Origin of the sequence: Caballeronia calidae (genome assembly GCF_900044055.2) — a bacterium.
Lineage (GTDB): Bacteria > Pseudomonadota > Gammaproteobacteria > Burkholderiales > Burkholderiaceae > Caballeronia > Caballeronia calidae.
In genome coordinates, this window is the sequence record NZ_FCOX02000028.1 from 1 (window position 1) to 57,060 (window position 57,060).

Annotated in this window: 55 protein-coding genes and 1 pseudogene; 23 read left to right on the top strand and 33 right to left on the bottom strand. The window is 64.3% G+C overall.

Annotation, left to right across the window (positions count from 1 at the left end; all coding sequences use genetic code 11):
• Positions 1-148: 148 nt before the first annotated feature.
• From AWB78_RS23335 to AWB78_RS23385, 11 genes and pseudogenes are all read left to right on the top strand, one after another.
• A pseudogene (locus AWB78_RS23335) lies at positions 149-559 on the top strand (FAD-dependent monooxygenase); the annotation flags it as partial.
• Between the two features lie 54 nt (positions 560-613).
• Positions 614-1,147, top strand: coding sequence for a VOC family protein (locus tag AWB78_RS23340; protein WP_062608362.1), 534 nt, complete (start codon positions 614-616; stop codon positions 1,145-1,147).
• On the top strand, positions 1,144-2,496 hold the full coding sequence (gene fahA, locus AWB78_RS23345; protein ID WP_062608363.1) for a fumarylacetoacetase: 1,353 nt from the start codon (positions 1,144-1,146) through the stop codon (positions 2,494-2,496). Before AWB78_RS23340 ends, fahA begins: the two co-directional genes overlap by 4 nt.
• A complete protein-coding gene (locus AWB78_RS23350; RefSeq protein WP_062608447.1) occupies positions 2,493-3,260 on the top strand; it encodes an alpha/beta fold hydrolase in 768 nt (255 codons plus the stop codon). Before fahA ends, AWB78_RS23350 begins: the two co-directional genes overlap by 4 nt.
• 24 nt (positions 3,261-3,284) lie before the next feature.
• Positions 3,285-4,103: an FAD binding domain-containing protein gene (locus AWB78_RS23355; protein ID WP_062608364.1), complete on the top strand. Its 819-nt coding sequence runs from the start codon at positions 3,285-3,287 to the stop codon at positions 4,101-4,103.
• Between the two features lie 22 nt (positions 4,104-4,125).
• Positions 4,126-4,593: an SRPBCC family protein gene (locus AWB78_RS23360; protein ID WP_062608365.1), complete on the top strand. Its 468-nt coding sequence runs from the start codon at positions 4,126-4,128 to the stop codon at positions 4,591-4,593.
• A gap of 18 nt (positions 4,594-4,611) precedes the next feature.
• The gene (locus tag AWB78_RS23365) at positions 4,612-5,121 is read left to right on the top strand and encodes a (2Fe-2S)-binding protein (protein WP_062608366.1); all 510 of its coding nucleotides are present in this window, start codon (positions 4,612-4,614) and stop codon (positions 5,119-5,121) included.
• Positions 5,118-7,451 (top strand): xanthine dehydrogenase family protein molybdopterin-binding subunit, encoded by a 2,334-nt coding sequence (locus AWB78_RS23370; protein WP_062608367.1) that lies wholly within the window; start codon positions 5,118-5,120, stop codon positions 7,449-7,451. The genes AWB78_RS23365 and AWB78_RS23370 overlap by 4 nt, the downstream gene beginning before the upstream one ends.
• A 24-nt stretch (positions 7,452-7,475) precedes the next feature.
• Positions 7,476-8,201 carry an enoyl-CoA hydratase/isomerase family protein gene (locus AWB78_RS23375; protein WP_062608368.1) on the top strand — a complete coding sequence of 242 codons (726 nt, stop codon included), beginning with the start codon at positions 7,476-7,478 and terminating at the stop codon, positions 8,199-8,201.
• A 55-nt stretch (positions 8,202-8,256) separates the two neighbouring features.
• Positions 8,257-9,822 (top strand): UbiD family decarboxylase, encoded by a 1,566-nt coding sequence (locus tag AWB78_RS23380; RefSeq protein ID WP_062608369.1) that lies wholly within the window; start codon positions 8,257-8,259, stop codon positions 9,820-9,822.
• Positions 9,823-9,926: 104 nt separating this feature from the next.
• Positions 9,927-10,850, top strand: coding sequence for a LysR family transcriptional regulator (locus AWB78_RS23385; RefSeq protein WP_062608370.1), 924 nt, complete (start codon positions 9,927-9,929; stop codon positions 10,848-10,850).
• A 3-nt stretch (positions 10,851-10,853) separates the two neighbouring features.
• On the opposite strand, the gene AWB78_RS23390 is transcribed toward AWB78_RS23385, so the two are convergent.
• From AWB78_RS23390 to AWB78_RS23435, 10 genes are all read right to left on the bottom strand, one after another.
• On the bottom strand, positions 10,854-11,876 hold the full coding sequence (locus AWB78_RS23390) for an XdhC family protein (RefSeq protein WP_062608448.1): 1,023 nt from the start codon (positions 11,874-11,876) through the stop codon (positions 10,854-10,856).
• A 193-nt stretch (positions 11,877-12,069) separates the two neighbouring features.
• On the bottom strand, positions 12,070-12,912 hold the full coding sequence (locus AWB78_RS23395) for an IclR family transcriptional regulator (RefSeq protein ID WP_062608371.1): 843 nt from the start codon (positions 12,910-12,912) through the stop codon (positions 12,070-12,072).
• 67 nt (positions 12,913-12,979) lie between these two features.
• Entirely contained in the window at positions 12,980-14,521 is a 1,542-nt protein-coding gene (locus tag AWB78_RS23400) for an AMP-binding protein (protein ID WP_062608372.1), read from the bottom strand.
• A 27-nt stretch (positions 14,522-14,548) separates the two neighbouring features.
• Positions 14,549-16,330 (bottom strand): ABC transporter permease subunit, encoded by a 1,782-nt coding sequence (locus AWB78_RS23405; protein WP_062608373.1) that lies wholly within the window; start codon positions 16,328-16,330, stop codon positions 14,549-14,551.
• Positions 16,331-16,339: 9 nt separating this feature from the next.
• Positions 16,340-17,401 carry an ABC transporter ATP-binding protein gene (locus AWB78_RS23410; RefSeq protein WP_062608374.1) on the bottom strand — a complete coding sequence of 354 codons (1,062 nt, stop codon included), beginning with the start codon at positions 17,399-17,401 and terminating at the stop codon, positions 16,340-16,342.
• Positions 17,402-17,412: 11 nt separating this feature from the next.
• Positions 17,413-18,474 (bottom strand): ABC transporter substrate-binding protein, encoded by a 1,062-nt coding sequence (locus AWB78_RS23415; RefSeq protein WP_062608375.1) that lies wholly within the window; start codon positions 18,472-18,474, stop codon positions 17,413-17,415.
• A gap of 54 nt (positions 18,475-18,528) precedes the next feature.
• Positions 18,529-19,290: an enoyl-CoA hydratase/isomerase family protein gene (locus AWB78_RS23420; protein WP_062608376.1), complete on the bottom strand. Its 762-nt coding sequence runs from the start codon at positions 19,288-19,290 to the stop codon at positions 18,529-18,531.
• Positions 19,291-19,754: 464 nt separating this feature from the next.
• Complete coding sequence (gene solA, locus AWB78_RS23425) at positions 19,755-20,924, bottom strand: N-methyl-L-tryptophan oxidase (RefSeq protein ID WP_062608377.1); 1,170 nt, start codon at positions 20,922-20,924, stop codon at positions 19,755-19,757.
• A gap of 77 nt (positions 20,925-21,001) precedes the next feature.
• The gene (locus AWB78_RS23430) at positions 21,002-21,400 is read right to left on the bottom strand and encodes an H-NS histone family protein (protein ID WP_374729486.1); all 399 of its coding nucleotides are present in this window, start codon (positions 21,398-21,400) and stop codon (positions 21,002-21,004) included.
• A 70-nt stretch (positions 21,401-21,470) separates the two neighbouring features.
• Entirely contained in the window at positions 21,471-21,938 is a 468-nt protein-coding gene (locus tag AWB78_RS23435) for a YaiI/YqxD family protein (RefSeq protein WP_062608379.1), read from the bottom strand.
• A 216-nt stretch (positions 21,939-22,154) separates the two neighbouring features.
• Between AWB78_RS23435 and AWB78_RS23440 the strand changes: the two genes are divergently transcribed.
• Positions 22,155-23,057, top strand: a complete 903-nt coding sequence (locus tag AWB78_RS23440) for a LysR family transcriptional regulator (RefSeq protein WP_062608380.1) — start codon at positions 22,155-22,157, stop codon at positions 23,055-23,057.
• Between the two features lie 17 nt (positions 23,058-23,074).
• Here the strand turns inward: AWB78_RS23440 and AWB78_RS23445 are convergent, their stop codons facing one another.
• The 12 genes from AWB78_RS23445 to AWB78_RS23500 form a co-directional block, all read right to left on the bottom strand.
• Positions 23,075-23,998, bottom strand: coding sequence for an SMP-30/gluconolactonase/LRE family protein (locus tag AWB78_RS23445; RefSeq protein WP_062608381.1), 924 nt, complete (start codon positions 23,996-23,998; stop codon positions 23,075-23,077).
• Positions 23,999-24,016: 18 nt separating this feature from the next.
• Positions 24,017-25,045 carry an ABC transporter substrate-binding protein gene (locus AWB78_RS23450; protein WP_374729487.1) on the bottom strand — a complete coding sequence of 343 codons (1,029 nt, stop codon included), beginning with the start codon at positions 25,043-25,045 and terminating at the stop codon, positions 24,017-24,019.
• Positions 25,046-25,095: 50 nt separating this feature from the next.
• The gene (locus AWB78_RS23455; protein ID WP_062608382.1) at positions 25,096-25,938 is read right to left on the bottom strand and encodes a fumarylacetoacetate hydrolase family protein; all 843 of its coding nucleotides are present in this window, start codon (positions 25,936-25,938) and stop codon (positions 25,096-25,098) included.
• Between the two features lie 13 nt (positions 25,939-25,951).
• Positions 25,952-26,707, bottom strand: a complete 756-nt coding sequence (locus AWB78_RS23460) for an SDR family NAD(P)-dependent oxidoreductase (RefSeq protein ID WP_062608383.1) — start codon at positions 26,705-26,707, stop codon at positions 25,952-25,954.
• A 42-nt stretch (positions 26,708-26,749) separates the two neighbouring features.
• Positions 26,750-27,556, bottom strand: a complete 807-nt coding sequence (locus AWB78_RS23465; protein ID WP_062608384.1) for an ABC transporter permease — start codon at positions 27,554-27,556, stop codon at positions 26,750-26,752.
• Positions 27,537-28,391 (bottom strand): ABC transporter ATP-binding protein, encoded by an 855-nt coding sequence (locus AWB78_RS23470; RefSeq protein ID WP_062608385.1) that lies wholly within the window; start codon positions 28,389-28,391, stop codon positions 27,537-27,539. The genes AWB78_RS23465 and AWB78_RS23470 overlap by 20 nt, the downstream gene beginning before the upstream one ends.
• The gene (locus AWB78_RS23475) at positions 28,388-29,413 is read right to left on the bottom strand and encodes an ABC transporter substrate-binding protein (protein ID WP_062608386.1); all 1,026 of its coding nucleotides are present in this window, start codon (positions 29,411-29,413) and stop codon (positions 28,388-28,390) included. Before AWB78_RS23475 ends, AWB78_RS23470 begins: the two co-directional genes overlap by 4 nt.
• Positions 29,414-29,499: 86 nt before the next feature.
• Entirely contained in the window at positions 29,500-30,570 is a 1,071-nt protein-coding gene (gene leuB, locus AWB78_RS23480; protein ID WP_062608387.1) for a 3-isopropylmalate dehydrogenase, read from the bottom strand.
• Positions 30,571-30,612: 42 nt separating this feature from the next.
• Complete coding sequence (gene leuD, locus AWB78_RS23485) at positions 30,613-31,206, bottom strand: 3-isopropylmalate dehydratase small subunit (protein WP_062608388.1); 594 nt, start codon at positions 31,204-31,206, stop codon at positions 30,613-30,615.
• 2 nt (positions 31,207-31,208) lie between these two features.
• Positions 31,209-32,639: a 3-isopropylmalate dehydratase large subunit gene (gene leuC, locus AWB78_RS23490; RefSeq protein ID WP_062608450.1), complete on the bottom strand. Its 1,431-nt coding sequence runs from the start codon at positions 32,637-32,639 to the stop codon at positions 31,209-31,211.
• A gap of 333 nt (positions 32,640-32,972) precedes the next feature.
• Complete coding sequence (locus AWB78_RS23495) at positions 32,973-33,845, bottom strand: class I SAM-dependent methyltransferase (protein ID WP_062608389.1); 873 nt, start codon at positions 33,843-33,845, stop codon at positions 32,973-32,975.
• 166 nt (positions 33,846-34,011) lie between these two features.
• On the bottom strand, positions 34,012-34,962 hold the full coding sequence (locus AWB78_RS23500) for a zinc-binding dehydrogenase (RefSeq protein ID WP_096031830.1): 951 nt from the start codon (positions 34,960-34,962) through the stop codon (positions 34,012-34,014).
• Between the two features lie 131 nt (positions 34,963-35,093).
• On the opposite strand from AWB78_RS23500, the gene AWB78_RS23505 reads away from it, so the two are divergent.
• The gene (locus AWB78_RS23505; RefSeq protein ID WP_062608390.1) at positions 35,094-35,372 is read left to right on the top strand and encodes a hypothetical protein; all 279 of its coding nucleotides are present in this window, start codon (positions 35,094-35,096) and stop codon (positions 35,370-35,372) included.
• 64 nt (positions 35,373-35,436) lie between these two features.
• Here AWB78_RS23505 and AWB78_RS23510 read toward each other — a convergent pair whose 3' ends face one another.
• From AWB78_RS23510 to AWB78_RS23555, 10 genes are all read right to left on the bottom strand, one after another.
• Positions 35,437-36,186 (bottom strand): glutathione S-transferase family protein, encoded by a 750-nt coding sequence (locus AWB78_RS23510; RefSeq protein WP_062608391.1) that lies wholly within the window; start codon positions 36,184-36,186, stop codon positions 35,437-35,439.
• A 103-nt stretch (positions 36,187-36,289) separates the two neighbouring features.
• Positions 36,290-38,617 carry a bifunctional diguanylate cyclase/phosphodiesterase gene (locus AWB78_RS23515; protein WP_062608392.1) on the bottom strand — a complete coding sequence of 776 codons (2,328 nt, stop codon included), beginning with the start codon at positions 38,615-38,617 and terminating at the stop codon, positions 36,290-36,292.
• A 14-nt stretch (positions 38,618-38,631) separates the two neighbouring features.
• Positions 38,632-39,258: a methylamine utilization protein gene (locus AWB78_RS23520; protein WP_232477825.1), complete on the bottom strand. Its 627-nt coding sequence runs from the start codon at positions 39,256-39,258 to the stop codon at positions 38,632-38,634.
• Positions 39,255-39,677, bottom strand: coding sequence for a group I truncated hemoglobin (locus AWB78_RS23525; RefSeq protein ID WP_232477828.1), 423 nt, complete (start codon positions 39,675-39,677; stop codon positions 39,255-39,257). The genes AWB78_RS23520 and AWB78_RS23525 overlap by 4 nt, the downstream gene beginning before the upstream one ends.
• Positions 39,677-40,579 (bottom strand): DUF3034 family protein, encoded by a 903-nt coding sequence (locus tag AWB78_RS23530; protein WP_062608393.1) that lies wholly within the window; start codon positions 40,577-40,579, stop codon positions 39,677-39,679. Before AWB78_RS23530 ends, AWB78_RS23525 begins: the two co-directional genes overlap by 1 nt.
• 303 nt (positions 40,580-40,882) lie before the next feature.
• Positions 40,883-41,905, bottom strand: coding sequence for an FAD-binding oxidoreductase (locus tag AWB78_RS23535; RefSeq protein WP_062608394.1), 1,023 nt, complete (start codon positions 41,903-41,905; stop codon positions 40,883-40,885).
• A gap of 17 nt (positions 41,906-41,922) precedes the next feature.
• On the bottom strand, positions 41,923-43,590 hold the full coding sequence (gene hcp, locus AWB78_RS23540; protein ID WP_062608395.1) for a hydroxylamine reductase: 1,668 nt from the start codon (positions 43,588-43,590) through the stop codon (positions 41,923-41,925).
• A gap of 391 nt (positions 43,591-43,981) precedes the next feature.
• Entirely contained in the window at positions 43,982-44,452 is a 471-nt protein-coding gene (locus AWB78_RS23545; RefSeq protein ID WP_062608396.1) for a ribonuclease, read from the bottom strand.
• Positions 44,453-44,568: 116 nt separating this feature from the next.
• Entirely contained in the window at positions 44,569-45,063 is a 495-nt protein-coding gene (locus tag AWB78_RS23550) for an NUDIX domain-containing protein (protein ID WP_062608397.1), read from the bottom strand.
• Between the two features lie 224 nt (positions 45,064-45,287).
• A complete protein-coding gene (locus tag AWB78_RS23555) occupies positions 45,288-47,324 on the bottom strand; it encodes an NADH:flavin oxidoreductase (RefSeq protein WP_062608398.1) in 2,037 nt (678 codons plus the stop codon).
• Positions 47,325-47,488: 164 nt separating this feature from the next.
• On the opposite strand from AWB78_RS23555, the gene AWB78_RS23560 reads away from it, so the two are divergent.
• From AWB78_RS23560 to AWB78_RS23575, 4 genes are all read left to right on the top strand, one after another.
• Positions 47,489-48,130, top strand: coding sequence for a TetR/AcrR family transcriptional regulator (locus tag AWB78_RS23560; RefSeq protein WP_062608399.1), 642 nt, complete (start codon positions 47,489-47,491; stop codon positions 48,128-48,130).
• Between the two features lie 99 nt (positions 48,131-48,229).
• A complete protein-coding gene (locus AWB78_RS23565; RefSeq protein ID WP_062608400.1) occupies positions 48,230-48,565 on the top strand; it encodes a hypothetical protein in 336 nt (111 codons plus the stop codon).
• 24 nt (positions 48,566-48,589) lie between these two features.
• A complete protein-coding gene (locus tag AWB78_RS23570; protein WP_062608401.1) occupies positions 48,590-48,958 on the top strand; it encodes a DUF2784 domain-containing protein in 369 nt (122 codons plus the stop codon).
• A 218-nt stretch (positions 48,959-49,176) separates the two neighbouring features.
• A complete protein-coding gene (locus tag AWB78_RS23575; RefSeq protein ID WP_062608402.1) occupies positions 49,177-50,160 on the top strand; it encodes a glycosyltransferase family 2 protein in 984 nt (327 codons plus the stop codon).
• Here AWB78_RS23575 and AWB78_RS23580 read toward each other — a convergent pair.
• Positions 50,105-51,076, bottom strand: coding sequence for a LysR family transcriptional regulator (locus AWB78_RS23580; protein ID WP_082883406.1), 972 nt, complete (start codon positions 51,074-51,076; stop codon positions 50,105-50,107). The genes AWB78_RS23575 and AWB78_RS23580 overlap by 56 nt on opposite strands.
• Before the next feature lie 96 nt (positions 51,077-51,172).
• Here AWB78_RS23580 and AWB78_RS23585 point away from each other — a divergent pair, with 96 nt between their 5' ends.
• The 6 genes from AWB78_RS23585 to AWB78_RS23610 all read left to right on the top strand — a co-directional run bounded on the left by AWB78_RS23585 (position 51,173) and on the right by AWB78_RS23610 (position 57,009).
• Positions 51,173-52,369 carry a YbfB/YjiJ family MFS transporter gene (locus AWB78_RS23585; protein ID WP_062608403.1) on the top strand — a complete coding sequence of 399 codons (1,197 nt, stop codon included), beginning with the start codon at positions 51,173-51,175 and terminating at the stop codon, positions 52,367-52,369.
• 99 nt (positions 52,370-52,468) lie between these two features.
• Positions 52,469-53,002 (top strand): DUF488 domain-containing protein, encoded by a 534-nt coding sequence (locus AWB78_RS23590; RefSeq protein WP_062608404.1) that lies wholly within the window; start codon positions 52,469-52,471, stop codon positions 53,000-53,002.
• 84 nt (positions 53,003-53,086) lie between these two features.
• The gene (locus tag AWB78_RS23595; RefSeq protein ID WP_232477830.1) at positions 53,087-53,959 is read left to right on the top strand and encodes a GNAT family N-acetyltransferase; all 873 of its coding nucleotides are present in this window, start codon (positions 53,087-53,089) and stop codon (positions 53,957-53,959) included.
• 4 nt (positions 53,960-53,963) lie between these two features.
• Positions 53,964-54,890 carry a 2-hydroxyacid dehydrogenase gene (locus AWB78_RS23600; RefSeq protein ID WP_062608406.1) on the top strand — a complete coding sequence of 309 codons (927 nt, stop codon included), beginning with the start codon at positions 53,964-53,966 and terminating at the stop codon, positions 54,888-54,890.
• A 168-nt stretch (positions 54,891-55,058) separates the two neighbouring features.
• On the top strand, positions 55,059-56,468 hold the full coding sequence (locus AWB78_RS23605; RefSeq protein WP_062608407.1) for an aspartate aminotransferase family protein: 1,410 nt from the start codon (positions 55,059-55,061) through the stop codon (positions 56,466-56,468).
• A 43-nt stretch (positions 56,469-56,511) separates the two neighbouring features.
• The gene (locus AWB78_RS23610) at positions 56,512-57,009 is read left to right on the top strand and encodes an Lrp/AsnC family transcriptional regulator (protein WP_062608408.1); all 498 of its coding nucleotides are present in this window, start codon (positions 56,512-56,514) and stop codon (positions 57,007-57,009) included.
• The last annotated feature ends 51 nt before the right edge of the window (positions 57,010-57,060 follow it).

Here is a 57,060-nt window from a genome sequence, read left to right on the forward strand (position 1 = left end):
TACCACACCCATACGTATATCAACAGTGACATTCATCGGTCGTGACGTGCCACCACAAGACTTTATTGGGCACCCCGCCGAAACCCGCGCCGATACAAGGCCTGGCTGTCGAAAATCGCGTTTTTGGCCGTGGAACTGTCGAACTCCGGTGATCTCGGCCATCGACGTGCCGTACAAATGGGCGCTCATGATCCGCGAGCCGATGACGCGCTGGAGCTCGGGCAACGCAACGCTGCTCGGCGACGCCTGTCATCCCACGCTGCCGTTCCTCGCGCAGGGCGCGGGCATGGCGCTCGAAGACGGCTATCTGATCGCGCGCTGCCTCGAGCACTACGAGAACGATCTCCCGCGCGCGCTCGAACGCTTCGAGTCGCTGCGCCTCGAACGCACGTCGCGCATCGTGCGCGGCTCCGCGGCGAACACGAAGCGCTTTCACAATCCCGCCCTCGCGCATGCGGAGGGCGCGGCGGAGTACGTCGATCGCGAGTGGAGCGAAGAGCGCGTGAAGGAGCGCTACAACTGGCTGTTCGAATACGACGTCGATGCCGTCGAAGTCTGAGCGGGCACCCCTCGTCACGTCACGCCTCATCACGCCGCATCAAGGAGACACAGCATGCCCGATTCCCTGCCGCCGGTGCTCGGCCTGCACCACTTCGCGTGGCGCTGCCGCAATGCCGAAGAAACGCGCCATTTCTACGAGGACATCCTCGGCCTACCGCTGGTTCATCTGATCCGCCTCGACCGCGTGCCGAGCACGGGCGAATACTGCCCGTACGTACATCTGTTCTTCGAGATGGCGGACGGCTCGAACATCGCGTTCTTCGATCTCGGCGACGACACCGCCGCCGAGCCTTCGCCGAACACGCCGCCGTGGGTCAACCACATCGCGCTGCGCCTCGCCACGCTCGACCAGCTCGAAACGATGAAGCAGCGTCTCGTCGATCACGGCATCGAGGTGCTCGGCGTGACCGATCATCACTTCGTGCGCTCGATCTACTTCTTCGATCCGAACGGCTTGCGGCTCGAACTGACGGTGCCCGTCGCGGCGCCGGAAACGCTCGCGTCGTACCGGACGCACGCTCATGCCGCGCTCGACGCGTGGGTCGAAGAACGCAAGAACGCCGTACCGGAGACGCCCCTCGCATGACCGTACTCAACGCCACACACGATCCGGCGCGACGTAGCTGGATCGACTCGGCCAACCTGCCCGGGGCGGATTTCCCGATCCAGAACTTGCCGTTCGGCGCTTTCGAACGCGATGGCGTCGCGCGCGCCGGCGTCGCGATCGGCGAGCATGCCGTGGATCTGCAAGCGCTCGCCGGCAGCGGCCTGCTCGATGCGGGCAGCGACGCCGCCCTCGCCTGCGAAGCCACGCGCGACGGCACGCTCAACCGCCTGATGGCGATGCCGCACCGCTATGCGAGCGCCCTGCGCGCCGCGCTTGCCGATCTGCTGAAAAGCGACGCGCCGCAGCGTGCCCGCGTGCAGCAGCAAACCGATGCGCTGTTGCCGCGCATCGACTCGCTCGCACTGCGCCTGCCGTGCGAAGTCGGCGACTACACCGACTTTCTGACGTCGCTGCATCACACCGAGCGGCACGGGCGCTACAAGGGTCTCGCCGATCCGCTGCCGCCCGCGTTCAAGTCGCTGCCGATCGCGTATCACGGACGCGCTTCGTCGTTGCGCGTGAGCGGCGGCGATGTGCGCCGTCCGCACGGCCAATATCGCGATGCGAACGGACAGATCGTGTTCGGCCCCGCGCCCGCGCTCGATTTTGAGCTGGAACTCGCGGCGTGGATCGGCCAGGGCAATGCGTTCACGCAGCCGATCGCCGTCGACGATGCGGCCGCGCACATCTTCGGTTATTCGCTGCTCAACGACTGGTCCGCGAAAAGCATTCAGTGGTTCGAACAGGTGCTCGGCCCGTTTCTCGGCAAAAGCTTCCATTCGAGCGTGTCGCCGTGGATCGTCACGTCGGAGGCGCTCGCGCCGTTCCGCAAGGCGCTGGCCGCGCGCGCATCGGATGATCCGCCGCTCATGGCGCATCTGCACGGCGCGCGCGATCAGCAGGAAGGCGGGCTGCATCTGGAGCTGCACGCGCATCTGTCGACGCGGCACTTGCGCGAAGCCGGCGCCGATGCCGTTCGCATCACGCACACGCATCTCGACAATCTGTACTGGACGTTCGCGCAGATGGTCGCGCATCACACGAGCAACGGCTGCAATCTGCGCCCCGGCGACCTGCTCGGCAGCGGCACGATTTCCGGCGCGGATGACGCGGCGCGCGCGTGCATCACGGAGCTGACCAACGCGGGCCGCGATCCGCTGCGCCTGCCGAACGGCGAAACGCGCACCGCGCTCGAAGACGGCGACGAAATCGTGCTGAGCGCACGCGCGACGAAAGCGGGTGCGGTATCGATCGGCTTCGGGGAATGCCGTGGCCGCATCGCGCCGGCGTTCGCGTTCGCGTCCGGCGAAGCGGAGGCCGCGGCATGACGCAGGCGCTCAACGGCTACGTGCAGGTCGGCCACGGCCCGCGCAAGGTGCTCGCGATGAACGGCTGGTTCGGCAGCGCCGACGACTGGCAGCCGCTCGTCCCCGCACTCGATACGGATGCGTTCAGCTACGTCTTCTTCGACTATCGCGGCTACGGCCGCTCGCGCGAGCGCGACGGGGCGTTCACCTTCGATGAAGCAGCGCGGGACGTGCTCGCGCTCGCCGATCATCTCGGCTGGAACAGCTTCAGCCTGATCGGTCATTCGATGGGCGGCGTCGCGATCCAGCGCGTGCTGCTCGCCGCGGGCGATCGCATCGAGCGCATGGCGGGCGTGTGCGCCGTGCCCGCGTGCGGCTCGCGCATGGACGAAACGCGCCTTGCGGCATTTCGCGCCGCCGTGGACGACATCGAGCGGCGCGCGGCGATCATCGCGTTCTCGACCGGCAATCGCCTCGCGCCGCGTTTCACCGCCCATCTCGCGCGGGAATCGCAGCGGCTATCGCGCGCCGATGCCTTCGCGGGCTATCTGCCGCATTGGGCGGCGAGCGATTTTTCGGCTGACGTAACGGGCAACGAGACGCCGGTGAAGCTCTTCATCGGCGAGCACGATCCCACGCTGACCGCCGACGTGATGAACCGCACCTGGCTCGCGTGGTATCCGCGCGCGAGCGTCGAGACCATCGCGAACGCGGGCCATTACCCGATGTACGAAGCGCCCGTCGCCCTCGCGACCTCACTCGAAAACTGGCTGAAACAGGCCTGACGGCCACGGGCCGCAGGAGACTTCATGTACGAGACTCTATATCTGCGCGCGTCGTCGCTCGACGAAGCAGCCGCATGGCTGCGCGAGCACGAGGACGCCCGGCCGCTGTCGGGCGGCATGACGCTGATTCCCACCCTCAAGCAGCGGCTTGCCGCGCCTTCGCATCTGATCGACCTCACGCGCATCAAGGCGATGCGCGGCGTGAGCGTCGAAGGTGGCGTGCTGCGCGTCGGCGCGCTGACGAAGCATGCCGAAGTGGCCGCCTCGCACGTGGTCGCAGAAGCGATTCCCGCGCTCGCGCAGCTCGCGAACGTGATCGCCGATCCGCAGGTGCGCAATCGCGGCACGATGGGCGGCTCGGTCGCGAACAACGACCCCGCCGCCGACTATCCGAGCGCCGTGCTCGCGCTGAACGCGCAGGTGCTCACGTCGCAACGGCGCATCGCCGCCGACGACTTTTTCGTCGATACCTTCGAGACCGCGCTGGAACCGGCCGAGCTCGTGACGGGCTTCGAGTATCCGCTCCCGTTGCGCGCCGCGTATGCGAAGTTCCGCCAGCCGGCATCGGGCTATGCCGTGGTGGGCGTGTTCATCGCCCAGTTCGCGGATGCGATTCGCGTCGCGGTCACCGGCGCGGGTGCGTCGGTGTTCCGCTGGCTCGACGCCGAAGCCGCGCTCGCCGCCGATCTGTCCGACACCGCGCTAGACGCACTGAAGATGGACGCCGGCATGCTGCCCGACGACGCCAACGGCTCGTCGTCGTATCGCGCCCATCTGATCGAAACCTACGCGCGCCGCGCATTGCAGGCGCTGCTGACGCAGCCGCTGCGGCAGCCTGCCTAAACCGTTTTCAGGAGACACACACATGGAGTTCACCGGATCGCAGACCATCGCCGCCACGCGTGAGCAGGTATGGGAAGGCTTGAACGATCCCGCAGTGCTGCAGGCATGCGTGCCGGGCTGCGAGGAATTCGTCGGCGAAAGCGACAGCGAGTACAGGGCCGTGGTGGTCGCCAAGGTCGGCCCCGTCAAGGCGCGTTTCAAGGGCACGCTCGTGATCTCGGATCGCGACGGCCCGAACGGCTACAAGATCCTGGGCCAGGGCGAAGGGGGCATCGCGGGCTTCGGCAAGATGAACGCGACGGTCACGCTCGCCGACGCCGACGAAGGCGGCACGCTCCTCACCTACGTCGCCGACGCGCAAGTGGGCGGCAAGCTCGCGCAGATCGGCTCGCGCCTCGTCACGTCGGTGGCGAACAAGCTCGCGGCGGAATTCTTCACGCGCTTCAACGCGACGATGAGCGCCCCGGCGAACGCCGACGCGTCGCAGTGAGCACGCGGGGAACGAACCATGGCTGACATTCAACTACGCGTAAACGGCGTCGACGTGACGCGCACCGTGCCCGATCAGACGCTGCTCGTCGAATTCCTGCGCGAGACGCTGCGCCTCACCGGCACGCACGTCGGCTGCGACACGAGCCAGTGCGGCGCGTGCACGGTGCATCTCGACGGCGTATCGGTGAAGTCGTGCACGGTGCTCGCCGCGCAGGCGAGCGGCGGCACGGTCACGACGGTCGAAGGGCTGCGCGAAAACAATGACGCGCCGCTGCACCCGGTGCAGAACGCGTTCGTGCAGTGCCACGGCCTGCAGTGCGGCTTCTGCACGCCGGGCATGATCATGTCGTCGAGCTTCTATCTGCGCGAGCAGCCTTCGCTCGACGAAGAAAGCATCTGCCACGCGCTCGAAGGCAACATCTGCCGTTGCACGGGCTACGTGAACATCATCGAGGCCGTGCGCCATGCGGCGCACGAGATGTATCCCGCGCTCGCCGACGCCACCACGGAGGACGCCAAGCGATGATCGGCCAACCCATCCCGCGCCGCGAAGACCGGCGCTTCGTGACCGGCAACGGCCAATACACCGACGATCTGCGTGTCGATGGGCAGGTGCATGCGGCCTTCCTGCGCTCGCCTCACGCGCACGCGGCGCTGCGTTCCGTCGATGTGTCGGCCGCGCGCGAGGCGCCCGGCGTGATCGCGGTGCTCGTCGGCCAGGATTATCTCGACGATGGCTATCAGGGCGTCGATCATGTGCCCAATCCGATCGATGCCGTCGATGCCACCAAGAAGGCATTCCTCACCTCGCTGACCGGCGAAATCTTCAACCAGTTGCATATTCCGCTGCCGATCGACCGCGTGCGCTACGTCGGCGAGCCGATCGCGATGGTCATCGCCGAAACCGCGCTCGCCGCGCGCAACGCGACGGAAATGATCGATGTCGATTACGACGAGCTCGATGCCGTCGTCAATGCCGCCGACGCGATGCAGGACGGCGCGCCGCAACTGTGGGACGGCGCGGCGCACAACCTGTGCTTCCAGACGCAGATCGGCGATCGCGACGAAGCGCGCCGCACCATCGCCGATGCGCCGTTCGTGCTCACGCGCGAGTTCCATCACAGCCGCGTCGTGAATTGCCAGATGGAGCCGCGCAGCGCGATCGGCGTGTTCGACGGCGAAAGCGGCGTCTACACGCTGATCTCGGGCAGCCAGGGCGCGGTGCGGCAGAAAATCTGCCTCGCGCTCGCGCTGAAAGTGCCGCCCGAGCAGGTGCGCGTGGTGTGCCCCGATACCGGCGGCGGCTTCGGCCCGCGTTCGTTCATCTACGTCGAGCAGCTCGCCGTGGTGTGGGCCGCGCGGCGCTTGGGGCGGCCGGTGAAGTGGACGAGCGATCGCAGCGAAGCGTTCCTCTCCGACTATCAGGGCCGCGACCAGATCATCCGCGCCACCTTCGGCTTCTCGCGCGACGGCCGCATTCTCGCCATCGACAACGAGTGGATCGGCAACGTCGGCGCGCATACGGTGTCCTATGTGCCGATGTCGAACGGCACGCGCATCATGACGACGGTCTACGACGTGCCGCTCGCCGCGGTGCACATCAGCGCCGTGCTGACGAACACGGTGCCGACCGCGCCGTATCGCGGCGCGGGCCGCCCCGAAGCGACGCATGTGATCGAGCGCATGCTCGACCTCGCGGCGGCGGAACTCGGGCTCGACCGCGCGGAGATTCGCCGCCGCAATCTGATCGCACGCGACAAGCTGCCGTACCGCAGCCCGATGGGACTCACCTACGACAGCGGCGAGTTCGCGCGCAACATGGCGCGTGCGCTGGAACTCGCGGAATGGGACGGTTTCGAGGCGCGTCGCGCGGCGTCGCGCGAAAGAGGCATGCTGCGCGGCATCGGGCTCGCGAACTACATCGAGTCGCCGGTGGGCGCGCCGCGCGAACGTATCGAGCTGACGGTATGGCCCGAAGGCCGCATCGATATCGTGTCCGGCACGCAGTCCACCGGTCAGGGCCACGAAACGACGTTCGCGCAAGTCATCGCGCAGCATCTCGGCGTGCCGATCGATTCGATCACGCTGCGCACCGGCGATACCGCGTTCGTCAGTGTGGGCGGCGGCAGCCACTCGGACCGCTCGATGCGCCTCGGCGGCATGCTGCTCGTCGATACCGCCGCGCAGATCGTCGCGCTCGGCAAGCGCGTCGCCGCCGAACTGTTCGATGCCTCGCCCGAGCGCGTGACCTTCGTAAACGGCGCGTTTGCGGACGCGGCTTCATCGCGTGAAATCAGTCTGTTCGACGTGGCGGCGCACATCGCGCGCGACGGCCTGCCGGGCGATCGCGCCATGCGCAAGCTCTATGCGGAAGCCGAAGTGAACACGCGCGTGCCCGCGCATCCGACGGGCGCGGCCGTTTGCGAGCTCGAAGTGGACCCGGACACGGGCGTCGTGAAGCTCGTCAACTACACGTCCGTCGACGATGTCGGCCAGCCGATCAATCCGCTGATCGTCGAAGGGCAGGTGCACGGCGGGCTCGCGCAGGGCATCGGCCAGGCGCTCTCGGAAACCTGCTATCTCGATCGCGACACAGGTCAGGTGCTGACCGGCTCGTACATGGACTACGGCATGCCGCGCGCGGGCGTGATTCCGCGCCTGAACCTCGAACTCACCGAAGATCCGACGCATGGCAATCCGCTGCGGGTGAAGGGCGGCGGCGAAAGCGGCATCACGCCCGCCACCGCGACGATCTTCAACGCGCTCGCCGACGCGCTCAGGGAATTCGGCAGCGACGAACTCGCGATGCCGGCCACGCCGAAAGTCGTGTGGGAATTCATCCATCGCGACGCATGAACACGCTTCAATAAGGAGACCAGCATGACCAGCCCTCACATTGCGATCCGCCGCACCGGACCGCTCGTGGACGTGGTGCTCGACCATCCGGAAAACGGCAATCTGATCGACGCGCCGATGAGCGCGACGATCATCGAAACCGTCACGACCCTCGACGACGACGTGAAGCTCGTGCGCATCCTGTCGAGCGGTCCCGACTTCTGCCGCGGCCGCCTCTCGCCGATGCCGCCGAAGGACGCGAAGCCGTCCGCCGAAACGCTGCGCCGCGTGGTCGCCGCGCCGCCGCTCGCGCTCTACGACGCGCTCAAGGCCGTGCGCGTGCCGGTGGTGTCGGTCGTGCGCGGCGAAGCGCTCGGCGTGGGCTGCGCGCTCGCGGGCGTGTGCGACATCGCGCTCGCGTCCGACGACGCCGTGTTCCAGATTCCCGAAATGGAACGCGACATCCCGCCGACGCTCGTGATGTCGGCGCTGATCGGCCGCGTGCCGGTGAAGACCGTCGCGCACATGGTGCTGAGCCGCGCGCGTCTCTCTGCGGGCGAAGCACTGCAGGCGGGGCTCGTGAGCCGCGTCGTGCCCGCCGCGAATCTCGACGCCGAAGCGGATGCGCTCGTCGACACGCTGCTCGGATGCAGCGCCGTCACGTTGCGCGCGGTGACGCAGTTCCTGCATCTCGCGCCCGAAATGCCCGCGAGCGGCGCGAGCGGCTTCGCCGCGCATCTCGCGGCGACGGCGCTTTCCGCGCGCTTCTGACGATCTCGCGAAGCCGCCGCCCCGCACGACGAATCCACGCATCAAGGAACCCAGATTGAGACCCAAGACCGCCATTCCCTCGACCGTCGACGGCACGCCCGCGCCCGACCTCGAACGCTTCCGCCTGCGCCGCTTCCTCGAATCGCTCGACGAGACCGAGCTCGAACGCCATGACGCGCCCGTCGATCTCGCCGACGTCGCCGGCATCATGGAGGGCAATCCGCGCGCCGTATGGTTCAGCCGGCCGTCCGGCGGCGCGGTATCGCTCGCGGGCAGCGTCGCCGCAAGCCGCTCGCGTCTCGCGAAAGCGTTCGACACGACGCCGCAGCGCCTGCTCGACACCGTGCGCGAACGTCTGCGCGTAAAGGGCAAGCTCATCGAAGTGAGCCGCGAGGAAGCGCCCGTGCAGCAGGTCGTGCTGACCGGCGACGCATGCGACTTCACCGCCCTGCCCGTGCATCTCCAGCATGATCTGGACGGCGCGCCGTACGTCTCGGCGTCGATCGACTTCGCGGTCGATCCCGAAACGGGCTGGACCAACGTCGGCATTCGCCGGCTGATGCTGCGCGGACGCCGCACGGCCGGCATCGATCTGGTGGCGCCGTCGGACCTGCGGGCCATCGCGATCGGCCACGCGAAACGCGGCGAGCGCACGCCGATCGCGTTCGCCGTCGGCACGCATCCGGTCGATCACGTCGGCGCGACCATGCGGATTCCCGCCGACGAGCTCGAACTCGTGGCCGCGCTGCGCGGCGCGCCGATGGGCGTCGTCAAGTGCGTGACCAACGACCTGCTCGTGCCCGCCGACGCCGAGTTCATCCTCGAAGGCTATCTCGACGAGCGCGGCCATGCGGAGCCCGAAGGTCCGTACGGCGAGTTCCTCGGCTACTACGGCGGCGTGAAGACGAACCCGGTTTTTCATCTGACCGCGATCACGCACCGGCGCGACGCCGTCTTTCAGACGTGCACGATCGGCGGCCGCTCGATGGCGCGCACCGATACGGCTCAGCTTGCCGCGCTGCGCACGGAAGTGACCGTATGGCGCGCGCTCGAAACGGCCGTGCGCGAAGTGAAGGCCGTCTATGCGAATCCGGCGACGGGCGGCATGTTCAACGTGCGCATCGCGATGCAGCAGCGCGTGCCGGGCGAGGCGCGCAACGCGATCGCGGCCGTGTTCGCGTCGCTTGCGAACGTGAAGCATGTCTTTGTCGTCGATCCGGACATCGACGTGTTCTCCGATGAAGAGATGGACTGGGCGCTCGCCACGCGCTTCCAGGCCGATCGCGATCTGGTGCTGCAGGACAGCCTGCGCGCGATGCCGCTCGATCCATCCCTGCTCGGCGCGACGAAAACGGCGAAGGCCGGCTTCGATCTCACGTTGCCGCTGCTCGCGCCGGGCGCCGAGCGCGATCTGGAGCATCGCGTGCCGACGCCGCCGGCGTATCGCGGCACGCGCTTCGACTCGCTCGACGCCGCCCTCGACGACGGACCGAAACGCTTCTCCGAACTGATGGCCGCAACCGGCACGCGCGACGGCCGCGAAGTCGTGCGCTGGCTCGAAGACACGGCGCAACGGCGTGCGATCACGCGCGACGAAGAAGGCCGCTACGTCTTCGCGTGACGCCCCGGCGGCGGCTACACCTGCGTCCCGAGGTGCAGCAGCCGCCGCGGCAGACGGGATAGAATCGGGCATCCCCACGCCCGAATTACACACGGCTGTCGTTGATGAATCTGTCCCTCAAACAACTCAAGGTTTTTCTCGGCGTCGCGAACGCGTCGAGCTTCACGAAGACCGCGCAGAGCATGCATCTCAGCCAGGCGGCGCTCTCCGCGATCATCCGGGAACTGGAAACGCAGCTCAATTGCCGGCTGCTCGAACGCACGACCCGCACGGTGTCGCTGACCGAAGCGGGCCGCCTCTTCTATCCCACGGCGATGGCCATCGTCGAGTCGCTCGAGAAGTCCGTCATCGAGCTCAACGAACTGGGACGCCAGAAGCAATCGTCGCTGCTGCTCGGCTGCACGCCGATGATCGCCGCGAGTCTCATGCCGTCGGTGCTCGCGCGCTTCTCGCAGATCCATCCCAACGCTCAGATCGAACTCGTCGACCGCAATCCGACCGAGCTCGTGCAGATGGTCGAGGAAGGCCACCTCGATGCGGCGTTCGGCGTGTTCTTCTCGCAGCTTTCCGGCATCGACCGCACGCCGATCTTTCCGACGCGGCTCGTCGCGGTGTCGCAAGCGCAGGCCGGCACGCCGCTGCGCGGGCCCGGCATTCGCTGGACCGCGCTCGAGGATCGGCCGCTCATCACGCTGCCGAAGGACAATCCCCTGCAGCGGCTGATCGAGGCCACGCTGTCGAAGGAGGAAGTGACGGTCAGCCGCCGCATCGTCGTGGGCCATCTTCAGACGGCCATCGCGATGGCGCAGGAAGGGCTCGGCACGGCCGTCATGCCGTCGTTCAGCGAGCATATCTGCTACCGCTATCAGGTTCGCATCGATCCGCTGCGGCCCGAGGTGCCGCTATCGTTCTACCGCATCACGCGCACCGGGCGCGATACGCTCGCCACGCTCGATCAGTTCACGACGATGTTCGTCGAAGCCGCGAAGGAAGATCCGACCGGCCTGAACGACGCCGACGAAGACTGAGCCTCACGCGAAACACAGCGAACCGGCCGACGCCGCGATTTCGCGTGCGGCCTTCGCGCCTTCCACCTGCAGGATCGTCGGCAGCGACACGCCGTTCTTCGCGGCCGTGAGCTGGGCGAGAATCGAGATCGCGATCTCGGGCGGCGTGCGGCTGCCGATATAGATGCCGGCCGGGCCATGCAGACGCGCCAGCTCGGCATCGGAGAGATCGAACGCTTTCAGACGCTCGCGCCGCGCCGCGTTGTTGCGCCGCGAGCCGAGCGCGCCCACGTAGAACGCAGGCGTCCTGAGCGCTTCCATCAGCGCGAGATCGTCGAGCTTCGGGTCGTGCGTGAGCGCGATCACGGCGCTGCGCTCGTCGAGACGCATGTCGAGCACCGTGTCATCGGGCATCGTGCGCACGAGCGTCGTGCCCGGCACATCCCACACGTCCGTATATTCCGTGCGCGGATCGCAGACGGTCACGTGATAATCGAGGCCCGTCGCAATCTGACAGAGATAGCGCGAAAGCTGGCCTGCGCCGATCACGAGCAGCCGGTAACGCGGCCCGTGAATCGTGACGAAGCGCTGTCCGTCGAAGAAGACACCTTCGGTCGAGCGCGCCGGCGACAGCCTCGCCGTGCCGCTTGCCATGTCGAGCGTGCGCGCGACCAGTTCGCCTGCCTCGACATGGCAGCGCAACGCCGCGAGGCCGCTCGCGTCGTCGAGCGGTTCGAGCACGAGTTCGATGGTGCCGCCGCACGGCAAGCCGAAGCGATGCGCTTCGTCCGCGCTGATGCCGTAACGCACGGCCTGCGGCCGGTGTGCCTCGATGCCGCTGCGGCGCACGCGCTCGATCAGATCATCCTCGATGCAGCCGCCCGATACCGAACCGGCCACGACGCCGTCATCGCGCACCGCGAGCATCGAGCCTTCCGGGCGCGGCGACGAGCCCCACGTCTTCACCACGGTGACGAGAAGCACGCGATGCCCCTCGCCGATCCACCGTTCGCCGGCTCTGAGCACTTCGAGATTGACGCTGTCCAATTTCAACTCCGGTCGTTCGCGCGAGCGCTTTGCCGCCTGCATCGAGAACGCGACGAAGGTCATGCGAGCGGGACGTGTGAGCGCGCGAAACGAATACAGCCCACGCCCGTTTCGCTGAAAGTGTAAGCGGGCGTCTTCGTGGAGTGAATCAGCGATTTTTTATCGATTCATCGGCGGCGTCGATGAATTCGCGCTACTCCAGGCGACGCCGCGTCGAGATGGCCGACGCCGTCGAGATGACCAGATCGGCGAAGCGCCGCTCGTCACGGTCGGCGTGCCATCGCGATCTCGCCACCGCGATATTCACCGCGCCGATTCCTCGCCCGTGCGCATTGGTGATCGCCGCCGCCGTCGAAATATCGCTGACGAAGTACTCGTCTTCCGTATGGGCGTACCCCTGCCTGCGGATTTGCGCGATGCGGTCCTTGATCTTGCGTGGCTGGTACACGGTCGACGACGTATACGGCACGAGATTCGTGCGCAACAGGATGTCGTCGATTTCGCCGTCGGGCAGCGTCGCCAGGATGGCGAGTCCCGGCGCAGTGCAGTATGCGGGCAGACGCGAACCCGTGATCACGTGGGCGTTGAACACGTTGCGGCTCACGATCCGCAGCACGAACACGATGTCCGTATCGTCGAGCACGGTGAGATTGGTGGCTTCCTCCGTCTCCGAGCCGAGTTGCTGGAGATAAGGCGTCGCACGACTCACGAGTTCGTTCGATGTCAGATAGTGGTACGTGAAGTCCAGCAGCCTGGGCGACAGTTCGTACTTGCGACTGTCGGCATCCTTGAACAGATAGCCGAGCGCCGCGAGCGTGAACGTGAAGCGCTGCGTCGCGCTCATGTCGAAACCGGTGAGCGACGAAATCTCCGACAGCGACAACTGGCGCTTGCTGCCGTCGAAGGCGGTGAGCACTTTCATCGCTTTTTCGACGGACTGCACGTACAGCGAAGAGGCGCTCGGGTCCGCCGCCTCGGCCTGCGGCTTCGTCGCTGGGCTCTTGCGCTTGCGCGGAACTTTGGGCGCTTCGATCATCACGTGTTCATCTATTCGATTGTTGGTGAATTATCGCATAGCCCTAATTCGCTATCGACATGCGATATTACGCCCGTGTCTTGCCCATGCGATCCCACGCGTCGTCCACGCTGCGCGGCAACAGATGCTTCTTGATACGCTCGCTCGCCGTCAATTCGAAGCTTTCCACCACACGGTAATAGCGCGGCAACTGAAAACTGGCGAGCCGCTCGCGCGCCCACGCGTGCATGGTTTCCCAGTCGACGGGTTCTTCCTTGAACTGCACGTTGAGCAGAATATCCTGCTCGCCGATCGCCGATGCCACGCCGATCGCGGCGCTGGCGCGAATGGCGGGATGCGTCGCGAAAATGCGCTCGATCTCCCACGCCGATACGTTCTCGCCGCGCACCCGCATGCTGTCCGTCTGCCGGCCGATGAAGAAGAAGTCGCCGTCGGCATCGCGCCGCGCGCGGTCGCCCGTGTGCAGCCTGCCGTTGCGCAAGGCGGCTTTGGTCGCGTCGGGATTCTTGAGGTACGTCGGCAGGAATGTGCCATCCACCTTGCTCGACAAGACGATCTCGCCCGCTTCGCCGTCCGTCACGGGCTGGCCATCGTCGCCGAGCAGCTCGATATCGATCCACGGCAGCGCGCGGCCGATCGACCCCGGCTTGCCGGTCGCGTTCGCAGTCGCGAAGCTCGAACATTCGGTCATGCCATAGCACTCCCGCAGGCGCACGTTGAGCCGCTCCTGCACCGGCACCCACGCGGAGGCGCTCACGCCCGCGCCCCATGCGACGCGCAGCGTGTGCGTCTCCGGCTGTGCGTCCGGCGGCAACTGCATGAGGATATCGAGCACGCCGCCGAGATAATGCAGCTGTGTAGCGCCGGCGCGCTGAACCTGCGGCCAGAACTGCGAGGCCGAGAAGCGCGGCACCGCGTGCAAGGTCACGGCTTCGAGGAACGGCAGCAGCAGCATCTGGGCACCGCCGATATGACACAGCGGCTCCCACAGGAACAGGCGGTCGCCTTCGCGCACATCGGCGACGCGCAACGCCGCCTCGCCCGCGATGCGCATCATCCGGTGCGTGAAGACGACGCCCTTCGGCGCGCCCGTCGTGCCCGACGTGTAGATGATGCACAGCGGATCGTGCACGCCGATATCCGGGCTCGCGAATGCGGCATTCGCTTCCTGTGCATCGAACGCGGGAATGCGCACACGCCGCGTGGAACCGCAGTCGATCGTCGCGGTCACGGCATCGAATTCGTCCTCGATGATGAGCAGCTTCGGCTCCGCGTGCTGCAGCAGATACTCGAGGCCCGCGCCGCGCAGCTTCGTGTTCACCGGCACCCAGACGAGTCCGCTCAGCATGAGCGCGTAGATCAGATGGACGTGCTCCGCGCTGTTGCCGAGCATGACCGCGACGCGGTCGCCCGGCACGAGTCCTTCCCGCGCGAACCAGCGCTGCAACTGCGCGACATGCCGCGCGATGTCATGGCAGGTGATCGCCCGATCGTCGAAGTGCGCGACGGTGCGCGCCGGCTCACGGCGCAATCCCGCCGCGAGCAGTGGCACGCAGTCGAGTTCGTCGTCGGCGTGGCGGTGAGCGAAGTATTCCGAATAGCGATGCATATCTATACCGATTGAAAAACCCGCGATTCAGCGCGCGCGGCGCTTGAGCCAGGACGAAACCGCCACGACGAGCGCGATGAGAATGACCAGCGTGGTCGATACAGCCGCGAGCGTCGGCGTGACCGCGAGCTGGATGTCGTCCCACATCTGCTTCGGCAGCGTCGAGTTGATGCCGCCGCTCACGAAGATCGCGATCGTCAGATCGTCGAAGGAAACGAGGAAAGCGAACAGGAACGCGGCGGTCACGCTCGCCATGAGCAGCGGCAGCACGATCGACGTGATGCGTCGCAGCGGCGAGGCGCCCATCACGCGCGCTGCGTCGTCCAGACGCCAGTCGAAGCGCTGGAAGCCCGCCGCGAGCGTGACCACCACATAGGGAATCGCGAGCACCGTATGCCCGACCACGAGGCCGAGATTGGTGCCCGTGAGTCCGAGGCGGCCGAACAGATACAGGAGACCGACCGCGACGACGATGCGTGGCACGATCAGCGGCGCGACCAGCAGCGCGAACACCGGCTTGCTCGCACGGCGCGGCATGCGCGTCATCGCGAGCGTCGCGCCGAAGCCGAGCAGCAGCGACAGCAGCGCGGTGCCGAGACCCACTTCGAACGACCGGATGATCGCGCTGTGCCACACGGGCGAATCCATGAAGGTGCCGAACCAGCGCGTGCTGAAGAGCTTCGGCGGGAACGCGATGTAGTCGCTCGTCGTGAACGCATACGGAATCACCGACAGCACCGGCACCACGAGCATCACCATGATGACGCACGTATAGAGTCCGAGCGGGCTCGCGGCGCGCGCGGCCGTGTCCGCATGCACGTTGCGGCGCATCATGAACGGGGCGAAGACGCGACCCGCCGTCATCAGCAGCGCGAGCTTGAACCCCTGCGCACGCGAGCCGCGCGAACGCTCCGTCACCTCGCCCGTCAGCGACGTCAGGCCGACCATGCGGTCATAGACGAAAAAGATGACGATCGAGCAGATCAGAAGCACGGTCGAAAGCGCGCCGGCGAAGCGCATGTCGAAGAGTTCGAGGACGGACGAAATCACGAGCTGCGCGATCATCGTTTCCTTCGGCGAGCCGAGCAGCGCCGGCACGATAAAGAAGCCGAGGCTCGAGATGAACACGAGCAGCCCCGCCGCCGCCACGCCCGGCGAAGAGAGCGGCAGGAACACCGTGAAGAAGCTCGTGCTGCGCTCCGCGCCGAGCGTCTCCGCCGCCTGCGCGAGCCGGTCGTCGATGCCGCGCATCACGGGCAGCATCGTCATGACGGCGAGCGGCAGCATCGAATGCACCATGCCGATGAGCACGCCGGTCAGCGACGGTATCGTGCCGCTCGTCTCGCGCACGAGGCCGAGCGAGAGCGCGATCGTGGAAAGCACGCCGGTCTTCGAAAGCAGCAGCATCCACGCGTAGGTCTTGACGAGATAGCTGGTCCAGAACGGCAGCATGATCCACAGCAGCCAGCGTTCGCGCACGCGCTCCGACAGCCGGCTCAGCATGTACGCGACCGGATAGCCGAGCAGGATGGACAGCGCCGCCGTCAGGAACGATATGGCGAAGGTGATCCACAGCACCTTCGCGTACACGGGCGTGCGCGCGATGCGTTCGAACTGTGCGAAGCCGATCTGGCCGTCGGCGCCGACGAGACCGCCTTGCAGGATCTCGCCGACCGGCACGATGAAAAACACCAGCAGGAACAGCAGCGTGGGCACGATCGGCAGAAAGCGCATGCAGCGCGCGAGCACGACGGACCGGCCGCGCCGCGAGGCTTCGTTTTCGCGGTGCGCATGAAGAGCGATGGTCATGGCGGTTCCTCAGGCGTGCAGCAACGTCGTGCGATGCGGGTCCCACGTGAGACCCACCCTGTCGCCGACGCGCGGTGTCACGCTGCGTTCGCAGCGCACGGTCAGCTCGCTGCCGTCGCTCATCGAGAGCTGGACGCGCGTGTCGCTGCCGAAGAACACGACATCCGCGATCGTGCCATCGACAAAGCCGCTCTGCGGTTCGACGAGGCGCGGCGCTTCGGGACGCAGAAGCAGCGTGTGACGCGTGGCGGGCGCGCCCGATGCGCCGGCCGGCAAAGGAATGCGGCCGCCCGCCGCGAGCAGGATCGGCTCGCCGGCGGCGCCGCGCGCAGCATCGAGTTCGCCTTCGAGCAGATTCGAATGGCCGATGAAACCGGCCGCGAAGCGCGTGGCCGGACGATCGTAGAGATCCGCGGGCGTGCCCACCTGCTCGATGCGCGCCTGGTTCATCAGGCAGATACGGTCGGAGAGCGTGAGCGCCTCGTCCTGATCGTGCGTCACATAGACGAAGGTCGCGCCGAGCTCCTTGTGCAGGCGTCGAATCTCGGACTGCATGTGTTCGCGCAGTTTCTTGTCGAGCGCGCCGAGCGGCTCGTCGAGAAGAATCACCGAAGGCCGGTACGCGAAGCAGCGCGCGAGCGCGATGCGCTGCTGCTGCCCGCCCGACAACTCCTTGGGAAAGCGCTTCGCGTATTCGGTCATGCGCACCATCGCGAGGGCGTCGTCGACGGCGGCGCGCACTTCCTCGCGCGATTTGCGGCGCATGCGCAGGCCGTATGCGACGTTGTCCCACACGCTCATGTGCGGGAACAGCGCATAGCTCTGGAACACCATGCCGATGCCGCGCTTGCCCGGCTCGACATGCGTGACGTCGCGCCCGTCGATCTCGATGCGCCCCGCGCTCGGCGCGACGAGGCCGGAGATCATCTGCAACAAGGTCGTCTTGCCCGAACCCGATGGACCGAGCAGCGTCAGGAATTCGCCCGCCTGCACGGCGAGGTCCGTCGGTTCCAGCGCGACCGAATCGCCATAGCGCTTCGCGATGCCGATTGCCTCGAGTTTCGAGCTCATCGTCCGCTCCTTTACGAAATGATCCAGGAATTGAACCGCTCGGTGACCTTCTGGCGGTTCTCTTCCCACCATTGCGGGCTCGGCAGCTTCATGTCCTTGATGTTCTCCTGTGCGGTCGGCAAGAGCGTCGCGCGCTCCTTGCTGATGGACTCGAAGGACTTCTTGTTGGTCGGGCCGTATGCGAGCGTGCGCGTGAGCATGGCCTGACGTTTCGCGTCGGCGCAAAAGCGCACGAACTGCTTCGCGGCATCGGCGCGCGGCGTGCCCTTCGGAATGCCCCAGCCTTCGATCGAATACAGGCCCTGATTCCACACGATCGTCACCGGCGCGCCGCTGTCCTTCGCGGCTTGCGCGCGGCCGTTCCAGGTCGAGATCATGTCGACGTCGCCGCTCTGGATCGCCTGCATCGCCTGCGCGCCGGAGGTCCACCAGATGTTGATGTGCGGCTTGATCTTGTCGAGACTCTTGAACGCGCGGTCCACGTCGAGCGGATAGAGCTTGTCGAGCGGCACGCCGTCGGCGAGCAGCGCCTGCTCGAGCGTGTCGAGCGGACTGCGGCGCAGGCAGCGGCGGCCGGGGAATTTCTTCACGTCCCAGAAGTCCGCCCACGACTTCGGGCCGTTGTCCTTGAACTTGTCCGCGCGGTACGCGAGCACGGTCGAATACACGTCGACGCCGAGCCAGTTGGGCGTGATCGCCTCGGGCATGATGTCGGGATAGTCGCTCGCTTTCAGGCCGATCGGCTCCAGCAGGCCTTTCGCTTCGAGATACGGAATGTCCGCCGAGAGCGTCAGCGTGGTGACGTCCCACACATAGTTCTTCGTTTGCACCATCGCCGCGAACTGCGCGACCGGCTGCGATTCGCGCGCAACGCTGACGACCTTGATGCCCGTCGCTTTCTCGAACGGATCGTAGAAGGCTTCGCGATACGCGGTCGTGTACGGGCCGCCCGGGTCCGATACGACGATCTGCTTCGTTTGAGCGCGTGCGGCCAGCGGCATCGCGCCGGCCACGGCGAGCGCGCCCGCGCCATGCAGAATGCGGCGGCGCGTCGGGTTGAAGTCTTGCGTCATGGTTCAGGTCTCTCGCACTGGGGTTGAGAAGAAACGGCTCGACTTCAGCCCGATTTATCCGGCGCGCTTTTTGAAGAACTCTTCCATCATGCGGGCGGGCTCGCCGGAGTCGTACGCCTCGCGCTGGATACGTTCTCCCGCCTCGATACAGTCCACGAAACCCGGCTCGGTCATCTCGCGGAAACGCTGCTTGTCCAGACGCATCGCGACGGGCGGCTTGGCGGCGAGTTCAGTGGCGATTTCCAGCGCTTTCTCGAAGACCTTGTCTTCGTCGACGATGTGATGAATCAGCCCGATGCGATAGCACTCGTCGGCATCCATCAGACGGCCGGTGAGCGTGAGCTCGATGGTGCGCGACATGCCGAGCATCGAATTCATGATCCACGGTCCGGTCGTGCTGGCGATGCCGGCATTGATCTCCGGCTGGCCCATGCGCACGCCCGCGTGACCCACGCGGATATCGCCGAGCAGGGCGACCTGAAACGCCGAACCCGCGGCCGTGCCGTTGAGCGCCATCACGAGCGGCTTGGAGAGGCCGCGCAGCGTCGCGTAGTAGCGCTGCCACTCCTTGACCCACGCTACGGCACGTGCGCCGTCGAAATCGTGCGCCTCCGCCAGATCCTGCCCCGCCGAGAAGGCGCGATTGCCCGCGCCCGTCATGATGATCGCGGCGACGTCGTCGTCGGCATTGAAGCGCTCGAGCGCCGCAATGATCGATTCGCGCATCGGCGTGGTCCACGCGTTCAGGCGCTCGGGACGATTCAGCGTGATGACCGCGACGCGGCCGTGATTCGAAAACAGAACGTCGTCACTCATGATTTATCGCATCGTAATAGTTGATGGTGAAATGCAATATAGGTTCATCAAAAATATGGTGCAAGCGGGTTTACGCGGAACACGTGCAACTCGATTTTTAAAACGCGCGCGACGCGAGTCGTGTCGATCGAGCAAGGGAAAACGATGGGTAACGAGCGTGCGAATGCGTCGAGCCGAGGGTGGCTCGATGCATTCGTTCAGAGGAGCAGGGGAAAGTACGGGAAGCGCGAGGACGTACGTTAATCGTGCGACTGGACAGGTGTCGCGGTCCGCCGGAGCACGGCTTGGCTACGTCTCGGTCGGGCGTCTACGCTCCGGCATCGTCAAGGATGCCGGGCGGCATAAAAAGGGGGCGAGATCCTGTGAGATGAAGCGTAGCGCGGTCGGATGCTGCGCCGCGCGATGCGTCGGCGCAGCGGCCTGCGGCCATTGCCAACGCGCTCGAACGCGTCGTGACCGACCCGCTAGCCGAACCTTGCAGCACGGAACTGCTGCAGGCTCCCGTCGTCCTGGCCGATCGCCCACAGTGCCATCCGCTCGCCGAGACCGGCCGAATTCTTGAAGCCATGGCCCGAGCAGGCGGAGACCACCTTCACGTTCTCCATGTCGCGATAGGTATCGACGATGAAGCCGGAATCGGTGCTTACCGTGTACAGACACGCAGCAGCGTGGACCGGCCTGGACGAAACGCACGCCAGTCGTCCGGCGACGTGGTTCTCGAACATGTTGCGCGACTCGTCGGCGCTCACTGTCCTGTCGAAATCATCCGGCGAGCAGGCCGTTTCATATTGCTCTGTTGCGACCTTCACGCCCGGCACTCCGTCGAGCATCGGGAACCCGTACATGTAGTCCTGGTCGCCTTCGCCGTGCATCCAGATAAACACAGGACATGTCGCAGGCGAATACAGGGATGGACGGGTCGTCTCGAACCAATGCAGCGTCTGGCGCCTGACGCGCAGGTTTCTGCCGACGTTACCTTCAGCCATGCCGGGAATCCACGCGCCTGCCGTCACGATCACCTTCGCAGCGGAATAGGCGCCGGCTGCGGTACGAACGACGACGCCGTCTCCCTGCTTCTCGATGGCCACCACCTTTTCGTTCGTCCGGATGGATGCGCCGAGCGCCATCGCCAGCGCGATCTGGGTCTCGACACAGGCTTCGGGAATCAGCACGCCCGCATCGTGTTCGAAGTAGCCGGTTTCATCGCCGCGGGTCTGGAACTGGGGAAATCGATCCGAGATCTCGCTCGCACTGAGCACCTCGTGTTCGATTCCATGCCGGCGCGCGTTCGCAATGGTCGTTTCGACGAAGTCTGGCTTGCCGTGATGACTGGTTGCTCCGCCCCGCGCCCCCAGTATCAGGCCGCCGGTCCGGTGATATAGCTTTTTACCGGTCTCGGCCTCCAGTTCATTCCAGATTTCGTGCGAGCGCCTGATGAACGGGATATACGCCTCTCCTTCGCCAGCCGCGAGGCGCGTGATGCGGGTATTGCCGTGACTCGAGCCTTTGTCGTGAGGCGGAGCGAACTGGTCGATACCGATGACCTTCACGCCCCGCTTCGCCAGTTGACAGGCCGTCGCGCTGCCGAAGGCGCCAAGCCCTACCACGATCACATCAGCCGTTCTGCCGTCCATTCGCCGTTCCCTTTTCATTCACCCATCGCACCGATGGCAGTATCGGACCACACGAACGACGCGACGGCTTGCATCGCTCACCGCTGGACGGCAAACAGGTCCGCCTGAACCATCGCCTCCTGGGCGCTGTGCGAATCCGCGAGGAATTCGTTGCGGTCCTTGCCGGCAATCCACCGGGGCACGCGTCCACGACCGCTCCACGTCGCTCCGCTGACCGGGTCGCGGTATTTCGCGGCCGGCTCCTGCTCCGGCTCCGGCGACGGTTCGCCTGCCTTACGGCCCATGAGTTCGTTAAGCGTAATTCCGTATTCGCGCATCTTCTGCACGATTTCTGTCAGCGCGTGCCGTGTCTCTCTGTCTTTGGCTTCCAGCAATTGTTTATCCAATGCCTCTTGCTGCGCCCGCAGTTGGGCGATTTCAAAACTCTGATATGCCATGGTTATCTTGTTCGTGCGCCGATTCGATTCTTGCTGCAATCAGGTTCCGAGGAACCGGACTGGCGGAAGTTGGGTTTGAGAGTATACCCGTGCGTCCGATGACCCCGACTCAAGCTGCCCCGCCCGAGCCTCCAGCGTGTCGTGCGAGAAAGCGGTCCAGTTGCGCAGCGAAGGCCTTGCTGTCGCCCGGTGAGTAAGCCGCAGGCCCGCCGGTATCGACACCCGATGCGCGGAGCTGATCCATTACATCGCGCATCGTCACACGCTCCCGGATATTCTCGCGATTGAACCAGCTCCCGCGCGGATCGAGCACATGCGCGCCCTTCTCGATGGCAGCGGCAGCCAGCGGTATGTCGGCGGTAATCACGAGATCGCCGTCTCCGACCAGCTCGATGATTCGATCATCGGCGGCATCGAAGCCGGCAGGCACCTGGATCGCCTTGATAAAGCGGGACGGCGGCGTGCGCAGATACTGGTTCGCCACCAGCGTGACGCATACTTCGACACGCCGGGCGGCGCGAAACAGCATCTCCTTGACGACGACCGGGCAGGCGTCCGCATCAACCAGCACTTGCATCGCGGTGTTTCCGAGTTAGAGCGAGGGAGCGCTCATCTTAATGCGCGAATGCGTCCGAGGCGAAGCAAGACGAGCGTTGAGGGCCGTTTCCCGCACGATGTGCCGCACTCCCATGTGAAGCGTTCCCTGAATTTTTGCACTTGCAACCGGCGCCATGCATACTTTCGCTTCACAGGAAAGCATTGCGGCGAGAAGACCGCGCCCCTCGGAGACTCAATGCGTTTCGATCTGCAGTCGCTGAAATTGTTCGTCGCCGTCTGCGAGCACGGCAGCATTGCCCGCGCATCGGAAGCCGAGAATATCGCGCCTTCCGCGCTCAGCGAGCGCATGTCCCATCTCGAGGACACGCTCAAGACCGCGCTCTTCGTGCGCAGCAACAAGGGGCTGGAACTGACGGCCGCGGCCGCCGCCCTCTTGCAGCACGCCCGGGTGCTCCTGCGCGACATCCAGCAGATGGAAAGCGAGTTGCTCGACCATGCCGAGGGCGTGCGCGGACAGATCCGGCTGCATGCCAGCCTCTCCACCATCGTGCAGTACATCGCCAATGACATCCGCGTGTTTCTGGAACTGCATCCGGGGCTGCGCATCGATCTGCAGGAAAGCCTGAGCCCGGCGGTGGTCCGCGCCGTCGCCGAAAATACCGCCGATATCGGCGTGTTCGGCGGCACGACCGTGACCACCGGCCTGCAGGTCTATCCGTACCGCAGCGACCGGCTGGTCGTCATCATGCCGCCCGATCATCCGCTCAGCGGCGCTGGCCGGGTCACTTTCCGCGAGATGGCCGAATACCCGCTGGTGGGGCCGCAAGTGGGCAGCTATCTGAATTCGCTGGTGTTGCGCGCGGCGGCCGATCTGGACCACCCGCTCAAGCTGTCGATCCGGGTCAATGGTTTCGAGCCGGTGCGCAGCATGGTGGAGGCTCGTCTGGGCATCGGGCTGGTGCCCGAGCATCATGCCGAGCGCTATGTCAGTTCGGCGCCGCTGGTCGCCGTTGCGCTGGACGAACCGTGGGCCGAGCGCCACTGGAAGATCTGCGTGCGCGAGGCCGAGTCGCATCCCGCGCCCGTTCAGCTCTTTCTCGATCATCTGCTCGCGAGTCGCGGTGCAGCAGCGGCCTAGCGGTCACGGCACGGTCGTCACGAATACGCCAGCTTCAACCCGGCCTGCGGCCAGGGCAGCACCGCAAGACGTCCGGTGCCCGACAGCGTGACGTAGGCCGTCCTCATGTCGCCGCCACCGAAGCAGATGTTGGTCACCATGCCGTCCGGCACCATCACCTGTCGCAGCACCTCGCCAGACGGCGCGACCACCGTGATGCACCCGGTGACCAGCGTCGCCACGCAGATATTGCCGTCCGCGTCCACGGCCAGGCTGTCGAAGCGCTGATACCCCGGCAGCCCGCACACCAGACGCCCGCCGTGCGGAGACGGGTAAGGGTACTTGCGCGCCCGGCCGGGCGCATCCAGATCGAACGCCCACAGGCGCGCGGTCTCGGTCTCCGCCACATAGACCACACTTCCGTCGGGCGACAGGCCGACGCCATTCGCCGTGGTGAGCGGGTACGCGACTTCGACGATCATCGATCCATCGGCGCGTCCGTAATAGAGGCCCGCGTGATCGCGGTCGCGCAGCCGGTTCTTGCCGAAGTCGGTGAAATAGAAGCCGCCGTCGTGGTCGAACACGATGTCGTTGGGACCGGAGAGCGGATAGTCGCCGCAGCGGTCGTACAGCGTCGTCAACGCGCCTGTCCGCGGGTCGAAGCGCTCGATACGGCCACTGGTGTAATGCGGATGCACGCCGGGTCGGGTGCGCTTCAGCCCGGCGACTGTGCGAAACAGGAAGCCTCCGTTGTTGCAGATGTAGAAGGCGCCATCCGGCCCCAGCGCCAGGCCGTTCGGCCCGCCGCCCACCTCGGCGAGCACGCTCACGGTGCCATCGGCGGCCACGCGGCTGATCGTCTCGCGCTCGATTTCGACCAGCACGATCGAGCCATCGGGCATCGCCACGGGGCCTTCGGGAAACTTCAGGCCTTCGGCCAGGATGCGGATGCCGCTTTCCATCGTTCATCTCCTCGCCAGTCAGCGCTTGCCGGCATTCTCGACAAAACGATTGTCGTACGTGGCCTTCAGATCGATCGAGGCTTTGCCGATCTCGGGATCGAAGGCGGCCAGCACGTCGTGCACGGTATGCGCCGCGGCGTCCGTCATCAGGCCGTCGCGAGAGATGCACTTCTGCATATTGGCGTAGGCCCGGGCGAAGACATCCTTCTCGGCGAGCGCGTATTGCGGCGGCACGGCGGCGGCGACCTGCTCGGGCGTCGCGTTCGCCATCCAGCGCTCGGCCTCCAGCACGGCGTTCGTCACCGCCTGCACGGTATTCGGATATCTGGCGGCGAAATCCCGGGTGGTGTAGATGGCCGCTTCGGGATAATCGCCGCCGAGCGTGGCGCGGGTGCCGGCCGGATCACGCATCACGGCCAATGGGAACAGGTCGCCACTGCCCTGCAGCACGGTCGCGACCGGGTCGTTGCTCATCAATGCGTCGATCTGCCCGCTGCGTGCCGCGGCGATCGCGCCTGCGGACGAGCCCACGCCGATGATGGACACATCGCCCGGCTTCACGCCAGCCTTGCTCAACAGGTAATTGACGCCCATATGGAAGCTCGAACCGGGCGAGCTCACGCCGATGCGCATGCCCTTGAGGTCCGCATACGTCTTGACCTTGTCGTGGCTGGCGCGCGTCGTGCCGAACACCCATCCGGGGCACGAAGCCAGCGTCACGAACGACACCAGCTTCTGTCCTTTGGCGGCCATCGTGATGGTGTTGGAATACGCACCGGCGACGATATCGGCGCTGCCGCCCATCATCGCCTGCAACGCCTTCGCGCCGCCGCTGAACACACCGATCTCGATGTCCAGCCCCGCCTGCCTGAAGTAGCCCCGGCTGTCCGCAATGATGAACGGCAGATAGGGAAACCCGACGCCCGCGGCTGCCAGATGGAGCCTGGGCTTCTCCGGCACCGGCGCAGCCGCGGCGCGGGCGGCCGATGCGTTCACGAGGGCCGCGCAGATGGCGAGTACCGGCCACACCAGCCTGAGCCTTCTCACGATGGTTCGTCTCCTGTCCTTGATTTCTGCGCGGGCGCGGCCCGGCGCATTCAGCCCTGTACGACGTTCTGGCGCTGCTGACCCAGTCCCTCGATCCCGAGCGTGACCACATCGCCCGGCTTCAGGTAGACGGGCGGCTTCTGCCCCAGCCCGACGCCCGGCGGCGTGCCCGTCGAAATGATGTCGCCGGGCTGCAGCGACATGAACTGCGACAGGTAAGCCACCAGATAGCGCACGCCGTACACCATCGTGGTGGTGCTGCCGTTCTGGTAGCGATGACCGTTGACCTCCAGCCACATAGGCAGCGCCTGCGGATCGGGCACCTCGTCGATGGTCACGAGCCACGGGCCGGTCGGACCGAAGGTGTCGGCCGATTTGCCCTTGGTCCACTGCCCCTCACGCTCGGCCTGAAACGCGCGCTCGGACACATCGTTGATGACACAGTAGCCGGCGACGTGATCCATCGCATTGCTTTCGCTCACGTACTTGGCAGGCTTGCCGATCACGACGCCCAGTTCGACCTCCCAGTCCGTCTTGAGCGAGTCGCGCGGAATCTCGATCGTATCGTTCGGGCCGACGATCGCACTCGTGGCCTTCATGAAGATGATCGGCTCCGGCGGCACCGTGGCGCCGGTCTCCGCGGCATGGTCCGAGTAGTTCAGGCCGATGCAGATGAACTTGCCCGTGCCGCTCACGCAGGCGCCCAGACGCGGATGGCCTTCCACCCGCGGCAGCGATTTCGGATCGAGCGCCTTCAGCCGGGCGAGGCTGTCGGGCAGCAGGACATCGCCGGCAATGTCGGCCACGTGGCCTGAGAGATCCCGCAGGATTCCGTCGGCATCGAGGAGACCCGGCTTCTCGTCGCCCGGCGGACCGTAACGTAACAGCTTCATGGATGTGCTCGTCTCAATAGGTGGCGCGTCCGCCGGACAGATCGAAAACCGCGCCGGTGGTGAACGAATTCTCTTCGCTGACAAGCCAGGCGATCATGGCGGCCGCTTCGTCGAGTTCGAGGAAACGGCCGCGCGGAATCTTGCCCAGCATGTACTGGATATGCTCGGGCGCCTGCTCCATCGCGCCGGGCGTCCGCGCGACGGCGGGCGTGACGCAATTGACCGCGATATCGTGACTCGCCAGCTCTTTGCCCAGCGACTTGGTCATGGCGATGACCGCAGCCTTCGCCGAACTGTAGGCCGCCGCATTCGGGTTGCCTTCCTTGCCCGCGATCGAGGCGAGATTCACGATGCGGCCGTAGTTCTGGCCGATCATGACCGGCGCCACCGCGCGGCAGCAATGGAAGGTGCCGTTGACGTCGATATCGATCACCTGTTTCCAGAGATCGATGGGATAGTCGATCAGCGTGGCATTGGGACCGACGATCGCCGCGTTATTGATCAGGATATCGATACGCCCGGCCGCTTTCAGCGTCCCCGCCACGGCGCTCTGCACGCTCGCGTAGTCGGCAATGTCGACACGCTCGAAGTGGACATTGTGATCGCCCAGTTCGGCGCGAGCCTGCTCCATGCCCGCGGGATTGATATCCCAGATCGCGAGCCGCGCGCCGGAGGCCAGCAGCCGGCGGCCCACCTCCAGGCCGATGCCTTGCGCGCCGCCGGTCACCACGGCGACGCGGTCCTTCAGATTGATCGCGTTGGTCTGCAAGATGATTTCCTCAAGGTAATTTTTCGATCGCGGCGCGCACGCTCAGGCGCTCGCGGCCACGGTCTGTCCGGCGACGGGGCGCCAGCGCATCAGGTGGTCCTCGACCATCGACACGGCCGTATCGAGCACCAGTGCAAACACCGTCAGCACCAGAATGCCCGCGATCACCGAGTTGATATCGAATACGCCTTCGGCCAGCAGAATCAGATAACCCACGCCCTTCTCGGAGCCCAGGTACTCGCCCACCACGCTGCCCACGAAGGCGATGCCGATCGCGTTATGCAGGCTGGAGAAGACCCAGCTCGTCGCGGAAGGCAGATACACATGCCGCATCAGCTGCCGCGAGTTGGCGCCCAGCATGCGGGTGTTGGACAACACCGTCGGGCTGACTTCGCGCACGCCCTGGAAGACGTTGAAGAACACCACGAAGAACACCAGCGTCACGCCCAGCGCGACCTTGGACCAGATGCCGAGGCCGAACCAGAGCGCGAAGATCGGCGCGAAGATCAGGCGCGGCATCGAATTCATGGCCTTGATGAACGGATCGAACACCACCGCCAGAAACGGATTGAGCGCCAGCCAGAGGCCGCACCCCAGGCCGAACGCCGTGCCGATCGCGAACGCCAGCATGGTTTCGAGCAGCGTCGTGTAGAGGTGACGAAACACCGACCCCGTCACGAACCATTCGATGACGCGACGCGCCACGCCCACCGGATCGCCGAAGAAGAACGGCGACAGCCATTTCTGATCGGTGCCGAGCCACCACAGGAAAAGGACGCCGAACAAAATGGCGAGCCGGGTGAGCAACACGGTGAATCGATTGTTCGGGTCAAACTCGATTGCGCGCATAGCTTTTCAGAACCTCCCCTCGAAGCACGTCCCAGATCTGGGAGTGCAGTTGCAGGAAACGCTGCGTCATGCGGATTTCCGACATTTCGCGCGGACGTTCAAGGTCGATCTCGAATTCGGCGATAGGCCGCGTGCCGGGCCCCGCCGACAGCACGATGACGCGGTCCGACAGCGAGATGGCCTCTTCCAGATCGTGAGTCACGAACATCACGGACTTGCGGTCGAACGACCACAAGCGCAGCAGCTCGTCTTCCATCAGGTGCCGGGTCTGGATATCGAGCGCGCTGAAGGGCTCATCCATCAGGATGATGCGAGGGTTCAGCGCCAGCGCCTGCGCGAGGCCGGCACGCTTGCGCATGCCCCCGGACATCTGATGCGGATATTTCTTGCCGTGGCCTTGCAGACCCACTCGCTCCAGCCAGTCGCGCGCCACGCCCAATGCCTCTTCGCGTGCCATGCCGCGAAAGATGAGACCCATGGCGATGTTCTCTTCCGCCGTCTTCCACGGCATGAGCGCGTCCACCTGGAACAGATAGGCAGCCTGCCTGTTCAGCCCATTGGTCAGTTTCTCGCCGAACACGCTGAGGCTGCCCGACGACGGCCGCGTCAGTCCGGCGGCCACGTTCAGCAGCGTCGACTTGCCGCAGCCCGTGGGCCCGACGATCGAGACGAACTCGCCGTCGCCGATCGTCAGGTTGCCTCCGGACACGGCGGTGTAGGTTTGCGCGTTCTTGCCATTGCCGGCGAAGGTGCACGTCACATTGTCGAAACGCAGGGCTTCGCGCGCCTGGGTCGGCGCGCTATCGAGCGGGATAGTGCAGGCGACCGTGCTCATGGCTGGATCTCCGCCGCCTTTCTGACGAACCGGTTGTCGTAGGTCGTGGCGAGATCGATCTTGGCCGACGCCACGGTCGGATCGAAAGCGGCCAGCACGTCGCGGACGGTCGCCGCGCCCTTGGCGGTGATCTCCCCGTTCTGGGCGATACAGCGGCGGCTGTTCGTGAAGGCCTCGGCATAGAGCGCCTTGTTGTCCTCCAGATACTCGGGCGGCACATTGTTCGCGACCTCTTCCGGCGTGGCCTTGGCGATCCACTTCTCGGCCCGCACGATCGCATTGGCGACGGCCTGCACCGTCTTCGGGTTCTTGTCGACGAAGTCCTGCTTCGCAAAGAGGCTGGATTCAGGGTAGTCGGAGCCGAAGACCTTGACGTTGCCGTCGGCCGTGCGCATGTTCTCGAGCGGCTTGAGGCTGCCGTCCTTGGTCAGGATCGTGGCGCTCGGATCGTTGACGATCAGCGCATCGATCTGTCCGGCCCGCACCGCCGCGACCGCGCCGGCCGCCTGGCCCACGCCGATGATGGACACATCCGAAGACTGCAGTCCGGCCTTGTGCAGAATGTAGTTGACGGCCATGTGCGTGCTGGAACCCGGCGCGCTCACGCCGATACGCATGCCCTTCAGATCCTTGGGCGACTTCACCTCGGCCTGGCGCTTCTGGGACACGCCGAAGATCCACCCGGGACAAATGACCTGCGCCGCCACCACGACGAGATGCTGTCCTTTGGTCGCCATGGTGATGGTGTTCGAATAGGCGCCCGCCACCATGTCGGAGCTGCCGCCCAGCAGCGCTTCCAGCGTCTTCGAACCGCCGGAGAAGGCGGCGATTCTCACGTCCAGCCCTTCGTCCTTGAAGTAGCCGCGCTGCTTGGCGACGAGCATCGGCAGATAGGTGATGCCCACCGAAGCCGCCGCAATGTGCAGCTCGGGCTTCTCGGGCATGTCCCTGGCCACGGCCGTGACGGAACCGCAGGCAAGCTCGAACGCTGCGCACAGCGCGATGGCAAGTTTCAGCTTCATGGTTGTCTCCTCCCTTTCCGGGAATATTCTGGTGCGACGAACTGCCGGGATGGACCGGGCTCCTCCGGTCCGTGACGCGATCCGCCCTACGCTGCCTGCTTGCGCAGCGCCTCGACGACCGCGTCGCCCATGTCAGCGGTGCCGATGCATCGCGTGCCTTCCTGGTGGATGTCGGCGGTACGGTAGCCCGCGGCCAGCACCGCGCGCACGGCCTGTTCGACGCGGCTCGCGGCATCCTCCATCTCGAAGCTTTCGCGCAGCATCATCGCGAGCGACAGGATGGCCGCGAGCGGATTCGCCATGTCCTTGCCCGCGATGTCCGGCGCCGAGCCGTGCACCGGCTCGTACAGCCCCTTGCGGTCATAGCCTAGCGAAGCGGAAGGCAGCATGCCGATCGAACCGGTCAGCATGGCGGCGGCGTCCGAGAGAATGTCGCCGAAGAGGTTGCCCGTGACGATCACGTCGAACTGCCTGGGCCGGCGCATCAGCATCATCGCGGCGGCGTCGACGAAGAGATGGCTCAGTTCGACGTCCGGGTAATCCCGTCCGACGCGCGTGACCACCTCGCGCCATAACTGGCTCGCCTCCAGCACGTTGGCCTTGTCCACCGAGCACAGCTTGTGATGACGACGGCGCGCGGCCCGGAACGCGGCGTGCGCGACCCGCTCGACCTCGGATTCGGCATAACGCATCGTGTTGAAACCCACCCGCTCGCCGTTCCGGTTCGTCTCGAAGCCGCGCGGCTGGCCGAAATAGGCGTCGCCGTTCAGCTCGCGCACGATCACGAGATCCAGCCCGTCGACCACTTCAGGCCGCAGCGTCGAGGCGCCGATCAGCTCGGGAAACATGTAGGCCGGACGGAAGTTGGCATAGAGTGTCAACGCTTCGCGCAGCTGCAGCAACCCGGTCCCCGGACGGCGTTCGCGCGGAATGTCGGCTTCGTCGGCCACGCCTACCGCGCCGAACAGGATGGCATCGGCCTTGCGCGCGAGTTCCAGCGTAGGCGGGGGCAGCGGCACGCCGTGTGCCTGAATGCCGGCCTCGCCGATGGGCGCCTCCTGGGTCTCGGCCTGAGGCGCCACGATCTTCAGCACCTTGAGCGCCTGCGCCACTACTTCCGGACCGATGCCATCACCGGGCATGACTGCAATCTTCATCTGGATTCCTCCTTGGTCGTTATCGGGATGAGCGCGCCTTCATCAGGTTCCGGCACGGTCGCGCTCGAATGCATCGATACGGTCTCGATGCGAAAGCGTGTAGTCGATCTCGTCCATGCCGCGCAGCAGGCACGCCTTGGCAAAAGGCTCCATGTCGAAGGCATGAGAGGCGCCGTCGGGCAGCGTCACGGTCTGCGCGGGCAAATCGATGGCGATACGGCTGCCCGGGCTCGCCGACAAGGCATCCAGCAGCGGCAGGACCACGGTCTCCGGCAACACGATCGGCAGCAGCCCGTTCTTCAGGCAGTTGATGAAAAAGATATCGCCGAAGCTCGGGGCGATCGCCGCGCGGATGCCGTAGTCGTAGAGCGCCCATACCGCGTGCTCGCGCGAAGAGCCGCAACCGAAGTTGTGATTGGCCACGACGATGCGCGACTCGCGGTATGGCGCCTGGTTGAGCAGGAAATCCGGCCGTTCGGCGCCGTCCGGACCGAAGCGCAGCGAGCGGAACAGGAACTGGCCGAAATCGTCGGAGCGGGGTTTCTGCAGGAAGCGCGCGGGCAGGATCTGGTCGGTATCGCAGTTGATGGCGACGATCGGCGCCGCGACTGCGTCAAGGTACGTCAGGCTTTCCATGTTCAGGCTCCCAGGAGGCGGCGCACGTCGGTCAGACATCCGGTCACGGCGGCCGCGGCCGCCATCGCCGGGCTCATCAGATGCGTGCGCACGCCGGGCCCCTGCCGGCCCACGAAATTGCGGTTTGATGTAGAGGCGCAGCGCTGGCCGGGCGCGGCAATGTCGCCGTTGGTCGCGAGACACATCGAGCAGCCGGGAAAGCGCCACTGAAAGCCCGCTTCCGTGAAGACGCGGTCCAGCCCTTCGGCCTCGGCCTGCGCCCGCACCTCGTGCGAGCCCGGCACCACCCACGCCTCGACACCGGGCGCGATACGGCGGCCGCGCGCGACCTCGGCCGCGCTGCGCATATCCTCGATGCGCCCGTTCGTGCACGAGCCGATGAATACCCTGTCGATCGCCACGCCTTCCAGCGCCTCGTCGGCCGTTAGTCCCATGTAGTCGAGCGCCTTCGACATCGCGGCGCGCAGATCGGGATCGGCCTGCTCAGCGGGATCGGGCACGCGGCGGTCGATGGCGCAGGCATATTCGGGCGTGGTGCCCCAGGTCACCATCGGGGCGATCCCGGCCACGTCGATATGCACTTCGCGGTTGAACGTCGCGCCGGGATCGGTGAACAAGGTGCGCCAGCGCGCCATCGCCAGGTCCCACTGCTCGCCCGAGGGCGCATAGGGGCGACCGGCCAGATACGCGAACGTGGTCTCGTCCGGCGCGATCATGCCGGCGCGAGCGCCCGCCTCGATGGTCATGTTGCACAGCGTCAGCCGGCCTTCCATCGACAAGCCGGCGATCGCGGAGCCGGCGTACTCGATCACATGGCCTGCCGCGCCCGCCACGCCGATCCGCGCGATCACGGCCAGGATCAGGTCCTTGGCGTTGACGCCCGGACCCGGCGTGCCATCGAGCGTGACGCGCATGTTTCTGGATTTGCGCTGCCACAGGCATTGCGTGGCGAGCACGTGGGCCACTTCGGTCGCGCCGATACCGAACGCCAATGCGCCCATCGCTCCGTGCGTCGAGGTGTGGCTATCGGCGCAGACGACGGTCATGCCGGGCAGGCTCAGCCCCTGCTCCGGCCCGACGACGTGCACGATGCCGCGCCGCGAGTCGTTCATGTCGAACAGGGTGATGCGCGACTCGGCCGCATCGCGTTGCAGCGCCTCGATCATCGCGCGCCGCTCGGGATCGGCCACCGCCGCCATGTCGTTGGCCGCGCTGGACACGTAGTGGTCCGCCGTGCCGAAGGTGCGCTCGGGCGAGCGCGGCTTGAGCCCGCGCTGGCGCAGCAGGTCGAATGACTGCGCGGTGACGTCGTGAATGAAATGCCGGTCGATGAACAACAAGTCCTGTCCATCGTCGCGCGACATGACCCGGTGACTGTCCCAGATCTTGTCGTAAAGCGTGCGCGGACCACCCGTTCCCTGGTCGAATTGCATTACGTTGTCTCGCTCCGTCGATGTGTCGGCCGCGGCAAGCGCGGCCATGCGGTTTGGCAATCGGCTGCGGTGTGAAAGCATCATGCACGATGCGAGCGGGCCTGTTCGTGGTCTTTTGGAAAGGCACCATCGCCGATCGCGATGACGAAATTGCCCGGTGTCGATGTAAGCGAGCGAGCGACGGAGTTCGGTTTGTGGCGGCTGGCGTGTACGGCGAGCGTCTGCGTCGACTTTTGGAACTAAGGTGGAATTCGGCTCGATTGGCTTTATATGGATATCTAAGTATTTCGCGAGAATTCGAAATCGCGCGTGACTCCGCGTTCATTGCGACCGCTAAGGCTTGACGAACCGGAGCGTCATGCGGTCCGATTCCCCGATCGCGGCATAGCGTGACCGGTCGACGTCACCGCCCCTGTAGGTGGGCGGCAGCGACCACACGCCGTGCGGATAGTCCTTCGTATCTTTCGCGTTCGCGTTGATCTCGCTGCGCGCAACCAGCCTGAAGCCGGCTGCCTGCGCATGCTCGATGACGAACGCTTCCGTCACGTAGCCGGAATCGATCATCTGCTGCACGCTCGTTCCCGGCCGCGCGCGATGCTCCTCCACGCCAAGCTCGCCGCCCGGCTTCAGTGCACCGTAAAACGCGCGCAGATTCGCATCGAGTTGCCCGTCCTTGATCCAGTTGTGGATGTTTCGAAACGTCAGCACGCGGTCGAATCGATTCTGCGCGTCGAAGCCCATGAAGCGGCCCGCGTGCAGCGTGCCGACGACGACGTTCCCATACACCGCCGGAGCGGCCGCGAGTTTGCGCCGGTAGGCTGCATCGGTCGCGCTTTCCTCGGCGGCGAGATCGACGGACGTGCTGACATACTGCGCTTCATAGAGCCGACCCGCATCGTGCAGATACGGCGCAAGAATGTCCGTGTACCATCCGCCTCCCGGGGCGATTTCCAGCACTGTCTGAGTCGGAGCGAGGTCGAAGAACTGCAGCGTTTCTTTCGGGTGGCGATAGACGTCGCGCGCACGCGCCTTATCATTGCGCTGCGATCCGCTGATGGCGGCATCGAGCGACGCGGAGCCGGCACTTTGCGATTGCAAATCACGCGATGCGTCCAGCGATGAGGATGCGCAACCCGTCAACGTGAGCATCAACAAGGTGGCCGCGATCGTGACTGCGCGTGCCCGGTCAAGGCGAATAGGGTTCATGACGCGTGATCGAAGTCTGAGATGTGAGACACGATACGCGGTTCTTTCATACTCTGCTTCGCCGAAGTCCGGTCGGGACGCTCCGAAAGAGCAAAACCTCGCTTAACGGCAGGGACGGTATGTGCTCGTCTCTTCCCGTGTATCGGACATCCGCCTGCGAGACCTGTTAGGGCAGCACGGAACTCGATTCGTTGCATATAAGGACGATCTTGCCTGACACGCCGCCGCCGCCGAGCATCTCGTGTGCGCGACGCGCGTCCACGAGAGGCATGCGCCGCGAGATAGGTGGCCTGATCTCTCCGTGTTGCAGCAGCCCGAACAGCGAGATCAAATCTTGTCGAAGCAATTCCGGCTTCACGCGCTTGAGCCACTGAATGCTATAAGGGGTCACGTGTTTTCGACCTGGCAGGAACCAGCCACCAACGATATATAGCCCGAAGATGGCAAGCGCGCGAAAGCGATGGCGACCGCCCGAACGACCTGAAGCCAATCTGCCTTTACGCAGAGAGGACGTCAAGCCATACGCCACCACTGTTCCTCCGGGACGAAGCGCTTTGCGGGAACGCCAGATGTGCGTACCGCCGATACCATCAAAGACCACGTCGACGCCGTCGATTGTTCGCCGGCGGATTTCTTCCACGAAGTCGAGCTGTTGATAATCGATCGGAGTGGCGCCCAGGTCAGCGACAGTCGACGCGCCCTGTGACGAGCACGTACCGTACATCTCCAGACCGCTGAGACGGCCGAGCTGTAACAGCGCCGAGCCGACCCCTCCAGCCGCACCGTGAATCAGGACGCGCTCGCCCGCTCCGACATGCACCGAGCGATGCAGCATCTGATATGCCGTGACGTAGTTCAGGACCAGGCTGACGGCCTCACCAGCGTCCAATCCAGACGGGACAGGAATCAGCTCATTCTGCGGCATGCATATGTACTGGGCGTACGCGCCACTGATCGGGAGCGCGGCGACTATCTGCCCTGATTCGATGCCGAGTACGCCGCTGCCAACCCGGTCCACTATGCCGACGAGATCCCAGCCCGCCTCGGGGCGCCGGAGGGCTGCCGCGCGATGAAGTATCGGTGTGCAGGTGCTCTTCCAACCGCAAGTCGGATGCATTCAATCAACTCGGAACGTCGGCCCTAAAGATCGCGCTGGAGACGCCGTTATTCGCAAGCATCGACCCGGGTCTGCCGAACTGCGTACGCCTGCGGACCCGTTCCCGTCCAGACCACACCGATACAAACAACATGAAGCTCTTCGTCGCCGTTACCGCCTTGACTGTTCTGGCCGCCTGCACCTCGATCTCGGAAGTCTCGCCGGCCGGCGACGGACGTTACACCGTAACAACACAGGTGCGCGGCGGTATGACTCCCTGGGGAGAGATCAAGGCGTCGAGCCTTAAGCGCGCCGATGAATACTGCACGCAACAGGGCAAGCAGATGCATCAGGTCGATATGCAGACGCATGGCGTTCGCGGCTGGACGCCGCAAGAGGCTGAACTCACCTTCGCGTGCGTGGCTGGCTAACAGACGCCCCCTCGGACCGGCGTGCGGTGCGATCTGTTGAGCAGACCGGTCGCCCTGCGGCGAGCTAGCCCGCGCACTGCGACGACCATGCGCCGAACTCCGGCCCTTCGTAAATGGTTTTATGTCGGGCCCATTCCACTTCCGCGGCCGTCGCATACGTCACGCCTGGCTCCCACCACAGCGCCTCTTCCTGTCGAAAAGACGGGCGACGTTCCATTCGCGCAACCAGCGACGCGAGCCTGGGCCGATTCGGATCGCGCCATGACATGCGCAACGGGCGCCGTTCGATGAAGTGGCAGAGGCATGCGAGCAAGATGTCCTGCGCAGAAACCACGCCAGGGACGAAAGCACCGTCCGTGCCGATGAGTCGAGCCTCGAACCAGTCGAGGAGATGCTGATTGCGGATGGCGCATCGCGCGGCATGGCTGTTTTCTTCGTGCCGGACGCCCGACCATTGCAGTTGCGAGACCGTCGTCGTGGACACACCGAAGGTTTGCAACGTGGCCAGCACGAGCTTGTCGCTCCAGCATTCGGCCTCACGCACGTAATCGGTTGCCAAAGGTTCCATACCTTCCGGCGCGGCGCGGACGGGATAGCTGGACATCAGATAGTCGATGATCACGGCTGAATCCCATAAGGTCCGGTCGCCGTCGATCAGGGTGGGAACCTGCAGAGTGGGCGCCACCTTCGCGCGTTCTTCGGCACTGGGCGTCGTGAAGGTCTCCGCACGCTCGAACTCCAGGCCCTTCTCGACCAGCACGATGCGGACGGCACGAGCGAAGGGCGACCCGGTCGTGAAGAACAGCTTGCGCATGGTTGTCTCCTTGACGGATGAATCGCGTCTCAACCACTCCCCGCATCTTCACATAGTTCTCGTCGGCTCGCCAAGACTGCCTGCACCGAAGCCGCGCCAAGCCTCAGCCCTCCTGCATCACCGTGCGTTGCGTCTGCCACACGTCGAGCCATGCTTCCAGCTTCGCCGGCGGCAGCGGCCTGCTCAGGTGGAAGCCCTGAGCCAGATCGCAGCGCAGCGTCCTGAGCCGCTCCAGCATCTCTTCGTTCTCGACGCCTTCCGCCACCACCTTCAGGCCCATGTTGTGCCCGAGATCGATCGTCGAGCGCACGATGGTCTCGTCGTCCTTGTGCTGCGACATGCCCATCACGAAGGACTTGTCGATCTTCAACTCATCGACGGGCATGCGCTTCAGATACGACAGCGATGAATAACCCGTGCCGAAATCGTCGATGGACAGGCGGATGCCGAGCGCATGCAGCCGGTCGAGCGTTTCGATGGCGTGATTCGGATCGTCCATGATCGCGCTCTCGGTGATCTCGATCCAGATCCATTCGGGCGCGACGCCGTGCTTGTCCAGCAGGCCCTGAAACGTCTCCGGCAGCGACGACTGAATGAGTTCGCGCGCCGACACATTCACCGACACCGCCAGCTCGATGCCCTGCTCGCGCCACGCCGCGCATTGCCCGATCGCCTTGTCGGCGACCCAGCGCGATATCGTCTTGATGTAGCCCGTCTGCTCCGCGAAAGGGATGAACTGATCAGGCGCGACGAAGCCGCGCGTCGGATGATCCCAGCGCACGAGCGCCTCGACATACTTCACGCGATGCGTCGCGAGATCGACCTTCGGCTGATAGTGGAGCGTCAGCTGATCGTGCTCGACCGCCTGACGCAATTCGCTCATCAGCGAGAGACGTTCGGCGCTGTTCTGGTCGTGTCGTTCGTCGTAGAGCGCGAAGCCGAGGTTGGAGCGCTTGGCCACATACATCGCGATATCGGCGCGGCGCAGAAGCACGTTCATGTCCGTGCCGTTCTGCGGAAAACTGACGATGCCGATGCTCGCGCCCACATCGACGAGTTGCCCTTCGATCATGATCGGCTCTTCCAGCGCGCTCAGCATGCGGGCAGCGAGCAGCCGCGCCGCCGCCAGATCGTCGGTGGGCAGCAGCACGGCGAACTCGTCGCCGCCCAGACGCGCAACCGTGTCGGTTTCGCGCTGCAGCGTCGCGCGCAGACGCTTCGCCACTTCGCACAGCAGCATGTCGCCGATCGGATGCCCGAGCGTGTCGTTCACGTACTTGAAGCGGTCGAGGTCCATCATCATCACGGCGAGCGAACGATTGCCGCGCATCGCGGCGGCGATGGCCTGCTGCAGACGGTCGTTGAAGAGCGCGCGATTCGGCAGGCCCGTCAGCCGGTCCATGTACGCGAGCTCCGTGATGCGTTTCTCGCGCTCCGCAATGCCGTCCTGCATCTGGTTGAACGCGCGCGCGAGCTGGCCGATCTCGTCGTTCTGGCGAATCTCGATGGGCGCGGCGTAATCGCCCTGCCCGATGCGCCGCGAGAACTGCGCGAGCGCCGCGATGGGCCGCGTGACCGAACGCGCCGTCAGCACGCTGCCGACGACCGACACGATCACGCCCAGCAGCGTGATCAGCAGCAGCGTCGACTGCACGCGATGAAACGGCGCGAGCGCTTCGTTGAGCGAGCGTTCGAGCAGCACCGCGACCGCCTGCCCTTCCGAATGCAGGCGCACGACGCGCGTGGCGTAGCCGTCTTCCGCGAGTTGCGTCTGATCCTTGAGCGCAACACGCGCATCGTCCGGCAGCGAGCTCGCGAGCACGCCCCAGCCGCCGTTTCCGTCGACCGTGAGAAACGATACGTCGAGCGACGTGAGCGAGCTCATCTCGCGCGCGAGGGCATCGTCGATGGCGAAGCCCATCACGACCCACGCGATCGTGATCGGCGCTTTGACCGGCACCGCGACCAGTTGATATGCGCGCGCGCCGATCATGCCGAACGACGACGCATCGCCTTTCGTCGCGACGGTCCTGATGAGCTTGGGGAACGGAAACGCCGTGCCTTCGTGCCCGCCATCGCCGCTGTCCGCGATCAGCTTGCCATCGAGATCGACGAGCATCACGACATCGGCATGAATGCGGTTACCGTGATTCTGCAGCGCGGACGCGACGGTCTTGCTATCGTGCGTCGCGACCGCCTCGCGAAAGCCGAAGTCTGCGGCGGCCACGCTCGCGGCCTGCGTCAACTGCTCGCTGTTGCCATGCAGAACCTGCGCGAACACGCGCTCGGCCACGGTCAGCTGCTCCTCGGCGTTGCTGTGCGCGTTCTTCAGAATCACCGAGTTGATGACGAGAAACGCCGCAGCCTGCGCGACGAGCATCAGCACCACGAAGACGAGCGCGATCCTCGCGCGCAGGCTATGAAGGAGCATGAGCGTCGGGTCTCCTATTCGGCGGGCTTCAGGTCGAGGGCGAACTTCGCGTTGGCGTTGGCGTCGGCGGCGACGGCGAGCTTATGCGTCGGCTGCGCATTCACGTCGCGCTGGCGGAAATGCCACGCAACCACCTTGTACGCATCGGCGGGCAGGTTTTCGATCGTCGCGGCGCCGCTCGCGTCGGTCTTCGCGAACCACGGGGTATCGACGATCAGCAGATACGCGACCATCGAATCGTGGATATTGCAGCCCATCACGACGAGGCCGGGCTTGTCGAAGACGACAGGATTCGCCGGAATGCCGTGATACAAGTTCAGCTCGAAGCGCTTGGGCGGCGAGAACGAATAGACGTCGTGCTCGATGTTGTCCTTGTTCGGGAACGTCACCGACGCGCCCGTCTGCACGGCCGAGACCATCGGCACGAAGCGGCGCCTGATCTGGTCGATGACCGCGCCGGCAGGCTTCGTCGATGGCAGCTTGCCGCTCGCGGGCAGCGCATAGACGATGGCGTCAGGCACGGGCGCGCCGGCCTGATCGACCACTTGCACGCGGACATTCGCGGCGTGCGCGAGCGTGGCGGTCATCGCGAATGCCGCGAAGAAGCTTGAAAGAGAATGCATGGATGTGAGCTTGTTCATTCGCGATCCTGCACGTCGCGGTACATCGGCGCGAGTTTCGCGAGCAGCCTGTTTTGCGCGTGGAAGGGAACGCCGTTCTTGTCCATCGCGGCCTGCAGATCTTCGATGACCGCGTTGAACGCGGCACGGTCGATGTTCTGGCCTTCGTGCGTGCGCTTCATGTTGCGGCCGGTATAAACACACGGGCCGTCGAGCAGCACGCAGAATTGCTCGACGATCTTCTGCTTGATGCGCTTCACGGGCGCGTCGTCGAAATACGGCGCGGTGCGCGGGTCGGCGAGCACGTTGTCGTACATATCGTCGACGATCTTCGTCAGACCTTCTTTTTCACCGAACTGCCTGTAGAGGGCGTCGTCCGCGTTCGCGCTGACGCTCGCGAGCAATAGAACCGCGAAGGCGGCGTGCTGCATCTTCATCATCAGAACCCCGCCTGCAAGGAGACATAGAGGCCGCGCTGGTTGTTCATGGTCGCGATATCGCCGAGCGCGACATACGCGGCCGTCAGCGAGACATGCTTGTTCGGCGCCCACGCGATGAACGCGTCGTAAGCGTCCTGCTCGCGCGCGAACGAGAGATTGTTCGGCTTCATGCGATATTCGCCGCCAATCGCGACATTCTTCGACAGCAGATACGCCACCGATGACTCGAACTCCGGGTGATACGCGTTGGACTTGTCGCCGCCGAATCCGAGCAGGCCGAACTGGTTCGCCTTCGTGAAGCGCAGCGTGCCGTTGAGCAGAAGACTTTGCGCGAGCAGGAGCTTCGTCGCGGAAAGATAGAAGTCGGTGCCGGAATTGCTCGTCGCACCGATTGCTTTCACGATATTGCCTTGCTCGTTGTGCTTGAATTGCACGCCCGCCGCGATTTGCGGAATCCACGTGTCCTGGTCGAGCACGGCATCGCCGAGCACGCGCACCTTCACGCCGAAGATGTTCTGGTTGAACTTGAAGTTCTCGCCGAGACCGAGTTGCGCGCCGGCATCGCGCGTATCGAAGCTCTGGCGCGCGAGCGACAGCTCCACGCGATTCGCAACGCCCACGGTCAGGCCCCACGTGCCGAGCGCGTAGTCCTGGGTGCGGATATAGGTGCCGTGCGCATTCGCGCCGAGCTGGCTCGCGGTGCCGTAGCCGCCGATCACGGCCCACGGCGTGAGCCCGCCGCCCGCGGCGCCTTCGACTTCCGAGACGCCGCCCGTCAGCAGCAGCTTGCCGCCGGTGAGCGGCACGACGGGTGGATCGTCGGCGTAGGCGCACGACGAAAACGATACGAGCGCCGCGGCGGTGAGACCGGCGAGACGCGTCCTGCTGTGAATCAAACGCATGCGAGTGGCATTCAAACGGGTTGAAGAGATTCCCGTATGCCGCCGCGGGATGCCGCGTGCTGTTCGCGCGGCGAGCCTGGCGCCTGGGAGTGACGCTTGCCGGATAGGCCGCGTCTTTTCATCCACGTGTAAACGGCCGCGTTTGCACAGACTTGACGGCCGTTCGTAAGAAATAGAATGCCAAACGTTTGCGACAGAGGACGGAATCGCTCTTGCCCGAAGTTTGAAGATCGCGTCGATGGCCTCGGCCATTGACGCGCAAGCTTAGCCTCCAGACCGAGGCAACCGCTCGATACCGCGATATCAGGACACGAAGCGTTCACTCACGAACTGGCCGGCGGGCACATGTTCAGCAACGGCTGCATCCCGCGCGGCATTCACGAGCGCAGGCGGCCCGCAAACATAGATATCCGGACACGCACTGGCTTCCGCCAGCGCCAGCTTCAATGCATCGGCTGGCGTGCCGGAGAAACCGCCCCAGTTTTCTTCCGCTCGCCAGACGCAGAGCGTGACCTGTAGCTGTGGCATCGAAGCTTGCAGTTGCGCCAGTTCATCGAGCATGAAGAGCTCGCTCTCGAACGTCACGCCGAAGAAAAGCCTGGCTTCGTCCATCTCCTGATATTCGGCCATGCGCCGCAAGATCGCGATGATCGGCGCGAGTCCTGTTCCTCCTGCCACGAACCAACGCGGCCGCAGGCTGCCCCCAATCAATCCGAAGCCGCCTTGCGGACCCCGCACGGTGAGCGCGTCGCCGATCTCCGCGCTTTCCCGCAGCCACGTTGAAAACCTTCCTTGCGGCTGTAACCTGATGGCGAATTCCAGGCGCCCGTCCCAGTTGCTCGTATTCGCGATCGAATAGGGGCGGCGCACGTCACTTCCCGGAATCTCGAGTTCGGCAAACTGGCCGGCTTCGAATTGCACGGCACTGCCATACGTATCGTCGGGGTCGATGAGCAACGCGAGATGCATGGTGTCCGTGGCCACGCACTCGAGCGATACGATGCGCCCGGTGCGAACCGGCACCGGTTCGCGCAGCACTTTGCTGCTGTCGTAAGGCACGACGATGCGCAGGTCGCTGCGCGGCACCGTGCGGCATAGCAGGATCGCATCCGGTTCACCGCGCGGCAACGCATTCGCACTGTGTTCCCGAAGATCGTAGTCACCTTCGGCCACGGTTGCATGACACGAGCCGCAACTGCCATTGCGGCATTGAGACGGCAACGTATAGTCCGCCTCCGCAGCCGCCGACAGCAGATCCCGGTCAGCCTCGCAGCCAAAGCCGAACTGCATTCCGTCGCGGGTCGTGATCTCGATTTGACAGGTCATGGGTGCGCCCTCGCTTCTCACGCTGCCCGAGGCGCGAGTGCCACGGCGAGATCGGTTCGGGCATCACCGATGGGCTGGATGCCGAACTGCTGCACCAGGATGCCGAGTGCGTTCGGCGTGAGAAACGCGGGAAGCGTCGGCCCAAGCCTGATGTTGCGGATTCCGAGAGCAAGAAGCGTAAGCAGCACCGCTGCCGCTTTCTGTTCGAACCATGAAATCACCAGCGACAACGGGAGATCGTTCACGCCGCAACCGAACGCGCCTGCCAGCGCAGTCGCGATCTTGATCGCCGAATAGCTATCGTTGCACTGACCGATATCGAGCAGACGCGGAATGCCATCGATATCACCGAACGCGTGACGATTGAAACGGTACTTGTTGCAGCCGAGCGTCATCACGACCGTGTTGTCCGGAGCCTGTTGAGCGAACTCCGTGTAATAGTTGCGCCCGGGCGCGGCGCCGTCGCATCCGCCGATCAAAAAGAAATGCTGAATCTTTCCAGCCTTGACGGCATCGATGACCTTATCGGCGACACCCAGAACAGCGTCATGCCCAAAGCCGACGGTGATGGTTTCGACGGGCGCCGTCTCGCGGAAGCCAGGCAGCGCTCGTGCCGCCTGAATGAGCGTCGTGAAGTCGTGATCCGCGAGATGGCGCACGCCGGACCAGCCCACCGGACCCGTCGTGAAGATACGCTGACGGTACATCGGCAACGGCTCGACGATGCAGTTGGACGTCATCAGAATCGGTCCGGGGAACTTCGTGAAATCGCTCTGCTGGTCTTGCCAGGCTCCGCCGTAATTGCCTGCCAGATGATCGTAGGCATTGAGCATCGGATAGCCGTGCGCAGGCAGCATCTCGCCGTGCGTATAGACCTGGATACCGGTGCCCTTGGTGGCTTCCAGAAGCGCATGCAGATCACCGAGATCGTGACCGGATACGAGAATGGCCTTGCCGGCCACCGGCGTCACACGTACAGGGGTCGGCTGCGGCGTGCCGAAGCGACCCGTGTTTGCAGCATCGAGCAACTCCATGACCTTGAGATTCAGTCGCCCCAGTTCGAGGGCCTGCGCCAGCAACGCATTGACGTCCGTGGGATTGCGGGCAAGAAACTCCAGCGTGCCCTCTACACCGGCGTAGACCTCCTCGCTCTCATAGTCGAGCACTCGCGCATGATGTGCGTAAGCCGCTACGCCCTTGAGTCCATAAAGAACCAGTGCGCGCAAGCCGATAACATCCTCACCCACTTGCTCGAGGCCTTCCTGAATGCCCACCGTGCTCGCTTGAGCAAGCAATTCGGGCAATGATCCGGCCGGCTGCCAGGCGGCGGGGCCGGACAATTGTTCGATCGACATTCCGCGCGCTTGCGCGAGTTCCTCACACCTGGCCCTGACACGATCGCGCGTAATGGCGGCTTCCCGCAGCATGGCGGTGAATCGGCCAGCGTTGAAATTGACGTTGGTCAGGGTGGTGAAGAGCCCAAAGAGAATAAAGCGATCTGCCTCTCGATCCGGCTCACCCAAAGCACGAACAAGCGCGCCGTACTGTCCGATACCTCTTAAAGCATGCACCAGCAGGTCTTGCAAATCCGCGGTAGTCGCATCCTTGCCGCAGTTGCCTTTCGCTGAGGCGCAGCCGGGTTGTCCATTGGTGCGGTCGGTTTGTTCGCATTGGTAGCAAAACACGGATCCTTCTCCTTATGTAATCAATGACGCGGGGAACACGCGTTGAAGCGAGGTGGTTCGCGGATAGGGCGATGCGTGATTTGATGCATTCTCAGTGAATCTTTAACGAGACAACAACATCGATTCACGATCTTCGTGACTATCGTCAACTACGATTGAGCAATGTCGGGGATGAGTACAAATGCCGCACGGCAAGCCGATGCAATCGCGTTAGGCTGAAAGTGTTTCGTCCGCAATTCGCGATTCATTCGCGCGATAACGCAAGCTTTGCCGATTGCGTCGGCATGATCTGTCGATCATGAAGAAGCGCGCCCTTGCGGCGCGGTCTGTGAAAGCACAACGCCCCGGTGCCGATCTTATGGACGGCCCGGGGCGTTTTCATTGGCTGAAGTTATTCCGCAATGCGCTTGAAACTGGCGTAATAGTCTTCGGTGTAATAGCAGTCGCCGATTTGCCTGCGCGGTCCACCACATACGATGCGGCGCTGCCCGCGATCCGCCGAGCCAGGTGTTCGAACCGTGTATGCGTGGTAATAGCCGCGCGGATGCTGCGGCAGCAATACGGAGCTGTTGCGGAACAGGACACCGTCCTCGCTGAATGGGAAAGGGCCGCCCGCCTTGATCAGACGCAGCGTCTCTGCTGCTTCCGACGGCAACTGCGACTTATTGACCGAGGTTAGTGCGCCCTTCGCCTGCGCACCCGATGCGGCGGCGGTGTCGCTCGCGGCCTGCCCGGGCGGCACCGGCGCCTGACTCGCAGATGCGCCCTGCTCCTGAACGGCACTTCGCGATCCGTCCTTTCCGCATCCGCCGAGGATCGCGCTGAAGACAATGATGCATGAGAAAGCCCGCGCTCGTTTCACGAAACGGTGCCTCCGGGTTGATCAGCATGGGATGGCCACGAACGATCCAAGAGTATCGCCAATAGCGGAATGAATCAACGCTGCGGTGAGACTGTGTTTCGAAAGACAAAGGCAAACTATCTACAAAGCGCTCCGCCGAGATACGCAACGACCGCCCCTGTCAGTGCGATGCCGCTCAATTCCTCCGGCGATGCCAGATGCACGTCGATAATCTCGCGGTTATCGAGTCGCAGCTCGGGTATGCGATCGAGGTGCAGTTCAAAGAAATGCACCTCATCTCTTCGCCCGTCCCAAGTACCGCAGACACTGCCCGCGGGGCGTAACGGGTACGACGGGAGACCGATCTCCTCCTTCAATTCGCGCTGTGCCGCTGCATCGGGCGCCTCTCCGGGCTCGAGGCTACCGCCGGGAAAATTCCATTCGGCCCGGTACGATGACTTCACCAGCAACAGCGCCTGCCCGACGTAGATCGCTACTAGCGCGCCCTCATGACGAGGTCGTCGAATGTGCCACCAGACGCGAGCGAGTCGAAATCCGAGGCGAAGCATCATGCGCCAGACAGAGTCGATTAGGCTGGCCGGTCGCTCGCGCTCTCGCTCGAGGCTCGGCATGAGGTCTCTCCTTTCCTTTCATTGATCAGAGGATCGTTTGGTTCGCTGGCTTCGTGCGGCGGGGATGATTCAGCGCCTGCGAAACCAACGCGTGCGATCCGTAGTTTAGCCTGAGCCTGCCGAAGGAAAGGGCTGCGCGCCGCCGACCTCGCGGATGGATTTCTCCGATCCGAAAAGCGCGCAATGGGATGAGCTGATCGAGAAGCAGACGAGTCCCCGAACGCCTATAGATCCTTGACCAGGCGAAGCGCGTCATATATCGCCGCATGCGTGTTGCGCGCCGCTACCGCATCGCCGATCCTGAACAACTGGAAGCGACCTTCGGGATTGGTCTCTTCGGTCTGCGGCTTGCCATCGATGAGATCGTCGTAGTTCACCGCGCCGCGATTCTTCGATAGCGGCTTGAGCTCGAAGTACAGTTCGTCCATCGGAATCGTGCCGTGATTGACGACGATCTGATCGTAGCGCTGCTCCTTGCGAACGCCGCCGTAATCGCTTCCGATCGTCGCAACCAGTTCGTTCCCTTCGCGGCGAACGGCTTCGAGGCGAAACGTGACCGTGAACGTCGTCGCGAGATTCTGCAGCGCGCGCATATAGGGCACGAGGTTCATGCTCATCACTTCGGGCGAGAACGTGCGGTCCGGCGTCATCACCTCCACCTTGCCGCCGGCCTGCGCGATCGTTTCGGCGGCCTGCAGCGCGGCGTGATCGCCGGCATCGTCGAAGATCAGCACATTGGCGCCGGGCTTCACGTCGCCCGAAATGATGTCCCATGAAGAGACGACATGTTCGTTGCCTTCGCTGCAGACCTCCGTGTGCGGCATGCCGCCGGTCGCGACGATCACCACGTCGGGCTGCTCCGCGAGCACCGTATCCCTATCTGCCCACGTATTGAACCTGAAGCGCACGCCGAGCTTCTCGCACTGCGCCATGCGCCAGTCGATGATGCCGATCATCTCCTTGCGACGCGCGTTCTGCGCGGTGAGGCGAATCTGTCCGCCGGGATCGTTCATCGCTTCGAGCACGACCACGTCGTGGCCTCGTTCGCCCGCCACGCGCGCGGCTTCGAGGCCCGCCGGCCCCGCGCCCACGATGACGATCCTGCGCTTCGTCGCGGCGGGCTGGATCGTATGCGGCATCTCCAGTTCGCGGCCCGTTGCGGCGTTATGGATGCACAGCGCCGCGCCGCCCTGATAGATGCGGTCGAGACAGTAATTCGCGCCCACGCAAGGCCGGATATCGTCTTCCCTGCGCTCGATGATCTTGCGCACGATATGCGGATCGGTCATGTGCGCGCGCGTCATGCCGACCATATCGATCTTGCCCGACTCGATGGCATAGCGCGCCGTGGCGACGTCCTGGATACGCGCCGCATGGAACGTGGGAAAGTCCGTCGCCTGCTTGATCTCGCCCGCGAAATCGAGGTGCGGCGCGCTCTTCATCCCCATGATCGGGATGATGTCCGTGAGGCCCGCGTCGGTTTCCAGATGTCCGCGAATCACGTTGAGAAAGTCGACGAGACCGCTGTCTTTCAGGCGCTTCGAGATCTCGATGCCTTCTTCCTTCGTAATGCCGCCCGCGATCATCTCATCGGCCGTGTAGCGAATGCCGACGAGAAAGCGCTCGCCGACGCGCTCGCGGATCGCGCGAAGCACGTCGAACGTGAAGCGCATGCGATTTTCGAGCGGGCCGCCGTACGGGCCTTCGAGCGTGTTGGTCAGCGGCGACCAGAACTGATCCATCAGGTGACCGTACGATTCTATTTCCAGCCCGTCGAGCCCCGCGGCTTTCATGCGCTCCGCCGCGTCGGCGAAGTCGCGGACGATGCGCTCGATGTCCCAGTCCTCCAGCTTCTTCGGGAAAGCCCGATGCGCCGGCTCGCGGTTATGCGACGGCGAGACGGCCGGAAGCCAGTCGCCCTTGTCCCAGCGCGTGCGGCGGCCGAGATGCGTCAACTGGATCATCACCTTTGCGCCGTGCTCGTGGCACTCGTCGACGAGATCCTTCATCCACGGCACGACTTCATCCTGATACGCAAGAATGTTGTTGAAGACAGGCGGACTGTCTTTCGAGATCGCAGCAGAACCGGCGGTCATCGTCAATGCTATGCCCGCTTTTGCCCGCTCCACGTGGTAAGCGCGATAGCGCTCCTTCGGCATGCCGTCCTCGGCATACGCCGGTTCATGCGACGTGGTCATGATCCGGTTTCTGAACGTCAGATGTTTCAACGTGTAGGGCTGCAGCAACGGATCCGTGGACATGGATACCTCTTCGAAGCGAGCGGGGGACGACACGACAGTTATTAAGGGAGAGTAGAACTGCTGTACACATGTGTCAAGTAGGGAGACATTGGTGTACATTCAAAGTGTGAGGCCCTCGCCTTCAGCCGACGCGCGGGGGCATGATCGATAAGAGAAACGATGTTATGGACCAGACGCTCGAGGTAGTGCGCGGTTCAGCCGACATGTGGCTGGACGCGGCCTATGAAAGTCTTCTCGAAGGAGGCGTGGATGCAGTGCGCATACTGCCTCTCGGAAAGAAGCTCAATGTTTCGCGAACCAGTTTCTACTGGTTCTTCAAGGATCGTGAGGAACTGCTTTCCGCCCTGCTCGGCCGATGGAAGCAGAAGAACACGGGCAACTGGATCGAACGCACGGAAGCGTATGCGGACACCGTGTGCGAAGCGATGTTGAACGTGTTCGATTGCTGGTTCGACGACACGATCTTCGACTCGCGCTTCGAAGCCGCGATCCGCAGTTGGGCCCAGCAGGCGCCGGAGATCGCCGATCAGTTGGCGGAGGACGACGAGCAACGCATTTCGGCGCTGACTGCCTTGTTCGCGCGTTTCGACTACGCGCCGCGCGTCGCGGATATCCGTGCGAGGGTGGCATATTTCACGCAGGCGGGTTATGTATCGACCAAGCCGCGCGAGGACATGTCGGTCAGAATGAAGCGCATTCCGGATTACGTCGAAGTTTTTACAGGCGTGCGGCCGAAGAAGCATGAGCTCGAGCGCTTCTATGCGCGAAGGAATTTCAAGTTTCGTGCGCGCGCCCGAATCGATTGAGTAAGGTTTCCACGCTGAAACCTTTATCCGTGGAAACCCTTGCATTTCCGCTCGACAAGCGTCTTTGAGCGCGCTATCGGCCGGCAAGGAGTCCATTCGATGCCTGAACAAATCACGAAATATCCCGACGTGACGCTCCAGGTCCTGAAAGGCGCGGGTGCCGTGTGTGGCGAAGGCGCGCCGCAGAAAATCCTGAAGCAATGCCCTGCCGCGCGATTCTGCGCACTGCCGACTGGCGAAATCTGTGTCTATGGGATCGACGAGATCCCGCACATGACGCAAATCGACGCCCGCGAAATTGCCGCCGTCGTCGCCCCACAGGGGCGATTCGATGCAGTGCCGACGATATCCGCGTGGTGGCCCGGCGCAATTATTCTCATCGCAGGCTTGCTGGCAGGCTTCGTGCTGGGGATGAGAAGGCGGGATAGTCGATAACCTGCGATATCGAGCGATCACGCCATGATTTCGCTCGCCGATATGGTTCTCGTTCTGCACGCGCTGATCGTATTGTTCATCGTCGGCGGTCTGATCGCGATTTGGATAGGCGCGGCATTCGAACGGAGGTGGGCACGAAATCGCGTGTTTCGAACGACGCATATCGTCGCCATCGGCATCGTCGCGGCACTTGCCGTGCTTGATCTGCCGTGTCCGCTCACCGTCATGGAAGACCATTTGCGTGCCGCGGCGCCCGGCGCGCAAGGCTTCCTGCAACGCTGGATCAGTGCCTGGCTATATCTCGACTTACCGCTGTGGATCTTCACGCTCGCCTACATTGCGTTCTTTATCGCGGTAGCCGTTACGTGGCGGCGCATTCCACCGCGTTCGTGAGCAGATTGCAGGCCGATAACTTGCAACATCTCGATTTGCGTTGTAGAAACAGTTGAACGACAACGCGCTTCGTGGGTCGCAGCATCGGTTGCATGCGAATGCAGCAGTTTAAGAACTGCAGAACAACCCTGATACATCATCGCGGCGATCCAAGTACACTCATTGTCGCTTGTCGCTCCCTGAACTAAGCCGAACCCGCATCGAAAAGATCATTATTCATGCCAGCTCCGCCGAAAATCAGCGTCCTTTTACCTGTGTACAAGGTCGAGCCCTACATCGAAGAATGTCTGGACTCGCTTCTGACGCAAACCTCCACTGACTTCGAAATAGTCGCCGTCGACGATAGCAGTCCTGATCGATCAGGAGAAATGACCGCCCGCATTCTCGAACGGCAGAGCAGAATTCCGTGGCAGTTTATTAAAAACCGTGAGAACAAGGGGCTCGCCGAAACCCGCAAGATCGCGGCGCAGGCGGCCCGCGGCGAATACGTGCTGTGTGTCGACAGCGATGACCACGTGCATTGCGACCTCATCCGCAGGATCATCGATGAAGCCGAAAGACACCATGCGGACGTCGTGGTCTTCGCCGCCGAGAACGTCAGCCCGGAAGGGACGATCAACTACCGCATCGAAACGGGGGACTCCGTCATCTCCGGCGTGGAGGCCGTCGAGCGGATCATGGACTTATCGCTGCAGGCGTACTGCTTCAACAAGCTCGTGCGGCGCTCGATCTTTCTCGCGGTCGAGCATCCCACTGGCCTGATCTATGAAGACATATGCGTATCGGTCCAGACGCTCGGCAAATCGAACGTCGTTCGCCTCATGCCCGACACGTTGTATTCGTACATGTATAGGGAATCGGGAATTTCGACCCGATTCAATCCCAGGATCGTGGATCTTTTTGCCATCATGGACCGTGTGGAGAAGAGCACGGCCTCGATGCCGATACCGAATTACCGAAACCTTCTGTTCAGACTGAAATATATCTACGCCTTCAGAACGATCGCGTTTCAGGCGGCGATCAAGGCGCCGACCTATCGGCTGGCGAAACCCATTCTGTGCAGCGTTTCGAACAAGCTTCATCTCACGCATCTGGTCGGCATGTGTTCGGACCACCGGCCGAAGCTGTCCATCGTCATGGCCATGCTCAAGATCCATCCGTGGATTTTTTATTGCTTTGTCCGGCACTTCGCACGGAGGTAGCTTCTTCATACGGATGCCTTAATATCTGCGGATTGCCGGATCGTGAGGTTCCATCGACGAGCAAATCGCGCAGCGCGTTGAGCGCCGCCGAAAAGTGGCCCTTGCGCCAGACGAGCAGCGTATCCACGCGCCCGAGCTCGCCGATCGGATGCAGATCCACTTCGCCGTCGAGACCTGCGAGTTCGAGCACGGAGCGCGGCGCCACCGCGACGCCCGCTCCCGCCGCCACGCACGCGATGATCGCGTGATACGAGCCCAGTTCCAGCACGCGCGCCGGTCTGATTCCCTGCTGCTCGTACCAGCGCATCGCATATGTGCGGTATGCGCAGCCGCGCTCGAACGCCACCAGCGTGAGCCCGGCGACATCGCGCGCCATTGCCGCCGGATGCTGTCCGCGCGGCGTGACGAGCGCCAGTTGCTCTTCGAACACGGGCACGGACTCGAACTGGCCGGAAGGTAGCGCGTCGGACTCGAGGGGCCGCGCGATCACCGCCGCGTCCACGTCGAACGTGCGAACGCGCTCGATGAGCGCGCGCGTCACGCCTGTTGCCAGTTCCAGCGTCACCTGCGGCCAGCGGCGGTGATACGCAGCCAGCACGCGCGGCAGACGGCTCGCGGCCGTGCTTTCCATCGTCCCGAGCCGCAGACGGCCTTGCGGACGATTCTCGCTGACCGCGTGGCGCGCCTCTTCCGCGAGCGCAAGCAGCCGCTCCGCATACGGCAGCAGGGTCTCGCCGGCGGGTGTCAGAACGAGGCGGCGTCCATCGCGGATGAAGAGGTCCGTGCCGAGCGTCTCTTCGAGCTGACGAATGCGCGTGGTCACGTTCGACTGCACGCGGTTGAGCTTGGCGGCCGCCCGCGTCACGCCGTTTTCGTGGACCACGGCCCGAAAGATGGTCAATGCAGCGAGATCCATGATCTTTCCAGAAGATTGATGGCATCTCGATTATTCATTTTTCAAGATGCAGCGGTCAAGTTAGCATCGCCGTATTGCCGATCCGACCATCGACTCATGGCCTCCCCCGCTCGAACGTCGTCGCTGCCTGCCCATAACGCGCGCCATGCCGCGCTCGCATGCGCCGTCGTGCTCGCGGTGGCGCTCGGCGTCGGGCGCTTCGCGTTCACGCCGCTCCTGCCGCTGATGCTCAAAAGCGGCTCACTCGATATCCGTCACGGCGGATGGCTCGCGTCGGCCAATTACGCCGGATATCTGATCGGCGCGCTGTCGTGCGCGGCGATCCGTCTCGATCACGCGCGCATGGTGCGTCTCGCGCTGGCGTCGACGATCGTGCTGACGCTCGCGATGGGCCTCGTCCACGTGTTCTGGCTGTGGGCGGCGATACGATTCGCGGCGGGCGTCGTCAGCGCATGGGCGTTCGTTTTCGCGTCGCAATGGGGTTTGAGACGGCTCGCGGAACTCGATGCCAACGGTCTCGGCGGCGTCATCTATGCGGGACCGGGCGTCGGCATCGTTGCAACCGGTTTGCTGGGTGCGGCGGCGGCTGCCCTCGCCGTGCCCGCGCCGATGGTGTGGATCGGATTCGCGGTCTGCTCGGGCATCGCGGGCGCGCTTGTATGGAAAGCGTTCGCGCGGGACGCAGCGCCCACGCATGGCCGCGCGCGTCATGCGGCCAACGTCAGGCCCGCGCCGGCGCGCATCGATTCGACGGGGCTCGTCAGCCTGTACAGCCTCGCGGGATTCGGCTACATCATCACGGCGACCTTCCTGCCCGTGATCGCGCGACAGGCACTGCCGGGGTCGCCGTGGCCCGATCTGTTCTGGCCGGCGTTCGGGCTGGCGCTGATCGTCGGCGCACTCGTCGCCGCGCGGCTGCCGCTGTCGTGGGACAACCGGCTGCTGTCCGCCGCGTGCTATCTCATCCAGGCGGCGGGAATCTGTCTCGGCATCGTGTTCCCGACCGCGCTCGGCTTTGGTGTCGGCAGCTTGCTGGTCGGCTTGCCGTTCACCGCCATCACCTTGTTCGCGATGCGCGAGGCGCGCCGCTTGCGCGGTGAAGCCGCGGCGGGACTGATGGGCTACGCGACGGCGGCATACGGTCTGGGACAGATCGTCGGGCCGCTGGTTGCGGCGCCGATCGCCGAGCACACGGGATCGTTCTCGATCGCGTTATGGATTGCGGTGGCGGCGTTGGGACTCGGTGCGGTCGGGCTGGCCTGCCTCGGTATGCGTGGCGCGACAAATCGCTAGCTTTATTTGCTTCGGATATCGAATCATCCGAACAGCCGGGTCACGCGGCACGATACATGCTGCGCTACCATTGAGACCCGGATACGCGAAGCCAGCACCATGAACCTTCCTTTCTACACGGTCGGACACTCCACGCGCACCGTGGAAGAACTCGCTGCGCTCCTCGCGACCGCCGAAGTCGAGCTGCTTGTCGATATCCGCACCGTTCCGCGATCGAGGACGAATCCGCAATTCAACGCGGACTCGTTACCGGAAAGCCTTGCGCCTCATAAGATCGAATACGAGCGGATTGCGGAACTCGGCGGCCTTCGCGGCAAATCAAAAGATATCTCTCCCGATGTGAACGGCTTCTGGGAGAATCGCAGCTTTCACAATTACGCGGACTACGCGCTAACCGATTCGTTTCACAAAGGCCTCGACCATCTGATAAAACTCGGCCGCAAACAGCGATGCGCCGTGATGTGCTCGGAGTCGGTCTGGTGGCGTTGTCACAGACGCATCGTCGCGGACTATCTTCTTGCGCGCGGCGAGACGGTGTTCCATCTCATGGGCGATGACCGGATGGAAGAGGCGCGTCTGACTCAAGGCGCATCCGTTATCTCGCCCGCCGTCGTTCATTATCCGGCGGCATGAGGGGTTGAACGCAGCAGGATCGTCCTATCCGCGCAGCCGGTCGCAATGTCAAAGTGGCAGGCATCCTCTAATGTGGAGCATGCCGTGTCCGCCGCCGAAACATCCACTCTCCTCTACCGCCCCTTCACCGCCAGGGATATTCCCGCGGCGCATGCGCTCTCCGTCGATGTCAAATGGCCGCATCGCGCCGATGACTGGCGCTTCGTGCTCGATGCCGGCACGGGCTTCATTGCGCAGGATGGCGAGCGTGTGGTCGGCACCGCGTTGTGCTGGACCTATGGCGACGACGGCGGATCGCTCGGCATGGTGATCGTGGCGCCGGACTGCCAGGGCAAGGGCATCGGCCGCAAACTGATGGAGTTGCTGCTCGAGGCGCTCGGCGATCGCATCACCGTGCTGCACGCGACGCCCGCGGGCGAGCCGCTCTACGCGAAGCTCGGGTTCAGGCGCATCGGCGCGATTCATCAGCATCAATCCGCCGATTTCACGGCGCCGCGCATCGTATTGCCGACCGATGAAAAGCTGCGCGCGATCGAACCCGCCGATACCGACACGCTCGTCGCGCTCGCATCGCGCGCAAGCGGCCTCGACAGAAGCGCGCTGCTGCCTTCGCTGTTGAAGGTCGCCCGAGGCGTCGTGCTCGAACGCGATGGCGAAGTGCTGGGCTTCTCGCTCATCCGTGAATTCGGGCGTGGGCATGCGATCGGCCCGGTCGTCGCGATGACCGGCGAACAGCGGCACATGCATCGCGCGCAAGCGCTCATCGCGCATTGGCTCGATCATAACCACGGCAAGTTCACGCGCATCGACACGCCGGACGAATGCGGCCTGTCGGACTGGCTCGACGACATCGGGCTCAGACGCGTCGATACGGTCATCAAGATGGCGCGCAACGGCACGCCGCCGCATGACGCATCCGTCGCGCAATTCGCGATCATCAACCAGGCGCTGGGGTGAGCCAATGACCATCCTCTATAAAGCCGATCCCGAACGCGGCAGACAATGGGCGCAACTCTTCGCGCAAAAGGCGCCGGATGTCCCGTTCCGTTTGTGGCCCGACATCGGCGACGCCGCCGCCGTGCGCTATCTCGCGGCATGGCAGCCGCCCGCCGATGTCATGCGGACCTTCCCCAATCTCGAAGTGATCTTCTCGGTGGGCGCGGGCATCGATCAGTTCGATCTGTCGGGCGTGCCGCCGCATGTCGCCGTGGTGCGGATGACCGAGCCTGGCATCGTCGAAGGGATGGTGGAATATGTGACGCAGGCGGTGCTCACGATTCATCGCGACCTCTTCGATTACGCCGCGCAGCAACGCGAGCGCGTCTGGCACGAGATGCCCGTGCGCGCCGCCTCGACGCGGCGCATCGGCGTGCTCGGGCTCGGCATGCTCGGCACCGCCGTGCTGAAAACGCTGCGGCTCTTCGGCTTTTCGTGCGCGGGCTGGAGCCGTTCGCCGCATGAGATCGAAGGCGTCGAATGTCACGCGGGCATCGAATCGCTCGATGCGTTCCTCGCCCGCACCGATATCCTCGTGTGCCTGCTGCCGCTCACGGATGCGACGCGCGGTCTCATCGACAAGCGCGTGTTCGGTGCGTTGCCGGACGGGGCGTCGTTCATCAACGTCGGTCGCGGCCCGCACGTGAATCAGCAGGATCTGCTCGATGCGCTCGACAGCGGCCATCTTCATGCCGCGATTCTCGATGTGACCGAGCCCGAGCCCTTGCCGCCCGCGCATCCGTTCTGGACGCATCCGCGCGTGCGCCTGACGCCGCATATCGCGAGCGCGACGCGCCCCGAAACCGCCGTCGACGTGGTGCTGGAGAACCTTCGCCGCCATCGCGCGGGGGAGCGCATGAGCGGCGAAATCGACCGCACGCGCGGCTACTGAAAGCGTCTCGCGGGCCGCGCAGCACAAAATGCTGCGCGGCCCCGGCAAAACGCCACGGATTCGCTTTTTAGCCATTTTTTTGGCGATGCGCGCGATGCGGCTCTGCCGATAGTATGAAACGGTCACGCGCCATTTCGAACACTGTCCGAACAAAGAGAGAGCCGCATCATGCCGATCCAATCGCTTGTCGAGTCCGACCGCAAACATCTGATCCATCCCGTCGTCAGTTATCGCGCGCATGAGGCGCGCGGCGTCACCGTGCTCGATTCCGCCGATGGCGTGTTCCTGCGCGATATCGAAGGCAAGGCACTGCTCGACGCCTTCTCGGGCCTCTGGTGCGTGAACACGGGCTACGGCCACGCGAGCATCGTCGAGGCCGCCGCGAAGCAGATGGCGAAGCTGCCCTACGCGACCGGCTACTTCCACTTCGGCTCCGAGCCCGCGATCGAACTCGCCGCGAAGCTCGTCGAGCTCGCGCCCGCGTCGCTGCAACACGTGTACTTCACGCTCGGCGGCTCGGATGCGGTCGATTCCGCGCTGCGCTTCATCACGCACTACTACAACGCGACGGGCCGTCCGTCGAAGAAGCATTGCATCGCGCTGCAACGCGGTTATCACGGCTCGTCGTCGATCGGCGCGGGTCTGACGGCGTTGCCCGCGTTCCATCGCAACTTCGATCTGCCGCTGCCCACGCAGCATCACATTCCGTCGCCGTATGCGTATCGCAATGATTTCGCCGATGACGCCGCGCTCATCGCCGCTTCCGTGCAAGCGCTCGAAGCGAAGGTCGCGGAGCTCGGCGCGGACAACGTCGCCGCATTCTTCTGCGAGCCGATTCAAGGTTCGGGCGGCGTGATCGTGCCGCCCGCAGGCTGGCTGAAAGCGATGCGCGATGCATGCCGCAAGCTCGATATCCTCTTCGTCGCCGATGAAGTCATCACCGGCTTCGGCCGCACCGGCCCGCTCTTCGCGTGCGAGGGCGAAGGCGTCGAACCGGATCTGATGACGGTTGCAAAGGGCCTCACGGCAGGCTATGCGCCGATGGGCGCGGTCCTCATGTCCGATGCGATCTATCAAGGCATCGCCGATGGCGGCGATGTCTCCGCCGCCATCGGTCACGGGCACACGTACTCGGCGCATCCGGTGAGCGCGGCCATCGGTCTCGAAGTGATGCGGCTCTATCACGAAGGCGGCCTGCTCGCGAACGGCCAGGCGCAGGCGCCGCGTTTCGCGCAAGGCCTCGATGCGCTGCTCGATCATCCGCTCGTCGGCGATTCGCGTCATCGCGGGCTGCTCGGCGCGCTCGAACTCGTTTCCGACAAGGACAGCAAGCGCGGCTTCGATGCGGCGCTCAAGCTGCCGGACCGCATCGCGGCCGCCGCCTATCGCAACGGGCTCGTGTTCCGCGCATTCGGCGATAACATTCTCGGCTTCGCGCCGGCGCTCTGCTATACCGAAGCCAACTTCGACATGCTGTTCGAGCGCCTCACGCAAACGCTCGACGACGTACTCGCGGAAAACGACGTGCGCGCCGCATTGAAGGGCGTTTCCGGATGTAGTTCTCGCGCGGCCGCGTGATAACATCGACCGACCGCCGACATGCGAGACCAAACCCGTCACGATGAGCAACGAAAGCAAGCTGGACCGAATCGATCTGCGTATCCTTTCGCAATTGCAGAAACGCGGGCGCATCACGAACGTGGAGCTCGCCGATGCGGTCGGTCTGTCGCCCAGCCCTTGTCTCATTCGTGTGAAGCGGCTGGAGAAGGCGGGTTATATCGTCGGGTACGGTGCGCAGATTCAACTGGAGAAGCTCGGCGACGTGCAGGTGGTCTTCACCGAAGTCACGCTCGCCGATCATCGCCGCGAGGACTTCATCAACTTCGTGAATGCGGTGAAGGATGTCGACGAGATCGTCGAATGTCATCTCGCGAGCGGCGGTTACGACTATCTGCTCAAGTTCGTCACCCGCAGCGTCAGCCATTACCAGAGCATCATCGAAGGGCTGCTGGAGCGCGGCATCGGCATCGAGAAGTACTTCAGCTACGTCATCATCAAGACGTCGTTCGTGAAGACGCACTATCCGCTCGAAACGCTTTTCTCGCAAAGCCATCATTGAGGCAGGCGCCTCATTCTCTTTACATTCGAATGCACGCACGCGCTTTATGCA

What these genes read in the sequence shown, in the direction of transcription:
- AWB78_RS23510 (WP_062608391.1), bottom strand. Translation starts at nt 36,186, where the DNA reads ATGCGCAAGCTGTTCTTCACGACCGGGTCGCCCTTCGCTCGTGCCGTC.
- AWB78_RS23590 (WP_062608404.1), top strand. Translation starts at nt 52,469, where the DNA reads ATGAACCTTCCTTTCTACACGGTCGGACACTCCACGCGCACCGTGGAA.
- AWB78_RS23455 (WP_062608382.1), bottom strand. Translation starts at nt 25,938, where the DNA reads ATGAAGCTGTTACGTTACGGTCCGCCGGGCGACGAGAAGCCGGGTCTC.
- leuD (WP_062608388.1), bottom strand. Translation starts at nt 31,206, where the DNA reads ATGGAAAGCCTGACGTACCTTGACGCAGTCGCGGCGCCGATCGTCGCC.
- AWB78_RS23385 (WP_062608370.1), top strand. Translation starts at nt 9,927, where the DNA reads ATGAATCTGTCCCTCAAACAACTCAAGGTTTTTCTCGGCGTCGCGAAC.
- AWB78_RS23400 (WP_062608372.1), bottom strand. Translation starts at nt 14,521, where the DNA reads ATGCATCGCTATTCGGAATACTTCGCTCACCGCCACGCCGACGACGAA.
- solA (WP_062608377.1), bottom strand. Translation starts at nt 20,924, where the DNA reads ATGGACGGCAGAACGGCTGATGTGATCGTGGTAGGGCTTGGCGCCTTC.
- fahA (WP_062608363.1), top strand. Translation starts at nt 1,144, where the DNA reads ATGACCGTACTCAACGCCACACACGATCCGGCGCGACGTAGCTGGATC.
- AWB78_RS23555 (WP_062608398.1), bottom strand. Translation starts at nt 47,324, where the DNA reads ATGTCCACGGATCCGTTGCTGCAGCCCTACACGTTGAAACATCTGACG.
- AWB78_RS23500 (WP_096031830.1), bottom strand. Translation starts at nt 34,962, where the DNA reads ATGCATCCGACTTGCGGTTGGAAGAGCACCTGCACACCGATACTTCAT.
- AWB78_RS23375 (WP_062608368.1), top strand. Translation starts at nt 7,476, where the DNA reads ATGACCAGCCCTCACATTGCGATCCGCCGCACCGGACCGCTCGTGGAC.
- AWB78_RS23495 (WP_062608389.1), bottom strand. Translation starts at nt 33,845, where the DNA reads ATGAACCCTATTCGCCTTGACCGGGCACGCGCAGTCACGATCGCGGCC.
- AWB78_RS23365 (WP_062608366.1), top strand. Translation starts at nt 4,612, where the DNA reads ATGGCTGACATTCAACTACGCGTAAACGGCGTCGACGTGACGCGCACC.
- AWB78_RS23370 (WP_062608367.1), top strand. Translation starts at nt 5,118, where the DNA reads ATGATCGGCCAACCCATCCCGCGCCGCGAAGACCGGCGCTTCGTGACC.
- AWB78_RS23465 (WP_062608384.1), bottom strand. Translation starts at nt 27,556, where the DNA reads ATGCGCGCAATCGAGTTTGACCCGAACAATCGATTCACCGTGTTGCTC.
- AWB78_RS23355 (WP_062608364.1), top strand. Translation starts at nt 3,285, where the DNA reads ATGTACGAGACTCTATATCTGCGCGCGTCGTCGCTCGACGAAGCAGCC.
- AWB78_RS23575 (WP_062608402.1), top strand. Translation starts at nt 49,177, where the DNA reads ATGCCAGCTCCGCCGAAAATCAGCGTCCTTTTACCTGTGTACAAGGTC.
- AWB78_RS23360 (WP_062608365.1), top strand. Translation starts at nt 4,126, where the DNA reads ATGGAGTTCACCGGATCGCAGACCATCGCCGCCACGCGTGAGCAGGTA.
- AWB78_RS23515 (WP_062608392.1), bottom strand. Translation starts at nt 38,617, where the DNA reads ATGCTCCTTCATAGCCTGCGCGCGAGGATCGCGCTCGTCTTCGTGGTG.
- AWB78_RS23585 (WP_062608403.1), top strand. Translation starts at nt 51,173, where the DNA reads ATGGCCTCCCCCGCTCGAACGTCGTCGCTGCCTGCCCATAACGCGCGC.
- AWB78_RS23600 (WP_062608406.1), top strand. Translation starts at nt 53,964, where the DNA reads ATGACCATCCTCTATAAAGCCGATCCCGAACGCGGCAGACAATGGGCG.
- AWB78_RS23415 (WP_062608375.1), bottom strand. Translation starts at nt 18,474, where the DNA reads ATGACGCAAGACTTCAACCCGACGCGCCGCCGCATTCTGCATGGCGCG.
- AWB78_RS23605 (WP_062608407.1), top strand. Translation starts at nt 55,059, where the DNA reads ATGCCGATCCAATCGCTTGTCGAGTCCGACCGCAAACATCTGATCCAT.
- AWB78_RS23530 (WP_062608393.1), bottom strand. Translation starts at nt 40,579, where the DNA reads ATGCGTTTGATTCACAGCAGGACGCGTCTCGCCGGTCTCACCGCCGCG.
- AWB78_RS23580 (WP_082883406.1), bottom strand. Translation starts at nt 51,076, where the DNA reads ATGGATCTCGCTGCATTGACCATCTTTCGGGCCGTGGTCCACGAAAAC.
- AWB78_RS23470 (WP_062608385.1), bottom strand. Translation starts at nt 28,391, where the DNA reads ATGAGCACGGTCGCCTGCACTATCCCGCTCGATAGCGCGCCGACCCAG.
- AWB78_RS23505 (WP_062608390.1), top strand. Translation starts at nt 35,094, where the DNA reads ATGAAGCTCTTCGTCGCCGTTACCGCCTTGACTGTTCTGGCCGCCTGC.
- AWB78_RS23395 (WP_062608371.1), bottom strand. Translation starts at nt 12,912, where the DNA reads ATGATCGAAGCGCCCAAAGTTCCGCGCAAGCGCAAGAGCCCAGCGACG.
- AWB78_RS23410 (WP_062608374.1), bottom strand. Translation starts at nt 17,401, where the DNA reads ATGAGCTCGAAACTCGAGGCAATCGGCATCGCGAAGCGCTATGGCGAT.
- AWB78_RS23535 (WP_062608394.1), bottom strand. Translation starts at nt 41,905, where the DNA reads ATGACCTGTCAAATCGAGATCACGACCCGCGACGGAATGCAGTTCGGC.
- AWB78_RS23520 (WP_232477825.1), bottom strand. Translation starts at nt 39,258, where the DNA reads ATGAACAAGCTCACATCCATGCATTCTCTTTCAAGCTTCTTCGCGGCA.
- AWB78_RS23445 (WP_062608381.1), bottom strand. Translation starts at nt 23,998, where the DNA reads ATGGAAAGCGGCATCCGCATCCTGGCCGAAGGCCTGAAGTTTCCCGAA.
- AWB78_RS23550 (WP_062608397.1), bottom strand. Translation starts at nt 45,063, where the DNA reads ATGCCGAGCCTCGAGCGAGAGCGCGAGCGACCGGCCAGCCTAATCGAC.
- AWB78_RS23610 (WP_062608408.1), top strand. Translation starts at nt 56,512, where the DNA reads ATGAGCAACGAAAGCAAGCTGGACCGAATCGATCTGCGTATCCTTTCG.
- AWB78_RS23340 (WP_062608362.1), top strand. Translation starts at nt 614, where the DNA reads ATGCCCGATTCCCTGCCGCCGGTGCTCGGCCTGCACCACTTCGCGTGG.
- AWB78_RS23440 (WP_062608380.1), top strand. Translation starts at nt 22,155, where the DNA reads ATGCGTTTCGATCTGCAGTCGCTGAAATTGTTCGTCGCCGTCTGCGAG.
- AWB78_RS23405 (WP_062608373.1), bottom strand. Translation starts at nt 16,330, where the DNA reads ATGACCATCGCTCTTCATGCGCACCGCGAAAACGAAGCCTCGCGGCGC.
- AWB78_RS23525 (WP_232477828.1), bottom strand. Translation starts at nt 39,677, where the DNA reads ATGATGAAGATGCAGCACGCCGCCTTCGCGGTTCTATTGCTCGCGAGC.
- AWB78_RS23475 (WP_062608386.1), bottom strand. Translation starts at nt 29,413, where the DNA reads ATGAAGCTGAAACTTGCCATCGCGCTGTGCGCAGCGTTCGAGCTTGCC.
- AWB78_RS23350 (WP_062608447.1), top strand. Translation starts at nt 2,493, where the DNA reads ATGACGCAGGCGCTCAACGGCTACGTGCAGGTCGGCCACGGCCCGCGC.
- AWB78_RS23565 (WP_062608400.1), top strand. Translation starts at nt 48,230, where the DNA reads ATGCCTGAACAAATCACGAAATATCCCGACGTGACGCTCCAGGTCCTG.
- AWB78_RS23560 (WP_062608399.1), top strand. Translation starts at nt 47,489, where the DNA reads ATGGACCAGACGCTCGAGGTAGTGCGCGGTTCAGCCGACATGTGGCTG.
- leuB (WP_062608387.1), bottom strand. Translation starts at nt 30,570, where the DNA reads ATGAAGATTGCAGTCATGCCCGGTGATGGCATCGGTCCGGAAGTAGTG.
- AWB78_RS23435 (WP_062608379.1), bottom strand. Translation starts at nt 21,938, where the DNA reads ATGCAAGTGCTGGTTGATGCGGACGCCTGCCCGGTCGTCGTCAAGGAG.
- AWB78_RS23420 (WP_062608376.1), bottom strand. Translation starts at nt 19,290, where the DNA reads ATGAGTGACGACGTTCTGTTTTCGAATCACGGCCGCGTCGCGGTCATC.
- leuC (WP_062608450.1), bottom strand. Translation starts at nt 32,639, where the DNA reads ATGCAATTCGACCAGGGAACGGGTGGTCCGCGCACGCTTTACGACAAG.
- AWB78_RS23570 (WP_062608401.1), top strand. Translation starts at nt 48,590, where the DNA reads ATGATTTCGCTCGCCGATATGGTTCTCGTTCTGCACGCGCTGATCGTA.